The sequence below is a fragment of the Bradyrhizobium sp. 154 genome, assembly GCF_023073875.1.
GTDB lineage: Bacteria > Pseudomonadota > Alphaproteobacteria > Rhizobiales > Xanthobacteraceae > Bradyrhizobium.
Map to the genome: position 1 here is coordinate 57,672 of NZ_JADPKG010000058.1, position 57,218 is coordinate 114,889.

A 57,218-nucleotide genomic window follows, 5' to 3' on the forward strand; every position below is an offset into this window, starting at 1 on the left:
GCGCGTGCGGGCCACGCTGGAGAATCCGTCGCTGGCACGCGCGTCGGGCATTTCCACGCCGCTGATCTACGGCGCCACGTTTGCGTTCGGCGCAGCGCTTGCCGGCCTTGCCGGTGCGCTGATCGTGCCGGTGTTCAGCCTGTTTGCCGATCTCGGCCTGCGCTTTCTGATCCAGGGTTTTGTCGCGGTCATGGTCGGCGGCGTCGGCTCCTTCATCGGACCGGTCGCAGGCGCGGGCGTCATCGGCACGCTCAGCGCGGCGCTGCCGTGGGTGATGGCGCCCGTCGTCGCCGACGTGCTGGTCTTCGTGCTCGCCATTGTCTTCATCAAATTCCGTCCGCAGGGCCTCATCGCAGGAAAAGGGGTTTAGTCACATGTTCGATCGCACTCAGCTCTCACGGCGCCGCTTTCTCTCCAATTTTGCTTTTGCCTCCGGTGCGGTCGCAACCGGCGTCGGCAGCTGGGTGATTCCGGCTCCCTGGGCCAATGCGGCCGAAGCCCCGATCAAGGTCGGCATCGCCACCGACCTCACGGGCCCGATCGCCTATGCCGGCAATGCCGATGCCAATGTCGCCAAGATGGTGATCAAGGAGATCAATGCCGCCGGCGGCCTGCTCGGCCGGCCGCTCGAGCTCTATATCGAGGACACCGCTTCCAACGAATCCGTCGCCGTCGGCAACGTCCGCAAGCTGATCCAGCGCGACAAGGTCGACATGGTCTTGGGCGGCATCACCTCCTCGATGCGCAACGCGATCAAGGATCCGATCGTGGCACGCGGCAAGACGCTCTACATCTATCCGCAGCTCTATGAAGGCAAGGAATGCACGCCCTACCTGTTCTGCACCGGGCCGACGCCGGCGCAGCAATGTGACGAGTTCATCCCCTGGCTGATCAAGAACGGCGGCAAGAAGTTCGCGCTGCCGAGCGCCAATTATGTCTGGCCGCACACGCTCAACGTCTATGCACGCAAGGTGATCGAGGCGAACGGCGGCGAGGTCGTGTTCGAGGAATACTATCCGCTCGACCAGGTCGATTTCTCCGCGACCGTCAACCGCATCATCTCCAACAAGGTCGACGTCGTCTTCAACACTGTCATTCCGCCTGGCGTCGGGCCGTTCTTCAAGCAGCTCTATGAAGCCGGATTCCTCAAAAACGGCGGGCGCCTGGCCTGCGTCTACTATGATGAGAACACGCTTAACATCAATCAGGCCGCCGAGATCGAGGGGCTCGCAAGCTGCCTCGACTATTTCAAGGTGTTGACCAAGGAGAGCCCCTTCGACGCAAAGATCCAGGCGGCCTACGAGAAGGATTTCCCGGGCAACTTCCTGTTCGCCGCCGGCAGCGCCGCCACCGGCACCTATCGCGGCCTGAAGCTGTGGGAAGCAGCGGTCAAGGAGGCCGGCAAGGTCGACCGCGAGTCCGTCGCCGGCGCGCTCGACCATGCCAAGATCGCTGAAGGCCCCGGCGGACCTGCCGAGATGGTGCCGGGCAAGCGGCACTGCAAGATGAAGATGTATACCGCGGTGGCCAAGAGCGGCAATTATGAGATCGTTGCTCGTAGCGACGGGCTTGTCGATCCCAAGGAATGCTGAGGCGGAATGGGAAGCCGATGAGCGGGGTAAGAGAGGCCATCGCCGGCGACGAAGCGGACGACGCGATGGCTGAACGCGTGGCAGCGGGACGGGCCAGGAAACAAACCGGGGCAGGACGAAAAGTCCTGCCGATCGTGGAGGGCGTCGTGCTGGTCGCGGCACTGCTCGCGCCGCTGGTGCTCCAGGACTACCTCACCGTGTTCGCGACGCGCGTGATCATCCTCGCGCTGTTCGCGCTGTCGTTCGACCTCGTCTGGGGTTATGCCGGGATCATGAGCTTCGGTCAGGCCCTGTTCTTCGGATCGGCCGGCTATGGCGTCGCGCTGCTCGCGCGCGACCTCGATATCACCAACATGTTTCTGGTGCTGCCGGCGGGCACGCTGATCGGCCTGACCTTCGCGCTGCTGCTCGGCGGCTTTCTGTTGCTGGGGCGGCATCCCTCCAGCGTGATCTTCGTGTCGCTGGGCACGCTGACGGGCTCCTACGCGGCCGACCGCCTGGCGCGCGGCTGGTACTATCTCGGCGGTCAGAACGGCATCCCCTCGATCGCGCCAATGTCGCTTGGTTCATACGAACTCTCGGAAGGGCCGGCCTTCTATTATCTCGTGCTCGGCATCCTCGTCGTGGTCTACCTGCTCTGCCGCTTCCTGGTGCGCTCGCAGTTTGGCCTTGCGCTGGCAGGCCTGCGCGAGAACGAGCAACGCATCGCCTTCTTCGGCTACAAGGCGCAGCATCTCAAAGCCATCGTCTTCACCATCGGCGGCGCCATCGCCGGGCTGGCCGGCAGCCTCTATGCCTTCCATGAAGGCTTCGTCTGGCCCAACATGGTCGGTGTCGTGGTCTCGACCCAGGTGGTGCTCTACGTGCTGTTCGGCGGCTCCGGCACGCTGATCGGCGCCGTCATCGGCGCCGTCATCGTCGAAGGCGTCAGCTTCTGGCTGTCGGACAATTACCGCGACATCTGGCCAATCATTCTGGGCTTGTTGCTGCTGCTCGTGATCCTGTTCCGGCCGCTCGGCTTGATCAGCTTTGTCCTCGGCGAGCGTGAACGCGTCGGCAGCTTCGGTGCCAAACCCAAGGAGAAGCGCAATGCCGCTCCTTGAAGCCTCCGGCATCAGCAAAGTCTTTGGCAAGCTCACCGCGCTCGATGGCGCGGCGCTCAGCGTCGGCGAAAACGAGTTTCACGGGCTGATAGGACCGAACGGCTCCGGCAAGAGCACGCTGATGAAGTGCGTCGCCGGGGCCGAAGTGCCGACGCAGGGCAAGGTGAGCTTCGTCAACACTGACATCACCGCTCTCACGCCGACCGAGCGCGCCCGCGCCGGCATGAGCCTGAAATTCCAGATCACGTCCGTGCTGCCGTCGCTGACCCTGTACGACAACATCCTGCTTGCGCTGCAGGCGCAGTCTTCGTTGTTCGATCTCGTATTCTCGCGCACGCGCAGGCTGCTGCACGACCAGGTCATGACCATGCTGACGCAGTTTCGTCTGGCGAACCGCGCCTTCGATGCGGCCGCCGCGCTGTCGCATGGCCAGCAGCAATGGCTGGAGATCGCGATGGCGCTGGCGGGCAAGCCAAAACTCCTGCTGCTGGACGAGCCAACCGGCGGCATGAGCCTCGAGGAGCGCCGCGTCACCGGCGAACTGCTCGAGCCGATCAAGCAGCATTGCTCGCTCGTCATCGTCGAGCACGACCTCGATTTCATCCGCGACATCTGCGATCGCCTCACCGTGCTCGACCAGGGCAGGGTGCTGGCATCAGGCACGGTGTCCGAGATCCAGGCCAACAAAGCCGTCCAGGAGATTTATCTGCGCCGTGCCTGAATTTTTGGACATCAAGCATCTCGATGCTGGCTATGGCCGCAGCCAGGTGCTGTTCGGCGTCAGCCTCGGCATCCCCTGGCGCGGCGGCGTCGCCGTGCTCGGCCGCAACGGCGCTGGCAAGACCACGCTGATGAAGACCATCGTCGGCGAGCTGCCGGCCTGGAAGGGCGAGGTCGCCTTCGACGGCCGCGACATCAGCCGCCGCGCCACCCAGGAGCGCGTGCGCGCCGGCATCGGCTATGTCCCGCAGGAGCATTCGGTGTTCGCGCGCCTGTCGGTGCGGGACAATCTCGCCGTCGGCTCGCTCGCGAACAAGGACGCCAGTGCGGTCGACCGCGTGCTGACCATCTTCCCGAAACTTGGCCAGCGCCTCGACCAGCCCGCCGGCACGCTCTCTGGCGGTGAACGCAAGATGCTTGCGATCGGCCGTGCCATGCTGGGCGATCCCAAGCTGTTGCTGCTCGACGAGCCGACCGAGGGCGTCTGGATCGGCGTGATCGAGGAGATCACCGAGCGCCTGATCGAACTCGCGAAGACAATCGCCGTCATTATCGTCGAGCAGCACCTCGACTTGGCGCTGCGCGTCGCCGACTACGCTTACGTGCTGGATCGCGGCAGGGTCGCGCTGCAAGGCGAGGCGGCGGAGGTGAGGGGCAATCCGGAGCTGATGCGGTATCTGGCTCCGTAGGCTCTCGCCGGAGCGTGGCGCTCTCACCCTTCGCGGCGAATGACAGCATTGGTCTGGGATGGACCTTGGATTGCGCGAAGCGCCGCCCTACTTCACCGCCCCAAAGCGGCTGTCGAACGAGCTCGACTGCACCACCGGCGCGGCGCCGGCCATCTGTCCGCTGTCAGCCGCCCCATCCGACACTGACGGCTTCAACGCCGGGCGGGTTGCGGCGAGGCGGGTATCGGGCTGCTTGGCCGGCTTGGCGGCTACGATTGCCTTCGGCGCTTCCTTCGCCGCATCCTTGGACTTGTCATGCCCCGGCACGAAGCGGGTCACTGCGGCCTTCAGCCTCGACGCGGCCGTGGGCGGGGTCGTCGTGGTCGGCGCCACGGACGCCGTGGCTTGCGGCGCAGGCGTGGTCGCCGTGGTGTCGGCGGTACCCAGGCCCATCTTGCGGCCGAGGTTGGAGAAGAAGCCGCCTTGTGACTTTTCTTGTGATTTCTCGCTCGGAGCGGCCGAGGCGACGCGGGTGCTGGTCGCGGGCGCGCTGCTAGCTGTGAGCGGCTCGTCCTGCGGCGCAGGCGCGGACGCGGCCGCATCGAGGTTCGGCTTGGGCGGGTTGACGTGGCCCGGAATCGTGCCGGGCGCCTTGGCCATGGCCAGCATCTGGAGCGTGGTGCCTTCGGCGCCCTCCGACAGGCCGGTCGAGCCTTCCGGAATCTTCGCCGCGAAAATCTTGTTCATGCCGCCGTCAATGCCGGTGTTCATCCGTGCCACCGGCGTACCCTTGGCGACGAGCTTTGCGTATTCGGCCTCGTCCTTCGCCTGCTTCTCACGCACGGCGCGAGCGATGTCTTCGGGGATCACATAGGCCGGGCATTTTGCCGAGGCGTCGAACACCGGGTCGCGCTTGGCGTCCGCCGGCTTGGCTGCATCGAATACGTACTTCTTCTCGCAGAAATCGACCTTCGGCTCCTGCCGCGTCACCTCGAAATGATCATAGCCCTCCTTGATCATCTTCCAGAACGGCATGTTCGGATTGTTCCGGTGCTTGGCCATGTTCACCGGCGTCATCTTGAAGGGATAGGCCTGGAGCTGGAACGCCTTCTGGCCGCCGAAAAAGGATTCGCGCCCTAGCGAATAGATCTCGGCGATCTGCTCGTCGGTCATGGCGTAACAGCCGCGCGAAGAACAATCGCCATGCACCATCAGCTGCGAGCCGGTGCGCCCGAGCGCCTTGTCGAACGCGTTCGGGTAACCGGTATTGAAGGACAGGTAATAGGCCGATTGCGGATTCATCTGGCTCGGATTGATCGAGTAGAATCCTTCCGGCGCCTGGCGGTCGCCTTCGCGCACCTTGGGGCCGAGATCGCCCGACCAGCGGCAGATCGGATAGGTCTTGAGCAGCGCGAACTGGCCGCTTCGGGTCTGCTTCCAGACTTCGAGCTCGGCCTCCTGCTTGAACAGGCGGACCAGGATCGGCGATTGCAGATCCATGTCCTTCTCGGTCATCGCGGCGAGCAGCTTTGGCGGCACCGGCTGGTTGGCCTTGGCGTTGGTCGCGAGCGAGACCTGGTCGGTGTCGCAGCCGGTCAGCAGAACGCCGGCCGTCATCAGCGCAACCGAAGCCAAGAGCGCCCGAGCAAGCGAACGAGAAATCAAGATGGACCCCACACCGTGCCGGGCAGAAAGCGCGACCCCAATCGTTTGGAGCATGATCTGACCGGCGAACCAGACCCGTCGTGACGGGCTTTTCAGACCACGCCCCAGCGCTTATGCCCTGAAGCCATTGATTAAAATTCTAACCTCTGGGTCATGTGGTCGCAACCCGAGCGGGGATCACGAGCCCGTTGGCCCAGTGGCATGGTCAACGAAGACTAAATGGACGCGACTTTGGGCCTTACTTGGGCCTTTCGGCCGGATTGGAACAGAGATCGCCGATTTGGGCAAAAAAAGGGTTAACGCGGGGTTACCAGCGGGCCACCAAGGGGTCTCGCGCCCCGATGCAGCGCAGCGCTCCTTCAGCGGTGCGCTTGTTCGGGCCGAATCAGCCCAGTTTCCGGCCGATATCGAGGAATTTCTGCCGCCGCTGCTTGCGGATGGCGTCGCCGTCGAGGCCCCGGAGCTCGTCGAAAGCCTTGGCGATGGCATCGCCGGTGGTGGCGATCATGGCGGCGGGATCGCGGTGGGCGCCGCCGACCGGCTCCTTCAAAATGCTGTCGATCACGCCGAAGCGGAGCATGTCCTGGGCGGTGATCTTCATGTTGTTGGCGGCTTCCTGCGCCTTGGTGCCGTCGCGCCACAGGATCGAGGAGGCGGCTTCCGGCGAGATCACACTGTAGATCGCGTGCTCCAGCATCAACACCTTGTTGGCGGTGGTGATGGCGATGGCGCCGCCCGACATGCCCTCGCCGGTGATGATGGCGACGTTCGGCACGGTCAGCGCCAGGCAGGCATCCGTCGAGCGCGCGATCGCCTCGGCTTGTCCCCGCTCTTCGGCGCCGATGCCGGGATAGGCGCCGGCGGAATCGGCGAGCGACAGCACCGGCAGACCGAACCGCTCGGCCATCTCCATCAGCCGCACGCATTTGCGATAGCCTTCGGGCCGCGCCATGCCGAAATTGTGCCGGATGCGGCTCTCGGTGGAATCGCCTTTTTCCTGGCCCATCACGCAGATCGGCTCGCCGCGGAAGCGGCCGAAGCCGGCGACCAGCGCCTCGTCCTCGCCGAATTTGCGGTCGCCGGCCAGCGGCGTGAACTCGGTGATCAGGCCCTTGATGAAGTCGTTGAAATGCGGCCGCTGCGGGTGCCGCGCCACCAGCGTCTTCTGCCACGGCGTCAGGTTCGCATAGAGGTCGGCCAGCGCTTGCGAAGCCTTGTCCTCGATCCGCCCGATCTCCTCGGCGATGTCGGTGCCGGAAGCTGCGAGCGTGCGCAACTCGTCGACCTTGGAGTCGAGCTCGGCGACGGGCTTTTCGAAGTCGAGATAGCTGCGCATCTGGTCTGGCATCAACTCAATATAGGCGGACGGGGCTGGAGAAGCGAAGCGAGGTTGCGGTCGCGAAAAGAACTGCAGCTTCTTCAATGGCTTGGCTTGTGTGCTCGTGAGCCGCAAGCCAAATCAATCGTGAAGCCCCGGCTCTTTCTGCGGAGATGTGGCCGAAGTCAAGGCGGTTTCGCCATCGCCGGGGTTGGACTCTCGTGTCCGGGACGCGCTGCAGCGCGCCGTAGCGCCGCTGCGCTGAGCCGGGACCCGGCAAGAGGCGTGGGCCCGGCTCAGCGGCGCACCGTTTCACGCTGCGCCGCGCCCCGGGGCACGCGAGATTACTTCTCCGCCAGCGGATGCAGGTCGCGCACCAGGCTCTTCAGCCGCTCCTCGACCACATGGGTGTAGATCTGGGTCGTCGAGATGTCGGTGTGGCCGAGCAGGGTCTGCACGATGCGCAAATCGGCCCCGTTGTGGAGGAGGTGACTGGCGAAGGCGTGGCGTAGCACGTGCGGGGAGACCAGACGGGCCTGAAGCCCGGAGGCGACCGCGAGTTCCTTCAAGTCGCGCGCGAAATGCTGGCGGGTCAGATGTCCGCTCTCGCCGAATGAGGGAAACAGCCATTTCGAAGCAGCCACGCTGTTCTTCTTGTCGCCCTTTGCAGCTTCCGTCGCCGCGAGATAATCTGCCATCGCCTGCCGCGAGGCCTCGTTGAGGGGCACCAGGCGCTCCTTGTTACCCTTGCCGCGCACCACGATCATGCGCGCATCGCGCTTGGCCGCCGAGCGCGGCAGTGCCACCAGCTCGGAGACGCGCAGGCCCGTGGCGTAGAGCACCTCGAGCAGGCAATAGAGCCGCAAGCTGCGCAGCCGTTTCGAGGGCGAGGCATCCGCCGCCTCGCTCAATTCCTTGGCGCGGCGGAGCATGCGGTCGACATCCGCAATCGACAGCACTTTCGGCAGGCCGCGGCCGCGCTTCGGCCCCGACAGGATCGCTGCGGGATCCTCGGTACGGATGCGCTCGTTGAGGAGAAAGCGGAACAGATGCCGCATCGCCGACAGCCGCCGCGCGACGCTGGTGGATTTGAAGCCGCGGGCATCAAGATCGGCGAGATAGTCGCGCAGCGTTTGCGTCTCCGCATCTACAAAAGTGTGGCCGACGCGGTCCAGAAATTCCGAGAGATCGGTGAGGTCGCGGCGGTAGGCGTCGAGCGTGTTGGGCCCGGCGCCCTGTTCCGCCGCGAGCATGTCGAGGAACAGGCCGGTGAGCTGGGTGTCGGAGGGCTTGGTGCGCATGCCCAAAGCCTAGCTGCTATTTCTTGAGAAACTTGTCAGGCGGGATCGTCACCGTCATTTCCCGCGGCTTCGGACTGACGAAGTTTGCCAGCGCGAAGACCGCGCCATAGACGATGCCGGCGATCACGGCGAGGACCGTCAGGAAGCGGAACAGGCTGGGCATCGGCAAAGGGTCTCGATAGCGGTCTTGGCGGGCAAATTAACCAATGAAATCATCCAACATGTTCGCCGTTTCGTGGCAAGAGTCCTCTGGCGAGGCCCCCTGCGGGGTCGTATAGGTGGCGAAAGCATGCCGCCTTTGGCGGCAGATCGAGCGAGATCCATGTCCGACGCCGCGCTGCCGATACCCGGTTCGCCTGAGGCCGACATCCTGTCGGCGCTCGGGGCGCGCTCGATCGTGCTCGTCGGCATGATGGGGGTGGGCAAATCCACCATCGGCCGCCGCATGGCGGCCCGGCTCAAGTTGCCCTTCGTCGATGCCGACACCGAGATCGAGGCGGCGGCCGGCATGACCATACCGGAAATCTTCGAGCGCCACGGCGAGCCGCATTTCCGCGACGGCGAGGCCCGCGTGATCGCGCGGCTGCTGGACGGCGGACCGATCGTGCTCGCGACCGGCGGCGGCGCGTTCATGCGCGAAGAGACGCGCGCGCGCATCGCCGCGAAAGCGGTCTCGATCTGGCTCAAGGCCGACCACGACGTCATCATGCGCCGCGTGCGGCGCCGTGCCGATCGCCCGCTGCTCCAGACCGCCGATCCCGAAGGAACCGTGACGCGCCTGCTCACCGAACGCGAACCGGTCTATCGCCATGCCGACCTCACCATCGCCTCGCGCGATGTGCCGCACGATAAGATCGTCGAGGAATGCATCGAGACCCTGCACGCCCATCTCTGCGGCGTGCCACCTGCCGACCTTGCGAGTGCCGTACGATGACTGCGCCTTTGAAGCATTCCGATCCTGTCAATGTCGATGTCGCGCTCGGCGACCGCGCCTACGACATCGTCATCGGCCGCGGCGTGCTGGCCTCGCTCGGCGAGCGCGTCGCGCGCTTGCGCCCCGGCGTGCGTACCGCCGTTGTGACCGACCGCACCGTCGCAAAGCACTGGCTCGAGCCCGCCGAGGCGTCGCTTGCCGCAGCCGGCATTCCGACCTCGCGCATCGTGGTCGAGGAAGGCGAGATCTCCAAAACCTATGCGGGCCTGCAAAAGGTCAGCGAGGCCCTGATCGCCGCAAAAATCGAGCGCAACGATCTCGTCATCGCGCTCGGCGGCGGCGTGGTGGGCGATCTCGCCGGCTTTGCCGCGGCGATCCTGCGCCGCGGCGTCGATTTCGTGCAGGTGCCGACCTCGCTCTTGGCGCAGGTCGATTCCAGCGTCGGCGGCAAGACCGGCATCAACTCGCCGCAGGGCAAGAATCTGCTCGGCGCCTTCCACCAGCCGATCCTTGTCATCGCCGACACCGCCGTGCTCGACACGCTGTCGCCGCGGCAATTCCGCGCCGGCTATGCCGAGGTCGCCAAATATGGCGTGCTCGGCGACGAGGCCTTCTTTACCTGGCTGGAGAAGAACCATGCCGATATCTTCAGGGGCGGCTCGGCGCGCGAGCATGCGATCGCGACGTCGTGCCGCGCCAAGGCCGCAATCGTCGCGCGCGACGAGCGCGAGACCGGCGAACGCGCGCTGCTCAATCTCGGCCATACCTTCGGGCATGCGCTGGAAGCGGCGACCGGCTTCTCGGACCGCCTGTTCCACGGCGAGGGCGTCGCGATCGGCATGACGCTGGCGGCGCAGTTCTCGGTCCGGCTCGGCATGATCGGCGAGCTGGACGCGGCGCGCGTCGAGCGGCATCTGGCCGAAGCCGGCCTGCCAACGCGCTTGCAGGACATCGCGGGTTTTGCGCAGGAGGGCCTTGCCGATGCCGACGCGCTGATGGCGCTGATGGCGCAGGACAAGAAAGTCAAGCGCGGCAAGCTCACCTTCATTCTGCTGGAGGCGGTCGGCCGCGCCGTGATTGCGAAGGACGTCGAGCCGACGCTGGTGCGCGATTTCCTGCAGTCGAAATTAGCGCAGTGATGGCGGGATCGATTGGATCTGCCGCCCGCGAAACGGCGCGGAACGCCGAGGCGATCGCGAGGCAAACATGAGTTCGATTTCCATCAATCTGCTGCTTGCTGTCCTCCTGCTCGCTGCCAACGCATTTTACGTGGCGGCCGAATTTGCCCTCGTGAAGAGCCGTGGGTTTCGCGTCAAGGCAATGGTCGAGCAGAACCGCTTCGGCGCACGCCTGTTGCAGACGATGATGGGGAATATCGAATCCTATCTCGCCTGCTGCCAGCTCGGCATTACCATGGCCTCCCTTGGTCTTGGCTGGATTGGTGAGCCGACCGTTTCTGCGCTGCTGAGCCCGATCCTCCATCCGCTCGGCTTGTCGGAGGCGACGCTGCACTTCACCTCGTTCGTGGCGGGTTTTCTGGTTTTCTCCTCGCTGCACATCATCATCGGCGAACAGGTGCCGAAGACGCTTGCGATCAGGGAGCCGGTGCCGGTGTCGCAGTGGATTGCGTATCCGCTTCATGTCTCCTACCTGGTGTTCTACCCGCTGAGCTGGTGTCTCAACACGGCTTCGGGTGCGATCTTGCGTCTGATCGGCGTTCAGGAGTTTTCGCAGCACGAGATCCTGACGGATTCCGAGATCGAGGGCCTGGTTGAGGAATCGGCCGTACACGGCAAGATCGAGAGCGGCGAGGCCGAGTACATTCATAATGTCTTCCGCCTCGGCGAGCTGACCGTGTCCGACGTGATGGTTCACCGCACCGCGATGGTGATGATCAATGCCGATCTCCCGCCGGAGGAGCTGGTGCGGGAGGTGCTGGCCACCGAATACACCCGCATTCCGCTGTGGCGCGACAAGTCGGAGAACATCATCGGCATTCTGCACGCCAAGGATCTGTTGCGCGCAATCCGCGCGTCGGAGGGCGATACCTCGCGCATCGATGTCACCACCATCATGCTGCCGCCCTGGTTCGTGCCGGAAATGCGGCCGATATCCCAGCAGCTCAAGGCGTTCCGCCGCCGCAAGACCCATTTCGCGCTGGTCGTCGACGAATACGGCGAAGTCGAAGGGCTCGTGACGCTGGAAGACATTCTGGAGGAGATCGTCGGCGACATCGCCGACGAGCATGACGTCGTGGTCGCCGGCGTGCGCCGCCAGCCCGACGGCTCTGTCGTGGTCGACGGCTCGGTGCCGATCCGCGATCTCAACCGCGCCCTTGACTGGCACCTCCCCGACGAAGAGGCAACCACGGTCGCGGGCCTCGTCATCCACGAGGCGCGTTCGATCCCCGACCGCGGCCAGAGCTTCACCTTCCACGGCTTCCGCTTCCGCGTCCTCCGCCGCGAACGCAACCGCATCACCGCGCTCCGTCTTTCACCGGTGCCGCGGGAGGCCGAGCTGGAGGAAGCCAAGCCGCGAAGGGCCGGGACGTCGTTTTGATCTCGCTTACCCTCCCCTCCCGGGGAGGGTAAGCAAATCACCCTTCCCCCGGCGCCTGCGCGTGGATCGCGAGCGCGTGCACGCCGCCGGCGAGTTCCGCGGCCAACGCCGAATTTATCATGCGGTGGCGATCGACCCGGCTCTTCCCTTTGAAGGCGGCAGATACGATATACACACGGAAGTGCGACTCGCCGCTCGGTCGATGGCCGGCGTGGCCCTCATGCAAATGTGACTCGTCGACGACTTGCAGGCTTTCCGGCGTGAAAGCTTCCTGCAACTTGTTGCTGATAACGTCTCTGATAGCCATGTGAGCCATTAAGGGACGCGATCGCGCTCCGTCAACACCATAGGCCGCCTCTGGCGGCCGTTCTGAAAAACGCCGAAGTGAAACTTCGGCTACGGGTTTCAAGCTAATTGCAATGTCAAGACTTGAAGGTTTTTGCATTGCGTAGTCAAAGTCAGCCATGCCGATCGATTCATCAAAGTTCTTCGACTCCATCCGGGTCAAGCCGCGGGGCAAGCAGCCGGAAGTGAAGCCGCGCGACACCGTGGTCAATTGCGAATGGACCGGGTGTCAGAACAAGGGCGCGCATCGTGCGCCCAAGGGTCGCGACAATCAGCGTGAGTACTGGCACTTCTGCCTGAACCACGTGCGCGAGTACAACCAGAATTACAATTTCTTCTCCGGCATGAATGCCGACGCGGTCGCGCGCTACCAGAAGGATGCGCTGACCGGTCACCGCCCGACCTGGAAGATGGGCGCCAATGGCGGCGTCAAGAAAGGCGCGGAGGCGGAGATCGACAGCGCCTTCGATCCGTTCAGTATGTTCCAGGAGCTCAACGGCCGCGCCAACTGGCGCGGCGGCCCGCAAGCCCCGCCCAAGGCCGAGACGCGCAAGATCATGAACGCCGAGCGCAAGGCGCTCCAGGTCATGGGCCTCGGACCCGAGTCCACCCTCGCCGACGTCAAGAGCAAGTACAAGGCGCTGGTGAAGCAGCATCATCCCGACGCCAACGGCGGCGACCGCTCCACGGAAGACCGTTTGATCGAGATCATCAAGGCGTATAATTACCTGAAGACGGTGGTCCGCGAGGCCTAGCGCATTCGGGAAGCGTGCATCGGCCTTCAGAGGATTTGCTTTGGCGACAGTCCAAAGCGCGATGACAAAGCGCGATGACGATGCATCCGGATCTGGTCGCGCTTACTTAGTGACGTCCGGGAACGCCATCTGGCACACCAGCCCTTCCGGCTTCCACTGCCGGGTGATCCTTCCGCGCAAGGTCCGGATGATGCCATCGACCGCGCCGATGCCAAAGCCCTTGCGCGTCGGCGGTTCGTTGACCGGGGGACCGTCGCGCTCTGACCAGTGCAGCACGAGAGGGTCTGCACCATTGGTCTCCCAGCGGATCTCCAGCCTGCCTGAAGGCGTCGACAGCGCCCCGTATTTAGCGGCGTTGGTCGCAAGCTCGTGCACGGCGACCGCGATCGATTGGGCGAGCGTCGCCGGCAGCCGGAGGTCGTCTCCAGCGATGCTGATACGTTCGCCGTCTGCGCCTGCGTACGGCCGGAGTTCCTCTTCGACGATGGTCTTCAGACTCGCACCGGTCCAGCGCGATTCCGAGAACAGCCTCTGCACATTGGCAAGCGCGCTGAGACGGCCTTGAAACGCGGCCTGGAATTCTGCAGCGGTCTCGGCCTTGGTCAGCCGCAGCATCGCCTGGGTCACCGCGAGCAGATTGTTCGAACGATGATCGACCTCGTAAGCCAGGAGCATCATCCGCTGCTCGGCCTGCTTGCGAGCCGTGATGTCGACCAGCATGTTCACCGCGCCGACCAGTCGGCCGCCTTCGTCGCGCAGCGGCGTCGGATACGGCATGAAGCAAATCCTTGAGCCGTCCGGCCGTTCGGCCACAGCCTCGACGTCGCGCACCGGCCGGTTCTGCTTGAGCGCGACGGCCATTGGGCACTCATCGTGGGGGAGCGGCGTGCCGTCGGGCAGATAGAGCTTCCATGTCACGCACCACATCTCGCCGATGTTTGGCGTGCGTCCGGCGAACTCGATGCAGGCTTGATTGAAGAAGGTGATGCGGCCCTCTGCGTCGGTGGTGTAGATCGCGGCGGGCAGCGCCTGGAGCAAGTCCCGGAAGCGCCTCTCGGAATCCCCACCGGCAGCGCTCCTGTTCGCTGCTTGCCTCGCGATCTCGCCGATCCTGGCCTCGTCCGAATGTCCAAGCAAGTCCAGCATCGCGTTCCTCTACGGGCCAGATCAGCTAATTCGCCGGCCGCGTATACGTTCCACGGTGCTCGCCCGGGACGTGCAGATCTCCTCAACCTGCACAGATCAGGACTTCGCCCGCACGACAGCGGAGTGGGAGCTCCGCTGTCGCCTTTCCCTTAGTCTTTAGTCGCCTGAAGCCTTCGGCATGGCCCCCACATAGGACGAGCTCGGCCGGATCAGCCGTCCCGTGCGCTGCTGCTCGCGCGCATGCGCGGTCCATCCTGCCGCGCGCGCCAGTGCGAAGATCGGCGTGAAGGCCTGCCTCGGAATTGCGAGTGCATCGAGCAGGATGGCGGTGAAGAACTCGACATTGGTCTCCAGCGGCCGGTCCGGATTCTTCTTGCGCAGCGCGCTGCGGATATAGGCCTCGACCTCGCCGGCAAAGGGCAGGTCGGCGCCATTGGAAGCCAGGGCCTCGATCGCGGTCTTCAGCACGTCGGCACGCGGGTCGCGGACGCGATAGACGCGGTGACCAAAGCCCATCATCCGCTCGCCGCGTGCCAGCGCCGCGTCGACCCAGCTCTGGATGCGTTCGCGCGAGCCGATCGCGTCGAGCATTTCCAGCACGGGCTCCGGCGCGCCGCCATGCAAGGGACCGGTGAGCGCGCAATAGCCCGCGGTCACGGCGGCGAACAGATCGGCTTGCGTCGAGGCCACCACGCGGGTCGTGAAGGTCGAGGCATTCATGCCGTGGTCGCAGACGGTGACGAGATACGCATCGAGCGCGGTGACCTCGCGCGTTGCAGGCGCCTGCCCGTGCAGCATGCGCAGCGTGTCGGCGGCGTGGCTCATGCTGCGATCGGGCGCGACCGGCTCGAGCCCCCCGGCACGGCGGACCAGCGCGCCCGCAATCACCGGAAACGCGCCGACGATAGTTGCTTCATGCTCCAGGCCGTATTCGGCGCGAAGGCCCGCGACGGCCGCACGAAACCCGTCGACGATGCCCATGCCGCGGGTTGCCGGCAACAGGTCCGGCAATCGAGCGAAGGCGCGCTCCCGCGCGGTGCCCAGGCTCGCCCGCACATTGGCCTCGCTTAAGCTGGTCTTGTTGGCGCCGTTCCAGAGCCGGGCGGTGACGCCCTCAAAACTCGATCTGGCGGCGAGGCTGCCGACATGCTCGCCGGCGATGATCAGCTCGCCGCGCTCGCCGTCGACATGGCTCAGCACGGTCTCAGCGGCGGGAACGCCGTCCAGTCCGATCTGGCTTTTGGTGAGGTGGATGTTCATGGCCCAATCTCCTGTTTGACGCAGGGGGAAGGGTCAGGCCTGTCGACAGATTGATCAATCTTGATTACATAAATCAATATGAAAAATTCCAACGAGCTCTACCTCTCCGCCCGGGAAGCCGCCGCCGAGCTCGCGATCTCGCCGGCCACGCTCTATGCCTATGTCAGCCGCGGTCTGATCCGCTCCGAGCCGACGCAGGATTCGCGAAAAAACCGCTACCGAGCCGAGGACGTCCGCGCGCTCAAGGAGCGCCGGGTGCCGTCGCCGGAGCCCAGGGGCCTGCGCAGCTTCGACGCCGATTTGCCGGTGATGGACACGGAGATCTCGACCATCACCGAGGAGGGCGCGATCTACCGCGGGGTGAATTGCGTCGATCTCGCCGAGAACGATGCGCTCGAGCATACGGCGACGCTGCTGTGGGACGTCTCTGGCGTCGATCCGTTCGATCAGGACAATCAGCCGCTTCTCTCCGAGGAGATGCGCATGATCGGGCAAGCCGCGCGTCGGGCCGCGCCGATCGACCGCGCCATTGCGGTGCTCGCGCTGGCTGCGAGCGCCGATCCCCGCGCTTTCACCCGCGCGCCCGATGGCCGTGCCATGGTCGGCGCGCGCATCGTCCGCCTGCTGGTCGCGACCATGCTCAATGCCGAGCCGTCGGCCGAGCCGCTGCATCAGCAGGTTGCGAAGGCATGGGCCGCGGACAACAAGCACGCGAGCGATCTGATCCGCCGCGCGCTCGTGCTGCTTGCCGACCATGAACTGAACGCCTCGACCTTCACCGCGCGCTGTGCCGCGTCGACCGGCCTCAATCTCTACGACTCGGTGATCGCCGGCCTCGCCGCGCTCAAGGGGCCCAAGCACGGCGGCGCCGGCGTGCTGGCCTCGCAGCTCGTGAAGACGCTGATCGATCGCGACGTCGAGCCGATGGTGCGCGAACGCGTCGCGCTCGGCGAGCGCTTTGCCGGCTTCGGCCATGGCGTCTACAAGCGCGGCGATCCTCGCGCGCAATCACTGCTGAATGCCTTGTCGCGCGCAGGCGCACCGCGGAAGTTCACCCGCGAGGTGCCGGAGCGGATCGCGGAAGCGACCGGCGAGTTCGTCAACATCGACTATGCACTCGCCGTGCTCGTGCACGCCCTGCGCCTGCCTGCCGGCAGCGAGCTCGCTCTGTTCGCCATGGCCCGCAGCGTCGGCTGGATCGCCCATTCCAGCGAGCAATTGCAATTCGGCAAGCTGATCAGGCCAAGGGCCAGGTATGTCGGACCGGCACCGGGACGGCGGGCGGGGGTTTTGGAGTCGAAGACCTGACCAGGAGCGCGCCTTCACCCTCCCCTGGAGGGGGAGGGTCGATCGCGCGTAGCGCGAGCGGGGTGGGGTGATCTCTCCACGCGGGCAGTGTTCGACGTAGAGAGACCTTCACCCCACCCCGTCTCACATTTCGCTGCGCTCCATGTGAGCCGACCCTCCCCCTCCAGGGGAGGGTAAGATCTACGCCCGCGGCTTGGCCGCCGCGATGCTACCGCCGTTGCGCCGGCGATGGATCAACACTCCCACGCCAAGCACGATCGCCACCCCTACCACCGTCAGCATCCAGATGTGCTTGCCGATATGGCCGTGATGATGCAGCCCGGCATATTCGTGGAGCGCTGAGACCGCCAGCACGCCGGGCAGCACATGCGCGGGCGCCCAGGCCAGGATCGCCGGGATGTTCACCGCGTAGAATTTCGCCGGCGCCATGCCGAGCGCACCCGCGGTAACAGGCACGAAGGCGCGGATCGGGGGCACGAAACGGGCGAAGAACACCGCCCAGGTGCCGAAGCGATGGAAGAAATTCTCGCTCTGCTCGACCACGCGCGGGTAGCTGGTCAGCGGCCAGGTGTTGAGGATCTCGCGCTGTCGCCGGTGCCCGATCCAATAGGCCGATCCGTCGCCGAGCACTGCCCCGAGTGCGGCCGCCAGCAACACCCATGGCAGCTTCAGTTCGCCGCCCGGAACCAGCGCGCTCAGTGCCAGGATGATGGTCGAGCCGGGGATTACCGACCCCACCACCGGCACCGCTTCGAGCAGCGCCGCGAGAAACAGGGTCAGATAAGCCAGCCACGCATGGGCCGAGACGAAGGCGATGAGGGGATCGAGGAAGGATGTCACGTCGTCTCTATGGTGGGCTGGAGCACTGGAAGTCAGACCCTACATGGGTAAGTGCATGCGGCAACAGGGCCATCCGCGCAGGCAGAGGGGTCAACCGCCCGAAATTCGAGCGTGATTCGCAAGGCAGCCCTCCAAAAACTGCGTTCCTTGCCTATCTAAATGAAAAGACACTGGAACTTTGATTAGGGGGCGGGCTTCTGCCCGCTCGTTGTCTCTGATAGGTTGATTTTCAGCACCCAGCCGCAGCCAACGTGCAAATAACCGGTTTCGGGACCGCCCGGGACCTCGGAGGATTGATGACGACCGCCGCTCTGTCCAAAGTTGAGGAAGTTTCCGGTCTGCCCGACATGAAGGTGTCGGTGCGCCAGGTGTTCGGAATCGACAGCGATCTCGAAGTCCCGGCCTATTCCGAAGTCGATCCTCACGTGCCCGAAGTCGATTCCGACTACCGCTTCGACCGCGCCACCACGCTTGCCATTCTCGCGGGCTTTGCCCGCAACCGCCGCGTCATGGTGACCGGCTATCACGGTACTGGCAAATCCACCCATATCGAGCAGGTCGCCGCGCGGCTGAACTGGCCCTGCGTGCGCGTCAACCTCGATAGCCACATCAGCCGTATCGACCTGGTCGGCAAGGACTCCATCGTGGTCCGCGACGGCAAGCAGGTCACCGAATTCCGCGACGGCATTTTGCCCTGGGCACTGCAGAACAACGTCGCGCTGGTGTTCGACGAATACGACGCCGGCCGCCCGGACGTGATGTTCGTGATCCAGCGCGTGCTGGAGGTCTCGGGGCGCCTGACCCTGCTCGACCAGAACAAGGTGATCAAGCCGCATCCGGCGTTCCGGCTGTTCGCCACGGCGAACACCGTCGGCCTCGGCGATACCTCCGGTCTCTATCACGGCACCCAGCAGATCAACCAGGGCCAGATGGACCGCTGGTCGATCGTCACCACGCTGAACTATCTCAGCCACGACGAGGAAGTGGAGATCGTGCTGGCCAAGGCCAAGCACTATCGCTCCCAGGAGGGCCGCGACATCGTCAACAAGATGGTGCGCCTCGCCGACCTCACCCGCAACGCCTTCGCCAACGGCGATCTGTCGACGGTGATGAGCCCGCGCACGGTGATCACCTGGGCGGAAAACTCCGACATCTTCGGCGACATCGGCTTTGCCTTCCGCGTCACCTTCCTCAACAAATGTGACGAGCTCGAGCGCCCGCTGGTCGCCGAGTTCTACCAGCGCTGCTTCAACGCGGAGCTGCCGGAATCGGCGGTGAACGTGGCGCTGAGCTAAAGGTTTGAGATGTCGTCCCGGCCTTTCGGGACGACGGATAGGGTGAGATGACCACCTCCAACTCCAAATTCCGCAGCAGCAAGGAAGCCCCGACCGAGCCGTTCAAGCGCTCGGTCGCCTCCTGTCTCAAGGCGATCGCGAAGACGCCCGAGCTCGACGTCTCCTTCGCCGCTGAGCGCCCGGGCCTTGCGCCCGGCAAGGCGCGGCTGCCCGAGCCTGCGCGCAAGATGACCAAGCGGGACGCCGCGGTCGTGCGCGGCCACGCCGATTCCATCGCGCTCAAGCTCGCCTGTCACGATCCGAAAGTGCATCGCAAGCTGATGCCCGGCAATCCGCAGGCGCGCGGCGTGTTCGAGGCGGTGGAGCAGGCGCGGGTCGAGGCGATCGGCGCGCGCCGCATGGCGGGCGTTGCGAAAAACCTCACCGCGATGCTCGACGATCACTTCCATCGCGGCAAGTTCGACGAGATCACCGACCGCGCCGATGCGCCGCTGGCCGACGCGCTGGCGATGCTGGTGCGCGAGCGCCTGACCGGCATGGCGCCGCCGGCGGCCGCCAGGAAGATGGTCGACCTCTGGCGTCCCATTCTCGAAGACAAGATCGGCAAGCGGCTCGACCGGCTCGACGGCGTGCTCGAGGACCAGACCCGGTTCGGCGATGCCGTGCACGATCTTTTGTCGGCGCTCGAGCTCGGCGACGAGCGTAACGCCGACACCGAGGACAATGACGAGAACGACGAGAACCAGGACGGCGACAACGACCAGTCCGGCGCCGAAGGCTCGCCCGATTCCGACGCCGCGCAGGAGATGAGCGCCGACCAGGCCGAGGCGACGTCGGAGGAGATGAGCGAGAGCGCGATGGAAAGCGCGCAGGCCTCGACTTCGGACACCTTCGACGACGGCGAACTCGGCGACGACGAGACGCCGGGCGAGGCGACGCGGCCGAATTCGCGCGGGGCCAACGAGCCGCGCGGGCCGGAATACCATGCGTTTGCGCCGAAATTCGACGAGGTCATCGCCGCCGAAGACCTCTGCGACCATGACGAGCTGGAGCGGCTGCGCGCCTATCTCGACAAGCAGCTCGCGCACCTGCAAGGCATCGTTGCCCGCCTCGCAAACCGCCTGCAGCGCCGCTTGATGGCGCAGCAGAACCGCGCCTGGGAGTTCGATCTCGAAGAGGGCATCCTCGATCCCGCGCGGCTGTCGCGCGTCGTGACCGATCCCTATCACCCGCTGTCCTTCATGCACGAGAAGGAGGCGACGTTCCGCGATACCGTGGTGACGCTGCTGCTGGACAATTCCGGCTCGATGCGCGGACGTCCGATCACGGTCGCCGCCACCTGCGCCGACATCCTCGCCCGCACGCTGGAGCGTTGCGGCGTCAAGGTCGAGATTTTAGGCTTCACCACGCGCGCCTGGAAGGGCGGGCAATCGCGCGAGGCCTGGCTTGCCGCTGGCAAGCCGGCCAATCCCGGCCGCCTCAACGATCTCCGCCACATCATCTACAAATCCGCCGACGCCCCCTGGCGTCGTGCGCGGAAAAATCTCGGCCTGATGATGCGCGAGGGGCTCCTCAAGGAGAACATCGACGGCGAGGCGCTGGACTGGGCGCACAAGCGCCTCTTGGCGAGGGCCGAGCAGCGCAAGATTCTGATGATGATCTCGGACGGCGCGCCGGTCGACGATTCCACGCTGTCGGTCAATCCCGGCAACTATCTCGAGCGGCACCTGCGCCACATCATCGAGGAGATCGAGACCCGCTCGCCGGTCGAGCTGATCGCGATCGGGATCGGCCATGACGTGACGCGCTATTACCGCCGCGCGGTGACGATCGTGGACGCCGAGGAGCTCGGCGGCGCCATCACCGAGAAGCTCGCCGAACTCTTCAGCGAGACCAACACCGCGCCGAGCCAGCCGGCCAGCCGGCAGCGCCGCAAACTGCATTCGTGAGCGCAGCTTCGTCCCGCCGCAGCTTTCTCGGCCACGCGGCGGCGGGATTTTCCATTCTGACGATGCCGCGATTGGCGCGAGCGCAGGCGCAATTGCACCCTGCGATCGAGCCGCCGCCGCGCGCGCTCCACCTCGAGCACGCCGTCGCCGCGCCCGTCAGCGTGGAGGTCAATGCGCGCACCATCCCCAATTTCGAGCCGCGCGACCGCGCGCGCACGCGCTTCGGCTCGCTGGATTTTCGCAGCGGCCTGGTGCTGACCTCGCCCTATCGCGGATTTGGCGGCCTGTCCGGCCTCCGCTTCCTCGACAACAAAGGTGAACGCTTCCTCGCGATCTCCGACCAGGGCGGCTGGTTCACCGGTGCCATCCGCTATTCCGGCCGCGAGATGGTTGGGCTCGCAGACGTCGAGGCCGCGCCGCTGCTCGGTGCGGACGGGCGGCCGATCACGGACAAGCGGCTCTGGTACGACACCGAGGCGCTCGCGCGCGACGGCAACCTCGTCTATGTCGGGCTCGAGCGCGTCAACCAGATTCTGCGCTACGATTTCGCCAAGGGCGGCACCCGCGCCCGCGGCGAGGTGATTGCCGTGCCGCCGGCGTTGCGCAAGCTGCCCTCCAACAAGGGGCTGGAGGCGATGGTCATCGTGCCGAAAGGGCAAGGCCAGAGCCAGCCGCTCGCCGGCACGCTGATCGCCTTCTCCGAGCGCGGGCTCGATGCCGACGGCAACCTCACAGCCTTCCTGATCGGCGGCCCGGCCCCGGGCCAGTTCAGCGTGCGGCGCTCCGAAAACTTCGACATCAGCGACGCCGTGCTGCTGCCCTCTGGCGATCTCCTCATCCTCGAGCGCAAATTCTCCTGGTTCACCGGCGTCAATATCCGCATCCGCGCGATCCCGCTCAAGGCAATCGCGCCGGGTGCGCTGGTCGACGGCCTCACGCTGTTCGCCGCCGATCTCGGCCACGAGATCGACAACATGGAAGGCATCGACGCCCACGTCACGGCCGGGGGCGAGACCGTGCTGACCCTGATCTCCGACGACAATTTCTCGATGCTCCAGCGGACCCTGCTGCTGCAGTTTACGCTTGTGGAATAGCCGGCGGTCTCTCCCCGTCATTGCCGATGCGGAGGCGGGCTCGCGCCAAGCCAACAGCGCAATGCGTGGCGCCACTATCGGCCATTCCCCCGCGCGCCTAGCAATCCGCACGTCGCTCACTACACTCCTGCCATTGCCCCTCCATCCTTCGGAACCTCCCCGCATGTCCGTTCTGTTTTCCCCGATCAAGCTGCGCGGCCTGACGTTGAAGAATCGCGTCGTGGTGTCGCCGATGTGCCAGTATTCGGCCGACGACGGCGTCGCCACCGACTGGCACTTCACCCACATCAACAATCTCAGCCTGTCGGGCGCGGCGATGTTCTGCATCGAGGCGACGCATGTCGAGGCGATCGGCCGCATCACGCCGGGCTGTCTCGGGCTCTACAGCGATGCCTGCGAAGCGGCCTTGAAGCCGATCCTCAATTCGGTGCGCAAATATTCCTCGACGGCCATCGCGATGCAGCTCGCCCATGCCGGCCGCAAAGCCTCCAGCGCGCGGCCCTGGGAGGGCGGCCAGCTGATTCCGGTTGAACACGGCGGCTGGCAGACGGTTGCGCCGTCGGCCGTGCCGCACAAGGAGGGCGAGGCCGCGCCGCTGGCGCTCGACGCCGCGGGCCTCAAACGCATCCGCAACGCCTTCGCCGACTCAGCAAAGCGCGCCGCCCGCCTCGGCATCGACGCGATCGAGGTGCACGGCGCGCACGGCTATCTCCTGCATCAGTTCCTGTCGCCGATCTCGAACCGGCGCACCGACGAATATGGCGGCAGCCTCGAAAACCGCATGCGCTTTCCGCTGGAGGTGTTCGATGCGGTGCGCGCCGCATTCCCTGCTGACAAGCCGGTCGGCATGCGGGTGTCGTCGACCGACTGGGTCGAGGGCGGCTGGGACCTGGCGCAGACCATCGCATTTGCGAAAGCGCTGAAGGCGCGCGGCGTCGACTGGATCGATGCCTCCTCCGGCGGCGTCTCGCCGCAGCAGAAGATTGCGCTCGGCCCCGGCTATCAGGTGCAGTTCGCAGAGGCGATCAAGCGCGAGACCGAATTGCCGACCATCGCCGTCGGCCTGATCAGCGAAGCCAGGCAAGCCGAGGAGATCGTTGCATCCGGCAAGGCCGACATGATCGCGCTCGCCCGCGGCATGCTTTACGACCCGCGCTGGGCCTGGCACGCGGCCGCCGAGCTCGGCGGCGAAGTCGAAGCCCCGCCGCAATATTGGCGCTCGCAGCCCTCGACGCAAAAGGCGCTGTTCGGCAGGACCACGTTCGGGGCGCGGTGATTTCTTCACCTCTCCCCGCATGCGGCGCCGCGTGCGGGGGAGTAAACTCACGCATCCGTAACCCCGCTCACCTTCCACCTCCCGCAAAACTGGCCTAACCTCCGTCCCCTCAACGGCTCACGGAGGCCGGCCATGCGTTTTGGTGTTCGCAAAACTGCCCATGTGTTCGAGCGCGTGGGTCTTGCGATGGCGGGCGCGGCGTGCGGATTGTTCGTCGGCGCCTATGTGGGATCGGCGATCCCCACGCTCACCACGCAGGGGTTCTTGCTGCTGATGATGGTGCTCGGCTTCATCGGCTTCTATATCGGGATCGACACGCCGCAAATGCCGTTCGACGAGGCGCACAGCCAGATCGACGCCGCGGAGTTTTTGAGCTCGGCCGGCACGCTCTGCGCCACGCTTACCGCGCTCGCCTCCGTCGCCGTCATCGTGCTCCGCCTCGATCCGCACATCGCCTGGACCTGGCTCGCTCTGCTCGGCTGGATCGGCGGTGTCGCCATGCAGATCGTCGCGGGGACGAAGGCGCGTATGCGGGCGTAGCGCGGCTCTTACCCTCCCCTCCAGGGGAGGGTAAGCGGGGCATCTCGGCCTTCGGCCCTAGAACACCACGCCCACCCGCGTGCCGCGCTTCCACGCGATGCGGCAGCGCTTCTTGGTGTTGACCTGCAAGAGCTCGAACCGATCGGGAATGCTCACCTGTCCGCCGAGATCGACGCAGGCCCCGCCGGGCGAATAGTCGATCAGCGTGCAGGGAATCACCGGCGCGCGCGGGTCGGTGATGATCTTGGCCTGGCGCGACACCAATCCCGAAGGTTTCACGCGGGCATATTTGCGCGGATACATTGGCACTCTCCTCCAATTCCGCAGATATCGCGGGGATCGGTTCCAATGTTGGAAGAGAGATGATGCGATCCCGCTAAAGCAGGCTTGAGAATTTTAACGAAAAGTAGCGGCGAAAGAACAAAGCGGCGGTAGCGGGCTGCCACCCTCCCCTGGAGGGGGAGGGTCGATCGCGCGCAGCGCGAGCGGGGTGGGGTGATCTCCCCACACGGACAGCGCTTGCGTGGAGAGACTGTCACCCCCCGTCTCACATTTCGCTCCGCTCCATGTGAGCCGACCCTCCCTCTCCAGGGGAGAGTGGCAGTATGCCCGCATCGTCTCCCCCATGCGGCCCCACCGGCATCGGCACGGTCACGTAACTCTTCGGCAGATTCACCGGCCGATAGTCCGGCCCCACCGCCATCCGCTTGACCACGCTCTCATGCACATGCGCGCCTTCCGGAATGACGCGCGGCTCGCTATCGGGAATGTAGAAGCCGAGCACCACCTTCCGCTCCGGCCACTCCTTGTACTTCGCGCGCTTCGGCAAATATTCCAGCAGCCGCCAAGCTGCCGTCATGGAATCGTGCAGCTCGCCCGTCTTCCCGGTAAAAGCAGGCGCGACATAGCTGAACGGCGAGTTCTTGCGCTGAATGCCGAAGGCGAGCTGGTTCACCGTGCGCGGGTTGAAGTTCAGCCCCGCCTTTGCGGCCTCCTCGATCATCCACAGCAGCGGATATTTCGACTGCCCGCTCTCGGCTTCCGGATAGCCGCCGCCGACGTCGCCATGCACGCCGGCGAACCACACCTGCAGAATGTCCTGCGGCACCTTCTTCTCGTCCGGCACATAGCGGTTGCTCCAGAACTCCTGCGGCGCGTCATACGCCTTGAGGCGGAACATGCAGCGCCGCTCGTCGATCGCGATCGCCTGCCGGAAGATTTTGACGCTGGGATTGCGCAGCGTGAAGGCGAGCTCCTCGAAGCTCGGCCAATACAGCCGGTCGGCGCGGGGCACGATCACGCTCGCCACGGTATCCCAGACGCCGATGAAGTGGATGGTCGGCCAGCGCGTCGAGGTGATGCGCGCGAACTGCGCTGCGAGGTCGAATTGGTCTTTCGGTAGCGGCCCCTGATCGTCGAAAGTGACGTCGCTGAGGTCCTCGACGTCGTTGCCGCGCCCGGTGCCGGAATATTGCTTGTAGGCGATGAGGCCGCTGCCCGCGAGGTTCACCTGCTCCGGCGAGACCAGCCCGAGCTTGTGGATCAGCCCCGCCAGCACCCGCACGGTATAGGCACCGCGCGAGAAGCCGAACAGGTAGATCTTGTCTCCGGCTGCGTAATGCTGAACCAGGAAGCAATAGGCGCTGAGCACGTTGTGATCGAGCCCATAGCCGGTGGCGAGCCCCAGCACCATATTGATATTGGCCTTCCAGCGATGCCACGTCGTCGGCTCCGTCACCGTGCCGACTCCCGGATCGTAAAACACCATCTGCCGCGGCTGCGTCTTGTCGGTCTTGCGCAGGCAGCGATAGAGCTTCAGGACGTTGGAGATGTTCTCGCTGATCTCGTTGCCGGTGCCGTCACAGCAGATGACGAGGTTTTTCGGCTCGGGTTTGCGGTCGGTGCTGGCTGCATGCTCCATGGGATGCGCCTCCGGGTGATGCGACTGCAGTATAGCGGAAATGGATGGCAGCGAGGAGACGAAGCCGGCGCCGCCGGCGTGGTGCCTCATTTATCTTCTGTTGACATTAACCACTTGTTAACCATGCCGTCGCCTAATGTGGACGAGTGGGGGATCACCATGTCGGCCCATGTGACGCGACCGAAGTTGATGCCTGTTTCGGCCCGTCCAGCCTTTGCTGAGCTTGCCAGGCTGGCGGTTCGCGCCACGGCCGTCCTACGGACCAAAACGGCTGTCGTACGGAGCAAAGCCATGTTTGGAAAGGACGACTTAGTGGACAATCTCAGCCGCGATCTCGAGCGCGCGCGCGGAAGACGCGATGCACTCGCATCCGAAGCCACGACCCTGACGGCCCAGATCGCCGAAATTGAAGCCCGCCTTTCGGAGGAGAAGAAAAGGCGGGAGCGTGAGCGCGTTTTGGTCGAGATCGAAGCGATCAAAACCCGAATCAAGCAAGCCGCCGGCGCGTTTGCGCCCGTCGTCGATGGCCTCTCCAAGGCGATCGAATCGGCTGCGGCAATCGTGCCCGAGGCGCGCGAGCTCAATAGTTTCCTGGTGTCGGTGGCGACCGAAATCGACAGTGTGCTCGATCCTCTGTTGCGCGAACTGGATCAGCGCGCGGATGCGGTGCGAACCGGCCACGTCGCGCTGGACCTCCCGAGTTCGCCCGATGAACCTGCCATCGAGCTGCCGAAAGACAGCAACGAACGCCTGCTTCGTTTTCCGGCATGGCTGTCCCGCGACAAGGAGACGGACAAGAAGGAAACACCGGAGAGCCCGCGCAGCACGGCAGCGTGAACTGGCGGCTGGCTTCCTTGCGCATCCTTCGAGACGCCCGCCTTCGGCGGGCTCCTCAGGATGAGGTCTCGTTTCGCGGCGAGCTATCAGACCCTCATGGTGAGGAGCCCGCCACTCATCCGGCAGCCTCCAACTCTCATATGCGATAGCCTTCTCTGCAAGCCGCTCCGTCATCGAGCTGACGAAAGACAGCAACGAACGCCTGCTACGTTTTCCGGCGTGGCTGTCCCGCGATAAGGAGTCGGAAGAAGGAAACACAGGAGGGCCCCCGCAGCACGGCAGCGTGAACCTGGCGGGTGGCTTCCTTGCGGCGCATCCTTCGAGACGCCCGCCGTCGGCGGGCTCCACAGGATGAGGTCTCGTTTGGCGGCGCGATATCAAACCCTCATGGTGAGGAGCCCGCCAAAGCGGGCGTCTCGAACCATGCAGGCCGAACTCATCCGGCAGCCTCCAACTGTCATATGCGATAGCCTTCTCCGCAAGCCGCTCCGTCATTCCGGGGTGCGCCTCTTGGCGCGAGCCCGAGAATCCATTGCTCAACAATCACCGCGGTTCGATGCATGCTCAGATGCGCCATGGCGCATCATAGCTCGCGATGTCGTCGCGCCCCGGTGACGACCGTAACTCCCTCCTGCCACCGTTCAGTTGGCGGCGCGGCGCAGGAAGGCCGGGACGTCGAGAACGGCCTCGTCGGGCGCATTGCGCATAGCGGTGCGGCCGTAAGGATCGAGCGGCCGGTCGGCCGGCTGGCGTGCATGTTCCAGGCTCGGCCTTGCCGGCGGCCCCACCGGGTGGTGCGGCTGCGGGCGGAGCGGCGGACTTTCCACCTGCGCAAGGGGCGCACTGCGCTCGATGCGATCGGCGATACGGCGGCCGTCGTTGCGCAGCCTGCCGGCGAGCTGCGTGAGGGCGGTCTCCACCGGCTGCGCCTGCTGCGCCGGGTCGAGATTATCGATTCCGGTCGCCACCACCGAGACGCGGACGATGCCTTCGAGGCTGTCATCAAACGACGCGCCGACGATGATGTTGGCGTCCGGGTCGGCCTCGTCGCGAATGCGGGTCGCGGCTTCGTCGACCTCGTACAGCATGAGATCCTTGCCGCCGGTGATGGAGATGATGAGGCCACTGGCGCGCTTGATCGAGGGATTCTCGATCAATGGATTGGAGATCGCGGCCACGGCGGCGGCAAGCACGCGCTTCTCGCCGGAAGCCTCGCCCCGTCCCATCATGGCCTTGCCCTTCTCCTTCATGACGGAGAGGACGTCGGCAAAATCGAGGTTGATCAGGCCTTCCTTGACGATGAGGTCGCTGATGCAGGCGACGCCCGAATAAAGCACCTGGTCGGCAAGGGCGAAGGCATCGGCGAATGTGGTCTTCTCGCTGGCCACCCGGAACAGGTTCTGGTTCGGGATGATCAGGAGCGTGTCGACCGTCTTCAGCAGCTCCTCGATGCCGGCTTCGGCAAAGCGCATGCGGCGCTGGCCCTCGAAGTAGAACGGCTTGGTGACCACGCCGATCGTGAGAATGCCAAGCTCGCGTGCGATCCTGGCGACGATGGGGGCAGCCCCGGTGCCGGTGCCGCCGCCCATGCCGGCCGTCACGAACACCATGTGCGCGCCGGTCAATTGATCGCGAATCGTATCGATCGCCTCTTCGGCTGCGGCGCGGCCCAATTCCGGCTGCGAGCCGGCGCCGAGGCCTGCGGTCACCTGTGTGCCGAGCTGGATCAGGCGCCTCGCCTTCGACATCGCAAGCGCCTGCGCGTCGGTGTTGGCGACCACGAACTCGACCCCTTGCAGCCCGGCTGTGATCATGTTGTTGACCGCATTGCCGCCGGCGCCGCCCACGCCAAACACGACAATGCGGGCCTTCATTTCGTGGATATCGGTGGTGCCAGTCATACTTCCCTCGTGATTGCTCCGGCAAGCCGGGGATGGAGATGAGTCTCGAGTGTTACCTGCGAGCCGCCCGGTCTGCCTGCACGATCGCAGCGGCCAGATGTCCCAATCGAAGCGCGGCTTGCCCCGCGATCGTGCCGCCCGCCCGGCGACCGGCCTGGAGAACCGCCACTTCGTCTTCCAGTCGTGCCGCCCACGCATTGGCGGCGGTCGTCTCGGCGGCCGCCTGCGTCAGCTCGACGGCCAGGCGATCGGCACGTTCGCGCTCGCGCTCGAATACTGCCCTGTAGGCGGTTGCGACGGCCTCGAGCCGCGCCACCTCCGCCTTGAAGGCCTGGATCTTGATGGCCTCGATCTTCGCCAGGGAGACATCGATCGGGTCTGCCCGGCGGACGCGTCGTGGGCGGGGTGTGTAGCGGAGCTCGGCGAAATCGACCCTGACCAGGGCCTTGCCGTCCTCCGACCGCGAGCGCGGCAAATGGCGGCGTCGCGCAAGCGAACGCGCGGCCTCTCGGGAGATGTCGAGGCGGGCACTGAGATCGGCATACGTCAACAATGCAACGCACATCGGCGCTTCTCCTGGAGCGAACCGGGACGGCATTTCGGGCTAATGATGGCTGGACGATTACCGCAGGCTAGGCTGCGTTGGTTAATGCACGGTTAACGCGCGAGGGGTGTTGTTTACAAGTGCCGTCACCGTGCCGACCGCGGATTTTCAGGACGTTGGAGATGTTCTCGCTGATCTCGTTGCCAGTACCGTCACAGCAGATGATGAGGTTTTCGGCTCGGGTTTGCGGTCGGTGTTGGGTGCGTGCTCCACGGAATGCGCCTCCGGGTGATGCTATCTGGGCAAGTATAGCGGAAAATGGGGAAAATTGGACAACACGCATTTGCTAGCTGGGTCGAGAACAATGAATCTACATAACGTACCGCGCAATTCCAGTTACCCCTAGAGCACCATCATAGGCAAACGTGACGCTGTGCCGGGCACGAGAAACTCCGACATACATTTTCGAGGCCGACTTTTCCACGTGTCTGATGTCGCCACTAGCCAGCCAAGATTTGGCGAGCTTGTGCGGAAATATTAGGACTCGTTCAAAGGTGAGTCCTTTCGATTCGCCAAAATTCATCGCCTCGTAGCCGTGGCAATCTGTCTTGACATCCAGGCGGAGTACTTGCGGTCGGAATCTTTCAAGGTAGGCTGCTATATCGCTGTTATTAACGGCAAAGACTCCGTCGTGGCCGATTAGCTTATCGTTGAGTGATCTCGTCTTGGGCTCCCGCGGAAAGAAACCATCGGCAATATCGGCAATGCCCTGATTGCAGCGATGGGTCTCGGCTTGGTAGGTGGTCTTGCATAGTTTGAGTTTTTCCCACTCTCGAACTTTCTTAATGACCTTGATGCCGGAATAGGCGCTGTTCCTAACGGAGTTGTTTGTGCGAAATGTTGCCTGTCGGTGGTCACCAACAAGGTTCACTTGTACGCGTGAGCGCAAAATCAACTCGATTAAATCGAGATCATAGCCGGCGAGATCCTGAAATTCGTCGATGTAGATCATATCAAAGCGCTCTTCCAGCCTGCGGATCACGGCGCCGGCGGACGCTTCGTTGCAGGCGAGTACAAACTGCGCGATCTTGTCGGAGTAGATAAGGCCCTGATTTCCGAAGTAGAAACGTTTGATCTCAGTCTGCTTGGCGTATCTGTCAGATCGCCCTTGAGTCCAATGAACTCCTCGTATCCGAGAGCCGATTAGGCTCGATTGATAGGGTCGAGCAAGTTCGCGGAGCAGAAAGGAGTACCATGACCATACTTCTACATGTGCTGGGATGCAGCGATTGATTTGATAGATCTTCCCTTTGATCTCAGCGACATTATTTTGGGTATAAGTTACTAGAGCGCAGCGCCTTGTGGTCTCTCCAAGGGCTTCGGTGACAATTCTAGTGGTTTTTCCTCCGCCGGCAGCGGATACCACCACGTTATTCATGGACAACATTTTTGATGTAGGTCGGAATCGTCCAACAATGGTCAGTCTCGAAGAATTTTAGAGCGCATTCAGTCTTGTTGTCGGCCATGTAAGAGAGCAAATCCTCCGCGGTCTGGAATGACTTTCCAATAATGGAATTGACGATGTCCAGGCCATTGCTCTTGACCAATTGCGGCTCCAGCGTCTTCGCTGTCTCATCCTTGTCATATTCGAACTCGACTGAAGGGAAATTGAAGTAGTCTTTGTACCTCTTTTCAAGTCTGCTGACGTCTCCGTCGTTATCAGTAACGACATCTACGTCGATGGAAAGAAGAGCTGCGATATCTATGAAACGCTTAAAGGCGAGGGAGCTTACCGAGATCACGTCTACTCCCATCGCGAGGGGCATCTTGCCAAAGCGCATTAGAAATGCCTTTTGAACGATGAGTTCGTCGGAGGGGCCTTCAACTAAGATCGCCCGCTTTGCCAAGATGAGCCGAAGGGTGTCGTATCCTGGCAGCTTCATGAAGTAATTGTACGTGTCTTTGGGTAGATCCTTTAGAGGTCTTGCATTGCCCGACCTGAACAGAAATACAGAATCCATTCCAAGCTTGTTCAACACAAAGCTGCTGTGAGTTGTCAGTACTAGTTGTCGACCACTTAATCTGGTCGAGATGTGGCTGATGAGAATGCTTAAGTTCGAAAACGAGAGGTGGTTTTCTGGTTCTTCAATAAGAAATACGTGTGACTGCGCTGAGGCTTCCATCGCGAGTTTGATTTTAACGCTGTTTTGCTCCCCCTTACCTACAAGCGGCATCGGAATGTCATCAAGGTGAGGAACGACGCTCAGCTCCCAGCTTGCTCGCGACGATGTATCCAAGGAAATCGACAGTGTCTTCTGAGATACGATTCCCTTCTTTTGGTCGAGCGATCCATTTATTTCACGCACCCGCTCGTCCGTGAGAAATTCGTCCTTCATCAATCGATATGAGAGAGCGAGATCGACCTGCTCCTTTTTACTCAGGCCGTCCTTAACAAGATCAAGAACGTAGCGACTTGCTGCGGAGTTGTTTCTTATCGTGCTGGCATCAATGAAGCTGGATTTGATCGGTATCGATCTCGCTGTAATGTCGTTGTCAGCAAAGTCGCGCCATCGCACGACATAGTATTCGACAGGTATCGTTCTTATAATTGTCGGGTCTGCTACGTACTCGGCATATTCTTCCTGATATTCTTCGTTGAACTCAATCAATAACTTTACGCCAGCGGCGTCCTGCCGCAGCGAATTGTTCTTTCCCCTAAATCTTGCGATCCCTGGGTCATCAAGAAAGTAGAGTTCGATTAGGATCGTTGGCGGAGCCTTGGAAAACATACTGCCAAAAGATTTGACATATTGCCTCACCGCTTCGGCGTTGAAGAGGTGTGGGTGGAGTTCGGCTTGAATGGGGCGACCGTTTAACTGTCCGGACAATGCTAGGTGAATTGCTTCTAGGAAAGTCGATTTCCCGCACTCGTTGTCGCCAACAATTATGTTCAGGTGCTCGTTCAGCGTAACTTGGCTATTAGATAAGCAGCGGTAGTTCTTGATGATGACTTTGGATATCTTCACGATGTCTGCCACTCAAAGTGGGCTTCGTCGAAACGACTATTGGCGTAAAGAATTCGTTGCTTCAACAATGCGCGTAATGCCGTCGTTCTGCCCATAATATTGAATAGTCCGAAAGATTGTTGGGATTCCCAAGGCCATCAATGTTACGAGACCTTGGCCGACCTGCAATTCATGATGACTGTGATCGGGATTCTCATAGGAGGCCGATGCCACCTTGTTGGTCCCGATATCGCGAAAGCAGAGAATAACTGGCTTTCCGTTGGATTCTGCTAACTGGAGTTCGATGCCAAGACCGGTGGATGGAAAGCTGGCTTCAGCGATGACTAGATCAGCCTCTTCCACCATTGCTCGATCCCAAAGATAGCAAAGTCGAGCTCGCTCGGTTTCCGGTTTTGTGGCGAGTTGAGGGTCACTGTTTACGAGGGCGTACTTGACTGCTGCGGTTGGATCATTCTCCCGGAGTCTTTTGGCTAACTCGTGAATAAAGGCGACATGCTCGTCAAACAGCGAGCGCGGAACGTGGGTCAGAGCGCACGCGATGTAGATATTCATCAGCTCGCTGCCCGGATGTTTGGAACTAGGAATTGAATGCCTGTTAGCTCCGATGCAATCTCGTCGATGAACTGTTCAGCAGACATCTGAATAAATTCGCTTAGTAACCAATTCTTCTGTCCAGCTAGGAGGGATGCCATCTGCGGCGGATTATAACGGCTGATCTCGCTGAGCCGGTGCATCGCGCCTAAGATGAGCGTAGGCAGTTGGCGTTCAATGCGCTTTGGGCCGCGCGTTCGAGACCTGATGTACCAAAGTGGCTCCGTGCCGTTTATAAAGAATAACTCGCTGCGCAGGCTCTGGTTTAGATCGGCAATGTTGGCTAGAGCCCTCGCGCCCAACTTACCGGGCTTTTGGCAGGCCGCGGAGGCTACAGACCGAATTGCCCGAGGGCCAAACTTCTCGTCGGCAACAAAAAGGACTGGGAGTCGCTTAACGGCCGTCGCGAAGGGAATGTTCTTCGTAATGTCTGCGCGAAAATATACTTGCTTGGATGGCCTATCTGCAACGAAACCGCAGTTAGCGATTGGAATAAACATTTCGGATTGCGATGTATAGGTTAGGCAATAGGTTCGGTGTATGAAAACCATGTTGAAGAATAGTTCTTGAAGAGTGTGAGTCTTGTTGGTTTCGGATTCTTGGTAGTAAGTCGACAGGCTTGGCAATACTCCATGTTGCTGGATTTTGATGCCAAGGTGATTGAGAGAGGAACTTCCTCGTTGCGAGGCCGGAGTGTGCTCTGAAACGCCGTGACGTTCGTTAAATACAATTCCCTTGGCTGATAGAAGCGCCTTCGTTGCATTCAAGAAAGAATAGTAAAGCAGCAGAGGTGCCGATTGAGGAGGAAGGCCGAGGGATACCTTGTGGAATTCCTGCGCTTGCTGCCAATAGAGGAGTGCCTTGTCCTTGCCTCCTCTCTTGAGCCACAAGGCAACGTATGTCCACGGGCTGTTCGTCAGAACATTTCGAGCTCCAATTACCGGAGCAATTATTGCCTTATGAGGCGGAATCGCTCGCCCTCTAAACTTTATCTGAAGTAGGTCCTTTGAGATATCGTCCATTGCTCTATCTGATTCGAGGCGCAGTTAGCTTACGCCGCGCTCTGTAGTTGCAGAAGAGCAAAGCTTCCCAAACAAAAACGGCCGGATCTTCCGATCCGGCCGCAACGCAACTCTACTGGCTAAGCCTACGCCACGCGACGCAACTTAGCCCCCGCCCAATTCTGAAATCTTAGCTCGCCTTCTTCGCCGGCGCGTCGCCGACCTTTTTCTGGATGGCGCGCTTCAGCTCGAGGGCGCGCGGCGACAGGACGTCGGCGCTGGCCTTGAGCAGGAAGGCATCTAAGCCGCCATTATGGTCGACGCTCTTGACCGCGTTGGTGGAGACGCGCAGGCGCACGTTGCGCTCCAGGGCTTCCGAGATGAACGTCACGTTGACGAGGTTCGGCAGGAAGCGACGCTTGGTCTTGATGTTGGAGTGGCTGACCTTGTGGCCGACGAGGGGGCCCTTGGCCGTCAGTTCGCAGCGGCGAGACATGGTAGAAATCCTCAGGTTCGAGCCCCCCACGATTTGCGGCCGCCATTCGGGGCGCCACGGGGGCAAATTCTTTCGTCCTTGCAGGGAGCGGGCGGACGTATAGGGGGGAAGGGGCGGGACGTCAAGGCGACGGGCCGTTTTTGGCCCGTCGTCCCGGGGCGCGGGGAGCGCGAACCCGGGATCTCGCGCGGCACCCGCGGTGCGCTCCCTCCCCCGCGCGCGGGGGAGGGTTGGGGAGAGGGCTGTCTCCGCGGAGGGGCAGTCGCGACAGTGCCCCCAAAGGAGAGAGCCCTCACCCGCGCTTCGCGCGACCTCTCCCGCAAGCGGGAGAGGTGACCGCGCCCGCGACCACACCTTCCCCGATCACCAAAAGGGCAATGATCGGAACGCCTTACCATCACATAAAGGGCGTATTCGCGGCCGAAGAGTCCTGGGGAGTTCCGCCGCTTTTGGCGCCCAGCACATTGTTTGCCGCTGTTTTTGGCTTAACTAACAAGGCCTGACGGCCCCATTGGATGGCTTCGTGAATATCCTGACCTCTCATCCGCCGCGGCGGCGCGCCGGCCAGTTGGCCCTGGCGGCGCTGTGCGGGCTCGCCTTGGCGTGGGGGGCGGCGCCGGCAGCGGCGCAAGGCAAGCTCGAGGCGCAATATGAGGCGACGTTATCAGGCATTCCCGTCGGCAAGGGCGCCTGGAACATCGACATCCAGGACGACGTGTTCGCCGCCGCGGCCTCCGGCGGCACCACGGGGCTGCTGAAATCGTTCGCGGGTGGCTCGGGCACCGGCGCCTCGCAGGGCCGCGTCGTCAACGGCGCGCTGGTTGCGACCGGCTATCAGGCCTCCACCACCACCTCGAAGAAGACCGAAGAGATCCGCATCACGCTCGACAAGGGCAATGTGAAGGATTTTGCGATCCTGCCGGAGCCGCCGGTCGACCCCGATCGCATCGTCGTCACCGAAGCGCATCGCCGCGGCGTCTGGGACCCGATGACGGCCTCGCTGCTGCGCGTGCCCGGCAATGGCGATCCGGTGTCGCCGGAAGCCTGCCATAACAGCGCGCCCGTCTTCGACGGCCGCATGCGCTACGACTTGAAACTCGATTTCAAGCGCATGGAGAGCGTGAAGGCCGAGAAGGGATACAAGGGCCCGGTCGTGGTCTGCGCGCTCTATTTCGTGCCCGTGGCCGGCTACATCCCCGACCGCCCCGTAATCAAATACCTCGCCGCCCAGCGCAACATCGAGATCGCCTTTGCGCCGGTGGCGGGAACGCGCATCCTGGTCCCGTTCTGGCTGAAAGTGCCGACGCCCTTGGGGCCTGCGATGCTGGAAGCGACGAGCTTCATCACCTCCCCCCAGCCGCCACGCGTCGCCAAGACGCAGTAGCAGTTCTTAACCCTCCCCTGGAGGGGAGGGTCGGCGCACATGAGCGCAGCGAAATGTGCGACGGGGTGGGGTGATCTCTCCCCACGGGCGCTGTGCCGGGCGGAAAGATCACCCCACCCCGCTCGCGCTGCGCGCGATCGACCACGGGCGAGCTACGCTCGTCCCGGACCCCTCCAGGGGAGGGTAAGAACGTATGAGATATCAATGACTTCCCTACTGTGCATGGGGTTGTTTTCGCATTTTTGTTTTGGCAGGTCGGGGAACCTGGAATCCATTTGACTCCCGCCCGATTCTGATTCGACTCCCCGCCGCCCCAGCTTTAAGGAATCCGTCATCAAATCGTCGCTTGTACGGCAGCCCGAGCCTTCATCTAGTGCGCACCTGTGGCGAGTCCCGCGACATGTTGCGTGAACGGAACGGGACGCAATCGGGAGTCAGCGATTCGGCCGCGATTCGTTCTAGAGTCGTTCCGAAGCTTAAGGCGAGCGGGAAAAGCGTCGCAAACTGAGACAGTTGCGCGAGGTTGGGAAGACTGCTCCGCGCTCGCTGTCATCGCCCGGCTTGACCGGGCGATCCAGTACGCCGAGGCGGTCGTGGTTGAGCCGATGAGCCACGGCGTGCCACATGCCCCGGTCAAGCCGGGGCATGACAGCGGAGCGCGTGGTGGCGTTCGGAGACATCGCTGACACCTGATCGCCTCATCGCCTCAAACAGCACTGACATTCGCCCAAATCGGCACTACCTATCTCCGGAATGGCTTTTTCTTCCTCCCCCTTCGCTTCCGAGCGTGCCCCCGGCGCCGGCGTCACTGCGGTGCTCGGGCCGACCAACACCGGCAAGACCCATCTCGCCATCGAGCGGATGCTCGCGCATCCCTCCGGCATGATCGGGCTGCCGCTGCGCCTGCTTGCGCGCGAGGTCTATAACAAGATCGCCGATCGCGCGGGGCCAGAGAGCGTCGCGCTCGTGACCGGCGAGGAGAAGATCAAGCCGAAGAAGCCGCGCTATTGGGTCTCGACCGTCGAGGCGATGCCGCGCGATCTCGACGTCTCCTTCCTCGCCATCGACGAGGTCCAGATCGCCTCCGACCTCGAACGCGGCCACGTCTTCACCGACCGCATTCTCAACCGCCGTGGCCGCGACGAGACGCTGCTCTTGGGCGCCGCCACGATGCGCCCGATCATCGAGCGCCTCTTGCCGGGCGTGTCCATGATCACGCGGCCGCGCCTGTCGCAGCTCGAATTCGCCGGCGACCGCAAGATCACGCGCCAGCCGCGCCGCACCGCCATCGTCGCCTTCTCCGCCGACGAGGTCTACGCCATTGCCGAGCTGATCCGCCGCCAGCATGGCGGCGCCGCCGTGGTGCTGGGCTCGCTCAGCCCTCGCACCCGCAACGCGCAGGTGGCAATGTTCCAGAACGGCGACGTCGACTATCTCGTCGCCACCGACGCGGTCGGCATGGGCCTCAATCTCGACGTCGACCACGTTGCCTTTGCCTCCGATCGCAAGTTCGACGGCTACCAGTTCCGCCGCCTGACGCCCTCGGAATTTGCGCAGATCGCCGGCCGCGCCGGCCGCGCCACGCGCAACGGCACCTTCGGCACCACCGGCCGCTGCGCCCCGTTCGAGCCCGAACTCGTCAACGCGCTCCAGAACCACACCTTCGACGCCGTGAAGATGCTGCAATGGCGCAACTCGAAGCTGGATTTCTCCTCGCTCGGCGCGCTCCAGGTGTCGCTGAACCTGGCCCCAGGGCACGAGGCGCTGACGCGCGCCCCGATCGCCGAGGACATGCGCGTGCTCGATCATGCTGCGCGCGACGTCGATGTGCGCGATATCGCGCATGGCAAGGTGGCCGTGGAGCGCCTCTGGGAGGCCTGCCAGGTCCCCGATTACCGAAAGCTGTCGCCGGCCGCCCATGCCGAGCTGGTGACGACGCTGTACGGCTTCCTGATGCAGAAGGGATGCATCCCCGATAGCTGGTTTGCCGCCCAGGTCGATCAGGCCGACCGCGTCGATGGCGACATCGACACGCTGTCGGCCCGGATCGCGCAGATTCGCACCTGGACCTTCGTCGCCAACCGCCCGGATTGGCTGAAAGACCCCGAACGCTGGCAGGGGATCGCGCGCGAGGTCGAAAATAAATTATCGGATGCGCTCCATGAACGCTTGACTGAGCGTTTCGTTGATCGCCGGACCAGTGTATTGATGCGCCGCCTGCGGGAGAACACGAGCTTGAATACTGAAATCGGCAAGACCGGCGAAGTCATCGTCGAAGGCCACGTCATCGGCCGCCTCGACGGCTTCACCTTTGCACCGGACGCTGCGGAAGCCGGCTCCGATGCGAAAGCCTTGCAGGCTGCAGCGCAAGCGGTGCTCGCCGGCGAGATCAACGCGCGCGCCGAAAAGCTGGGCAATGCACCGGACGAGCAGTTCGTGCTGACCTCCGAAGGCATCATCCGCTGGACCGGCGATGCCGTGGCGCGCCTGTCCGCCGCAGACGACGCGCTGCATCCGCGCATCCGCATCATCTCGGACGAGAGATTGACTGGGGCGCCCCGCGAGAAGGTGCAGGCCCGACTCGAGCTCTGGCTCAAGACGCATATCGAAAAGCTGCTCGGGCCGATGTTCGAGCTGTCAAAGGCCGAGGATGTCACCGGCATCGCCCGCGGCATCGCCTATCAGCTGGTCGAGGCGCTCGGCGTGCTGGAGCGGCCGAAGATCGCCAGCGAGCTGAAGGATCTCGACCAGTCCTCGCGCGCGGTCTTGCGCAAATACGGCGTCCGCTTCGGGGCCTATCACATCTATTTCCCCGGTCTGCTCAAGCCCGCCGCGCGCGCGCTCGCAGCGCTGCTCTGGGCGTTGAAGCAGGACAATGTCGATCTCTCCGCGCTGTCTGGCGCTCAGCATCTGGCATCTTCGGGCCGCACCTCGTTCCCGGTCGACAAGCAGCTGCCGCGCGATGCCTATCGCGTGCTCGGCTACAAGCAGGCCGGCGAGCGCGCCGTGCGCGTCGATATTTTGGAGCGGCTTGCCGATCTGATCCGCCCGGCGCTGGCCTGGCGCGAGAACTCGCCCGGCGAAAAGCCGGCCGGCGCGTTCGACGGCCGCGGTTTTGTGGTGACGCAGGCGATGACCTCGCTCACCGGGTCGGCCGGCGAGGACTTTGCGTCCGTGCTGCGCGCGCTCGGCTATCGCATGGAGAAGCGTCCGCCGTTGCCGCCAAAGCCTGTGGTGACCGAGACGGTCGCGGCAGAGACGCCGCCCGTCGAGGGCAGCGCGGAGACGTCGACCGAGACCGCAGCGGAGGCCGTAGCGGGTCTGTCGGCAGAAGCATCCGGTGAAGTCGCTCCCGAAGCCGTCACGGTCGAAGACGCCCCCGGCATGGAGCAGCACGACGGGGGCGCGCAGGACGCAGAGCCTGCGCCGGAAGCTCCGCCTGAGGCTGCCGTCACGCCCGAAGATGCGCCCGGCATCGCGCCACCGGCGGAAGAGATTGCTGCGCCGGCAGAGGCTGCCGGCCTCGAAGCCGCTGCCGCCGAGACCGCGGCAACGGAAGCTGCTGCATCGCCTGATGCTGCCGCGCCTGAAGCCGTCGCGCCTGAGGCTGCGGCGACGCCGGCCGAGCCCGAGCTCGTCGAGGTCTGGCGTCCCGGCGGCCGTCACGAGGATCGCAAGCCGCGCCACGAGCGCCATCGCCATCAGCGTCACCATCAGCCGCGTCCGCAGGCGAGTGCAGAAGGCAGCACGGCCGCGTCCGGCGAAGCAGCCGAAGGCGCGAAGCCGGGCGAGCGCCATCGTCATGGTGGTGGTCATCGCCGCGACGGGGCCAAGGATTTTCGCAAGGGCCGCGAAGGTGGTGGAGACGGTGCGCCGCGTCCCGAGGGGCGTGACGACAGGAATCGCCGTTTCGAGGGCAAGGACCGCGACAACAAGGATCGCGATCGCAACCGCGACAACAAAGGCAAGTTCGGCGGCGATCGCGACAAGGGCCGCGACAACCGTGGCCGCGACCGCGACAAGGGCCGCGACCGCCGCGACCGCGAGTCCGGTCCGTCGCTGCGTCCCTATGCCTCCAGCGCGAATCCGCGCGAACGCGATCGTCCTGTTGATCCGAACTCGCCCTTCGCAAAGCTCGCAGCGCTGAAAGAGCAACTGGCGGGGCGCAAGGAGTAATCCTACGACCGAGCGGCAGCGCATCGACAAATGGCTGTGGCACGCCCGGGTGGTGAAGGCGCGCACCTCCGCCGCTGAGCTGGTGGTCACCGGCCACGTTCGCGTCAACGGCGCACGCGAGACATCGCCGGGGCATGCGATCAAGGTCGGCGACGTGCTCACCATCGCGCTCGATCGCACCGTGCGCGTCTTGAAGGTCATCGCCTTCAACGAGCGCCGCGGCGATGCCGCCTCGGCCCGCGTGCTCTACGAAGAGCTCGGCGAGCGCAATTAATTGCGCGGTGCATTCATTTCTTGGCTGGTCAAACGCACACAAGTGTCATGATCGGCCGTTCCCGACCTTGCGGCGCCGGGCCATCCGCGCTACGCAAGCCGCGACTTTTGAAAGAGCTTTTCGGAGCGTTGGATGACTTACGTCGTCACTGAAAACTGCATCAAGTGCAAGTACACCGACTGCGTCGAGGTCTGCCCGGTCGACTGTTTCTACGAGGGCGACAACATGCTCGTCATCCATCCCGACGAGTGCATCGATTGCGGCGTGTGCGAGCCGGAATGCCCCGCCGACGCCATCAAGCCGGACACGGAACCGGGCTTGGAAAAGTGGCTCCAAGTCAACGCCGACTACGCCAAGAGCTGGCCCAACATCACCCAGAAGAAAGAATCACCCGCCGACGCCAAGGAATTCGATGGCATGGAAGGCAAGTTCGAGAAATATTTTTCTCCGAACCCGGGCTCGGGAGACTAATTAGGGCCCAAACTTAACCCTAATAGCTGCGTTACCGCCGAAAACCAGCCCTGAAGACCCCTAAATCATTGATTTTTGCGGGAAATGTGCTATATTGGGCACATTAAGCCGAACCCCGTCAGCCCCGTTGGCCCCTCTGGGTTCCCGTGAAACCAAATGTCGAACAGGGGCGTGGCAGTTTCCGCGCGCAGGCTGTGTCACAGAAAACGCGTAAAAAGAGTACTTCAGCGAGGGCTTCCCATAAGGAGGCCAAAAAAGTCGCCGCGGCCAGCCGTAGCGCATCCAAGGGTCGGACCGCGACGAAGGCGCCGGCTGCAAAGTCCTCGAAGAACAAAAGAAGCGCAATGCCTAACAAGACTGCCAAATCGGCCGCGAAAGCGACCGTTGCCAAGCCTGCTGCTGCCAAGGCTCACCCGGCGAAGGCTCACGCTGCCAAGCCCGCCGCGCCGAAGGCTCCCGTTGCTGCTGCTCATGCCAAGGCTCCTGCCGCTACCAAGCCGGCCGCCAAGCCCGCTGCTGCGCCGAAAGTCGAGGAAAAGAAGGTCGTCACCCAGCGTCAGGGCTTTAAGGCCAACGAATTCGTCGTTTATCCCGCTCACGGCGTCGGCCAGATCCTGGCCATCGAGGAGCAGGAGATCGCCGGTGCCAAGCTCGAGCTGTTCGTCATCAACTTCATCAAGGACAAGATGACGCTGCGCGTTCCGACTGCCAAGGTCGCCAATGTCGGCATGCGCAAGCTGTCCGATCCGGCGCTGGTCAAGAAGGCGCTGGAGACCCTCAAGGGCCGCGCCCGCGTCAAGCGCACCATGTGGTCGCGCCGCGCCCAGGAATATGAAGCGAAGATCAATTCGGGCGACATCGTTGCGATCGCGGAAGTCGTGCGCGACCTCTACCGCTCGGAGTCGCAGCCGGAGCAGTCCTACAGCGAACGCCAGCTCTATGAAGCGGCGCTCGACCGTCTGTCCCGCGAGATCGCGGTGGTGCAGCATTCGACCGAGACCGAGGCGGTCAAGGAGATCGAGGCCCAGCTTGCCAAGAGCCCGCGCCGCAACGCCAAGGCGGAAGCCGCCGAGGGCGAAGCAGATACGGATGCAGAGGGCGATACCGACGACACCGATGGCGACGACACCACCGTTGCCGACGAGGCTGCGTAAGCAACCCGTCGTATCGATTGCAACAGATCAAAGCCCGGCCGTTCGGCCGGGCTTTTTGTTTGGGGGACGCTGGTCCGGACGACACCTTATTTGACCGGCCGTTTCTCCAGCTTCCTTGCCAGCGTCCGCCGATGCATGCCGAGCCTTCGGGCCGCTTCCGAGATGTTGAAATCCGTCTCGATCAGGGTCTGGTGGATGCGCTCCCATTCCAGCGTCTTGATCGATGTCGGTCGTGCATCGAGCGCGACCTCGGCGTTGCCTTCGGCCTTGTTGAAGGCGGCCTCGATGTCGTCGGTGTTCGACGGTTTTGCCAGGTAGTGGCAGGCTCCCAGCTTGATGGCCTCGACGGCGGTCGAAATGCTGGCAAAGCCGGTCAGCACCACGATCAGCATGTCGGGATCATGCGTGTGCAAGAGCTCGACGCAGGCAAGCCCGGAGGCGCCGCCGAGCTTGAGGTCGACCACGGCGTGGCCGAACGAGCGCTCCTCCAGCACTTGGCGTACCTCTTCGATCGAGGCGGCGAGCACGACCTCGTAGCCACGGCGCTCGAACGAGCGTTTCAGTGTGCGGGCGAAGCCGGCATCGTCCTCGACGACGATGAGCGAGCGGTCAGGCGTCAAAATTCCCTCCGATCGCGAGCGTTGCGAGCGGCAGCGTGAGACGAACGGTGGCGCCGCGCTTCCTGTGGTTCTCGGCGGTCACGCTGCCTCCTAATTTGCGCACCACGTTCACCACCAGGAACAGGCCGAGCCCGCCGCCGGCGCGGCCCTTGCTGGACTGATAGGGCTTTCCGAGCTGCGCCAGCATCTCCGGCGCAAAGCCCGGGCCGCGGTCGCTGATCGACAGCACGAGATTGTCGCCCTCGCGCTCGGCGACGAGCTCGACCCAATCGCGCGAGACCTCATAGGCGTTGTCGAGCACGTTGAAGATCACCTGCTTCAGCGCGATGTCGGAGACGATCGCGACGTCCTCGCCGAAGGTGTTGACGAAGTAGAGCGTCCGCGCCGAGCGCGCGTCGCGCCATTCCTCCACCAGCGCGGTGACGAACGCCGTCACCGTCGTCGGCGAGGAGCCTTCGCCGCGTGCTTCGCCCGCCGACACCAGGATGCCCGTCACGATCGATTTGCAGCGTTGCAGCGAGGTCTCCATCTCCGCGAGATCCTCGGCGAGCTCCTGATCGGCGGCGAGATCTGGCATGCGGCGCCAGTCGCTGAGGATCACCGAAAGCGAGGCGAGCGGGGTGCCGAGCTCGTGGGCCGCGCCGGAGGCGAGCAGGCCCATGCGCACGATGTGATCCTGCTCGGCCGCGTGCTGGCGCAGCGCCGCCAGATGCGCGTCGCGCTCGCGCAAATTCCTGTTGATGCGGGTGACGAACACCACCAGCAGCACGGCGTTGAGGACGAAGCCCAACAGCATGCCTGCTACGGTGAGGCTGTAGGTCTCGCTGATGGGATTTGGCGGCAGGTCGAGCGGCCTGTAGGCGAGCGTCAGCCACACGAAACTCGCGCAGGTCAGCGCAACCAGCGACCAGGTCGAGCGGGCGTCGAGCAGCACCGCGCCCAGCGTGACCTGGAGCAGGAACAGCGAGGTGAAGGGATTGGTGGCGCCGCCAGAGAGGTAGAGCTGCGCGGTCAGCGCGGCGACGTCGAGCATCAGCGCGACCAAAAGCTCGTTGTTGGTGATCGCCGCGCGATGGCGCACCCAGACCAGGCTGGAGACGTTGAGCAGCACCAGCGCGCCGATCACCGCGCCCATCCGTTCCAAGGGCAGGGGGATGCCAAGCCCGAAATGCACGGCGCCGATGGTCACGATCTGGCCGACCACCGCGGTCCAGCGCAGCTGGATCAGCAGCGCCATGTTCTTGCGGTTGGTCTCGTCGTCGGTGGGAGCAGTGCCGATCAGCTCGCCGCGCGCGTCCTCCTGCGATTGCAGCGTCACGGCCAGCTCGCCGCCATGGGCCAGCGTCCGGGGGCTCGACTTTGCGTCGTCAGGTCGGCTCGACGATCGTTCCAGCATCTGATCCCGTCCTGCGGGCAGCGGCGTCGGAGCCGCCGGCCGGTTCGTGGACGAAGCGTTTGCGGCGCAATAGCCCGCCGCCGAATGTGACGAAAAGTCGACCGGCTAGCATGAAAGCCAGGGCAAACCACGTCAGTGCGTAGATCAGGTGGTTATTGGGAAAGCGGATCACGGTCAATCCGCCGATCGGACCGCCGGCAATTTGTGATCCGGCGTCGGCATCCACGAAAAAGGGCGCGACCTCGTGGAGGCCGCGTGCCGCCGCGATCGCGGCGACATCCCGCGAGTACCAGCGGTTGTGCTGCGGCACGTTGTTCCTGAGGAATCCGCCCCTGCGCTCCGTGATGCGCAACAGACCCGTGATCTCAACCTCGCCGTCGGGATTGCCGTCCCGGCGCGTCGAGGCGTCGCGCCGCTCGGAGGGCACGAAGCCGCGGTTGATCAGGACCTGCGTGCCGTCGCTGCGCAGAAGCGGCGTCAGCACCCAATAGCCGGGGCCTTCCTCGGTGACGGCCTGCACCAGCGTCTCGCGGTCATGCAGGAAACGGCCGGTGAGGGTGACGTGCCTGTACTCGTCGTTCGCGGTGGAGATCGTGGGCCACGCAGCGGGCGAGGGAACCGGCTGGGCCGGGGCATGAACGCGCTGCTCGACCCGGTCGATCAGCGCCAGCTTCCAGGCGCGGCGTTCGACCTGCCAGATGCCCAGCGCGATCAGAACGGCAATCGCCGTGAGCGAGAGGACCGTGAGCCACAGGGAGGGGGATCGCGCAGCCTTGCCGCGCGTCCCGCCTGCCTTGTTCGTCCCGGTCCAGATCTTGCTCACGTCAGAGGCTCGCTCACTTCATTCCGCTCATCTGATGAATCGGCATCATGTTGCTGTTGAGGTGGTTCATCACCCACAGCGAACCGGAAAGCGCGATCACCACCATGACGATAGTGAAGATCAGCGCCATCATGCTCCAGCCGTTCTCCGACGTCGTATTCATGTGCAGGAAGTAGATCATGTGCACGACGATCTGCACGACTGCGAAGGCCATGATGAGCAGCGCGGTGATCTGCTTGCTCGGCAGCGCGCCGCTCATCACCAGCCAGAACGGGATCGCGGTGAGCACGACCGAGAGCACGAAGCCGAGCATATAGGTCGAGAACGTGCCGTGGGCGTGGCCGTCGCCATGGTGATGATCGTCGGCGTGCGCGGCGTGAGTATCGGTGTTCATCGCAGAACTCCCAGGAGATAGACGAAGGTGAAGACGCCGATCCAGACTACGTCGAGGAAGTGCCAGAACATCGACAGGCACATCAGGCGGCGGCGGTTGGCTTCGATCAGGCCGAACTTCCAGACCTGCACCATCAGCGTCACCAGCCAGATCAGGCCGCAGGAGACGTGCAGGCCGTGGGTGCCGACCAGGGTGAAGAACGCGGACAGGAAGGCGCTGCGCTGCGGCGTGGCGCCCTCGTGGATCATGTGGGCGAACTCGGTGAGCTCGATGCCGATGAAGGCGAGGCCGAACAGGCCGGTGATCGCCAGCCAGATCTGCGTCTGGCCGACCTTGTTCTGCTGCATCGTCAGCATGGCGAAGCCGTAGGTGATCGACGACAGCAGCAGCATCGAGGTGTTCACCGCGACCAGATTCAGGTCGAACAGGTCCTTCGGCGCCGGACCGGCGGCATAGTTGCCGCCGAGCACGCCGAAGGTGGCGAACAGGATCGCGAAGATGAGGCAGTCGCTCATCAGATAGATCCAGAAGCCGAGCGCGGTGCTCCAGCCTTCCGGATGCGGGTGCTCGTCGGCGAGGTAGAAGATCGGCTCGCCAGATTGGGTGGGATTGATCGCGACAGTCATTTTACTTGGCTCCGGCGAGCAGTTTGGTGCGCGCGTCCTCGGTCCGGATGACGTCTTCAGCCGGAATGTCGAAGTCGCGGTGATAGTTGAAGGTGTGACCGATACCGACGGCGAACATCGCGATGAAGCTCGCGGCGGCCAGCCACCAGATGTACCAGATCAGGCCGAACCCCATCGCGGTGGCAAGACCGGCGAGGATGATGCCGGTGCCGGTGCTGCTGGGCATGTGGATCGGCTTGAACCCGTTGAGCGGACGCTGGTAGCCGCGCTTTTTCATGTCCCACCACGCGTCGTTGTCGTGCACGACGGGCGTGAAGGCGAAGTTATAGTCCGGCGGGGGTGAAGAGGTCGCCCATTCCAGCGTGCGTGCATCCCAGGGATCGCCGGTGACGTCCTTGAGCTGCTCGCGCTTGAGGAAGCTCACCGCGAACTGCACCAGCATGCAGATGATACCGAGCAAGACGAGCCCGGCGCCGATCGCGGCGATGACGAACCAGATCTGGAGCGAGGGATCGTCGAACACGCGCAGGCGGCGGGTCACGCCCATTAGGCCGAGCACATAGAGCGGCATGAAGGCAAGATAGAAGCCGGTGACCCAGAACCAGAACGACAGCTTGCCCCAGAACGGATCGAGCTTGAAGCCGAACGCCTTCGGGAACCAGTAGCTGATGCCTGCGAACGCGCCGAACACCACGCCGCCGATGATCACATTATGGAAGTGCGCGATCAGGAACAGGCTGTTGTGCAGGACGAAGTCGGCCGGCGGTACCGCGAGCAGAACGCCGGTCATGCCGCCGATCACGAAGGTCAGCATGAAGGCAATGGTCCACATCATCGGTAGCTCGTAGCGGATGCGGCCGCGATACATCGTGAACAGCCAGTTGAACATCTTCGCCCCCGTCGGGATCGAGATGATCATCGTGGTGATGCCGAAGAACGAGTTGACGCTGGCGCCCGAGCCCATCGTGAAGAAGTGATGCAGCCAGACCAGGTACGACAGGATGGTGATGACGACCGTGGCGTAGACCATCGAGGTGTAGCCGAACAGCCGCTTGCCGGAGAAGGTCGAGGTGACTTCCGAGAAGATGCCGAAGGCGGGGAGAACTAGGATGTAGACCTCGGGGTGGCCCCAGATCCAGATCAGGTTCACGTACATCATCGGGCTGCCGCCGAAATCGTTCGTGAAGAAGTTGGTGCCGACGTAGCGGTCGAGCGAGAGCAGCGCGAGCACGACCGTGAGGACGGGGAAAGAGGCGACGATCAGGACGTTGGTGCAGAGCGAGGTCCAGGTGAACACCGGCATCCGCATCATGGTCATGCCCGGAGCTCGCAGCTTGACGATAGTACAGACCAGGTTGATGCCGGATAGCGTCGTGCCGACGCCGGCGACCTGAAGCGCCCAGATGTAATAGTCGACGCCGACGTCGGGACTGTAGCCGATGTTCGACAGCGGCGGGTAAGCCAGCCAGCCGGTGCGGGCGAATTCGCCGATGAACAGCGAGGCCATCACCAGCACTGCGCCGCCGACCGTCATCCAGAAGCTGAAATTGTTCAGGAACGGGAACGACACGTCGCGCGCGCCGATCTGGAGCGGCACGACGTAGTTCATCAGGCCGGTGACCAGCGGCATCGCCACGAAGAAGATCATGATCACGCCGTGGGCGGTGAAGACCTGATCGTAGTGATGGGCGTTGAGATAGCCTTCGGAACCGCCAAAGGCGAGCATCTGCTGGCCGCGCATCATCAGCGCGTCGGCGAAGCCGCGCAGCAGCATCACGATGCCGAGGATCATGTACATGATGCCGATGCGCTTGTGGTCGACGGTGGTGAACCACTCGCGCCACAGATAGCCCCAGAGACGGAAATAGGTGAGGGCGCCGAGCAACGCGGCGCCGCCGAGCGCGACCACCGCGAAGGTGCCGACGACGATCGGCTCGTGCAGCGGCAGCGATTCGAAGCCGAGCCGGCCGAAGATGAGCTTGAGAAGATCAGGAGACATGCGGGATCTCTTTAAGAATCTGACTTCGGACGCTGTCCGAGGAAGAAGGACGAGGACTTCAGCGGCGTGAACGACGGCCGCTTCAGGCCGGCGCCGAGCAGCGGCGCGGTGTCGGTCGGCGCCTTGATTGACGCGGTGGTCGCGGCGCCTTGCGGCGCATCCGGGGTGCAGGTGCCGGCAACGAAGCTCGGCTCCAGCCCAAGCGCCGTGCCGCGGCGGGCGTATTTGTCGTAGGCGAGCGGCAGCGTATTGTTCACGCCCTGATGGCCGGCTCCGCCCTTGGCGTCAATCGCCATCATCTCGCTCTGGCACATCTTGCCGGTCTCGACGCACATATTAAGGATCAGGCGGTAGAGATCGGAATCGATCGTGCCGTAGCGCCGGACCGGTTCGTTCTGACTGGGTTTTTCGAGCTGGAGATATTCGGCGCGGCCGAGCGAGCCGCCGGCCGACTTGGCGCTGGCGATCCAGGCATCAAAGCCCTTGTCGTCGAGGCCCTGGAAGTTGAAGTGCATGCCGGAGAAGCCGGCGCCGCTGTAATTCGCCGAAAAACCCTTGTAGGTGCCGGCGTGGTTGACGACGGCGTGGAGCTTGGTCTCCATGCCCGGCATCGCGTAGATCTGGCCGGCGAGCGCGGGGATGTAGAACGAGTTCATCACCGAGGACGCCGTGATGCGGAAGGTGATCGGACGGTCGACCGGAGCTGCGAGCTCGTTGACGGTGGCAATGCCGTAGTCCGGGTAGATGAAGAGCCATTTCCAGTCGAGCGCGACGACGTCGACCTCGAGCGGGGCGTTGGATTGATCGACGGCGCGCTCGGCATGGATGCGGCCGAGCGTGCGATAAGGGTCGAGCAGATGCGTTCCCATCCAGGTCAGCGCGCCCAGGCAGACGATGATCAAGAGCGGCGCCGACCAGATCACCAGCTCGAGCTTGGTCGAGTGGTCCCAATCCGGCTCGTAGCGAGCCTCAGTGTTGGACTGGCGGTAGCGCCAGGCGAACAGCACCGTCAGCGCCATCACGGGGACGACAATCAGGAGCATCAGGACGGTGGAGATGATGACGAGGTCGCGCTGCTGGGCAGCGATATCGCCGGCGGGCGCCAGCACGACGTAGTTGCAGCCACTAAGCGCAGCCGCCAGGGGTAGCAGCGCCAGAATCTTGAGACGGGACACGAGCCGAGCCTTTGAGAATGAGTTTCCTTTGCCGGCCCAACGGGTAGCTGCGGCGCAGCAATCCGGACATTGGACAATTTGTCCAATGTTGCAGTGCGGAATGTTGAGTCAGAGAGGTCCAGATTGCCTGGCGTCCCGCCGGGCGGTTGGCTTTGGTTTTCAGGACGTTAAGGGCGCACGCATGGCGACGGCACAGACCCCCGCAATGGCAGACCTCCACTCGGGCGAGCACGGCCACGACCAGGCGAGCCCCGGCGAGATCGCCATCGGCGTCATCATTGGCCGTACCTCGGAATTCTTCGACTTCTTCGTCTTCGCGATCGCCTCCGTGATCGTGTTCCCCCGCCTGGTGTTCCCGTTCGCGAGCGAACTGACGGGCACGCTCTATTCCTTCATGATCTTCGCGCTGGCCTTCATGGCCCGCCCCATCGGCACCGTCATTTTCATGACGATCGACCGCGCCTACGGCAAGACGGCCAAGCTGATCTCGGCGCTTTTCCTGCTCGGCACTGCCACCGTCGCGATCGCGTTCCTGCCGGGCTATCACGAGATCGGCGTTGCCGCGATCTGGCTGCTGGCGCTGGCGCGTATCGCGCAGGGTTTGGCCTGGGGCGGCGCCTGGGACGGTCTCGCCTCGCTGCTGGCGCTGAATGCGCCGCCCTCCAAGCGTGGCTGGTACGCAATGGTGCCGCAGCTAGGGGCCCCGCTCGGGCTGATCGTGGCGAGCGCGCTGTTCGCCTATTTCGCCGGCAACCTCTCGGCCGACGATTTCTTCGACTGGGGCTGGCGCTATCCGTTCTTCGTCGCCTTCGCCATCAACGTCGTGGCGCTGTTCGCCCGCCTGCGCATGGTGACGACCGAGGAATATGCTTCGCTGTTCGAGACTCGCGAATTGCAGCCGGCGCGCATCTCAGACACCGTCGCGCGCGAAGGTCAGAACATCATGCTCGGTGCGTTCGCGCCGCTGGCGAGCTTCGCGCTGTTCCACATGGTGACGGTGTTTCCGCTGTCCTGGGTGTTCCTGTTCACCCGCGAAAGCCCGGTGCGCTTCCTGATCATCGAAATCGTTGCTGCCGTGTTCGGCGTCGCCGCGATCGTGATCTCCGGCATCATCGCCGACCGTGTCGGCCGCAAGTCGCTGCTGATGGGATCGGCGATCGCGATCGCGATCTATAGCGGCTTCGCCCCGCAGCTGCTCGACGCTGGTGCGTTCGGCGAGACCATCTACATGGTGATCGGCTTCATCCTGCTCGGCCTGTCCTTCGGCCAGTCCTCGGGCGCGATCGCCTCGAATTTCAAGCAGACGTACCGTTACACGGCGTCCGCACTGACGTCGGATATGGCCTGGCTGTTCGGCGCCGGCTTCGCGCCGCTGGTGGCGCTTTTGCTCGCCACCAATCTCGGCGTCATCGCCTCGGGTGCGTACCTGTTGTCGGGCGCGTTCTGGACCCTGCTCGCGCTCTGGCTCAGCGGCCAGCGCGAGGCCGGCGACATGGACGCGGGGCGGTAGCCATCCGGGCTACGCGTCGATGTCAATCCGCGACGATCTTCACCCGATCACGCACCTTCACCTGCGCGTTGCGGTCGAGGCCGTTGAGCACGCGGAAACGCTCGGCGGGATGGTCGACGCCGGCCATGCGATGGGAGAGCGATTCCACGGTGTCGCCGGGCTGCACCGTGATGACCTTGATCCGTAGCGGGCGCGCGGCCTGGATCTCCTCGAGCGTCAGGCGGCGGAATGAATTGACGGTCTCGCGCGCGTTGCGGTCGCTCTCGGTCGACTTCTGCCTGGCCGCGAAGATGAAGCGGTAGACGTCGCTGCCGAAGCGCAAAGCATAGACCTTGAACTGCCACTGATCGCCCTTGGCGGTGGCGGATGCCGCCGGAAAGCCGTTGATGGTGAGATCCTCGGTGGAAGCCTTCTCGACACCTTCCATCCAGCCGGAGTTCAGGTAATCGCCGAGCGACTGCTCGGCGGGCACGCGCACCACGTCGAAGCGCATCGCCTGCGAGCCACCCTCGCGCACGCCGATCACCGCCTGCGCGGTGTTGTCGAGCGTGAAATTGTCCGGCGCCTGGAAGGTAAAGCCGAGCTTGGGATGCAGGAACCTGCGGCCGCGGACAAAGCCTTCGCTGGGGTCTTCGCCATAGACGAGATTGTCGATCGCGGCGAGATAGGTCTCGCGGTCGCGCTCGGCGCCTTCGGGCGCTGCATATTGTCGCGCGATGGTCTGCGCATTCTGCACGCGCTCCGGGGTGGCCGGATGCGACGAGGTGAAATCCTGCGCGCGCGGATCGAGCGAGCTTTTCCCGGCCTTCAGCTCGGCATTACGCTCCATCGCCGAGAGGAAGCGCGCCGCACCGTAAGGGTCAAAATGCGCGCGGGCGGAAATGCCGACGCCGATGCCGTCGGCCTCGATCTCCTGCTTGCGCGAGAAGCTCGCCATGGTGAGCTTGGTCTTGGCGAGCGCGAGCGCGGTCAGATCTGGATCGTTGCTCATGTCGGTGACGACACGGGTGACGATCGCGGCTTGGCGCGCCTGGTCCTCGCGCATCGCGGCGTGCTTGGACAGGACATGCGCCATCTCGTGACTGAGCACGGAGGACAATTCCGAGGTGTCGCTGGCGAGCGCGAGCAGGCCGCGCGTGACGTAGAGCTGGCCGTTCGGCAGTGCGAACGCATTCACCGCGCCGGAATTGAGGATGGTGACCTTATAGCCCTGATCGGGGCGGTCGGAGACGGCGACCAGCCGGTCGACGGTCTTGCTGACGAGCGATTCCAGCCGCGGATCGTCATAGGTGCCGCCATAGCTCGCCAGGATGCGCTCGTGCTCCTTCTCGGTGGCCGGGGTCTGCGCGACGGCGGGTTTCGGCTTGGGCATCGCGACAGCCGGTGGGGTCGCGGCGGCCTGGAACCTGCCCATGTCGCCGCAGCCGGCGAGAAGCCCGCCCAGAACAAGGCACAGCGCGGCCGGCGCAGCCCGCAGGCGGCGGCCATCACCTCGTTCGTGCCGTTCTAGCACCCCATTCACGTCGCTTAACCCGTGCCCGGCCCTTTTAGGGCCTTACCCCTGTCGGCTCGTTTGCGCCCAGCAACTCGACCTGTCCCACGAGGCGTATATCGATACGCGGCCCCGTATTCCCTTCAACCCAGCCCCGAACGCGAATACGTCGATTCTCCAAGGACTTGAGGGTAATTCCGGCGTTTTCGAATGCCGGCAGCGTGCGCCTTGAAATAGTCGCCGCAAAGCCCCGTGTCCAGTTTCGTCCGAAGTTGAGGTAGGTCATTGCCCCAGCTTGCCGGACCGACAGGACTTTGCCCTCGACCACCATAAAACGCCCAATCCCTGCCAAAATATCGTCCGGACTTTCCGCGTTTTTTATGGCCGACGGATCAGCCCAGCTGCCCATTTTTTGGCGCCGCGCCTCGGCTTCCGACGCCATCAGGGCGGCCGCGCAGTCCTTGTCCGTGATCTCGGCGGAGACGATGGCATCGCCTTGGGCGAGCAGCGTGGCCTGTACCGAGATATCGCTCTCGCCGACGAACACAAAAGCGCCTTGCCGGCCGTAGCGGTCAGGTGTGTCGTCTGTGCCGCGCAGGGCCACGTCGCGGCCGGCGAGCAGCGACGTCAGGGCCTGCTTTGTCGTCGCCGTCGTCTCGATGCCGATCAGGCGGATTTCGCGGCCATCGTCGAGACGCACGCTGCGCGCATCGACGATGGCCGCGACGCGGCCTTCGCCCTGAGACTCGAACTGGCATGGGCTCGCGGATGCGCTGTGACCCGCGACGAGAAGAAGTGCGACGATGAGGTGAAGGCGTGGCGTCACGTGACCCGGAGAGGTTGTATTGCGTGCCAAGCTTAGCTCATGCGTAGTGGCTCGCGAAGAGGCTTCCTCATACTCCGTCATTGCGAGCGCAGCGAAGCAATCCAGAGCCCCTCCGCGGAAAGATTCTGGATTGCTTCGCTACGCTCGCAATGACGTGGAGACATTTGTCCGCGCCTCACCATTCCGCTTTGCGGAAAACACACGCGGCAATCGTGCGCACGCAACGTACCTTCGCTTGCTGCGCTCTCGCGCATACGGCATGATTGCAGCAACACCAATAGCCAAGCCGCCATCAGAGCACGGCGCGATAAGGGAGACCTTTTTCATGAAGCGTATTTTGTCGGTCATTTTTGCCGCAGCGTTTGCCCTGAGCGCGAGCGCCGTGCAGGCGGAGGACAAGCCGCCGCTCAAGATCGGCGGCATCCTCGACATGTCGAGCCTCTATGCGGACATCACCGGCCCCGGCAGCGAGACCGCGGCCAAGATGGCTGTCGAAGACTTTGGCGGCGAGGTGCTGGGACGCAAGATCCAGGTGCTGGCGGCCGACCATCTCAACAAGGCCGATCTGTCCGCCAACATCGCCCGCGACATGCTCGACAATCAGGGCGTCGAGATGATCTACGACGTCGCGGCCTCGGCGACCGCGCTCGCCGCCGGAGAGATCGCGAAAGCGCGTAACAAGATCATCATCTTCAACGGCCCGGGCTCGATCCGCCTCAGCAACGAAGCCTGCGGTCCCTATACCGTGCACTACGTGTTCGACACGTTCGCCCAGGCCAACGTGACCGGCCTTGCCGCGGTCAAATCGGGCCTCGACACCTGGTTCTTTCTCACCGCCGATTATGCCTTCGGCCAGGATCTGGAGAAGGATACCAGCAACGTCGTCACCAAGACCGGTGGCAAGGTGCTCGGCAGCGTGCGTCATCCGCTCAACACCTCGGATTTCTCGTCGTTCCTGCTGCAGGCGCAGGCCTCGAAGGCCAAGGTGATTGGGCTCGCCAATGCCGGCGGCGACACCGTCAACGCCATCAAGCAGTCGGCGGAGTTCGGCATCATGAAGGGCGGCCAGAAGCTGTCGCCGCTGCTCGCCTTCGTCACCGACATCGACTCGATCGGGCTTGAGACCGCGCAGGGCCTGCTGCTGGCCGAAGCGTTCTACTGGGACATGAACGAGGAGACGCGCGCCTTCTCGAAGCGCTTCCAGGAACGCGTGAAGCGGCCGCCGACCTCGGCGCAGGCCGGCGTCTATTCCTCCGTCACGCATTATCTGAAAGCGGTGAAGGCAGCCGGCACGACCGACGCTGCGGCGGTCATGAAGGTGATGAAGGAGACGCCGATCAACGACTTCTTCGCCAAGGGTGGCAAGATCCGCGAGGACGGCCGCATGATCCACGACATGTACCTGTTCGAGGTGAAGAAGCCGTCGGAATCCAAGGGCCGCTGGGACGATTACAAGCTGCTCGCCACCGTCCCCGGCAATGAGGCGTTCCAGTCGCTGGAGCAGTCGCGCTGCCCGCTGGTGAAGAAATGACAGCGTGACGAACTCGCAACGTCATTGCGAGGAGCGAAGCGACGAAGCAATCCAGACGGCATCTGCGGAAACACTTCTGGATTGCTTCGCTTTGCTCGCAATGACGGTGTGGTGATAGCTAAAACAACAAGGGAGACGTCCCATGAACGACATGGTCCTGCAAAAGCTCGAAGGCGGGCTGCTCACCATCACGATGAATCGCCCGGAGCGGAAGAACGCGCTCAACCCCGACATGGTCGCCGGACTGGTCGAGGCGGCGCGGCGCGCGGCCGATGATCCGGAGGTGCGGGCGGTGCTGTTCAAGGGCGCGGGCGGCAGTTTCTGCGTCGGCGGCGACGTCAAGTCGATGGCGGAGGGCCGCGCGCCGCTGCCGTTCGAGCAGAAGCTCGCAAACCTGCGCCGCGGCATGGAGGTCTCGCGCATCCTGCATCAGATGCCAAAGCCCATCGTGGCGCAGCTCGACGGCGCGGCGGCCGGCGCCGGCCTGTCGATGGCGCTGTCCTGCGACCTGCGCATCGCCAGCGAATCCTGCAAGATCACCACGGCCTTCGCCAAGGTCGGCTTCTCCGGCGATTACGGCGGGACCTATTTTCTGACGCAACTGCTCGGCAGCGCGCGGGCGCGCGAGCTCTATCTGATGTCGCCGGTGCTGACTGCAAAAGAGGCGCATGCGATCGGCATGGTGACGAAGGTGGTTCCCGACACCGAGATCGACGCTGCCGCGCACGAGCTCGCGCTGTCGCTGGCGCAGGGCCCATCGATTGCGCTTGGCTTCATCAAGCGCAACATCAACAATGCCGAGCATCTGGCGCTGGAGGATTGCTTCGATGGCGAGGCGATCCATCACACCCGATGCGGCGACACCGAGGACCACAAGGAGGCCGCCAAAGCCTTCGTCGAGAAGCGCAAGCCGACCTTCAAGGGCGCATGACGATGGCGCCCTATATCCGGCTGCGTCAGATCTGCCTGGTGGCGCCGCAGCTTGAGCCTGTCATCACGGACATCGCCAGGATCATGGGCCTCACTGTGTGCTATCGCGACGGCAATGTCGCGAAATACGGTCTGGAGAACGCGCTGCTCCCGGTCGACACAATCCTGCTGGAAGTCGTGGCGCCCTTCAAGGACGGCACCACGGCCGGCCGCTTCATTGAGAAGACCGGCGGCCGCGGCGGCTACATGGCGATCTTCTGCTGCAACGATCCGGACGAGCGCGGCCGCAACGCCAACGCGCTGGGCGTGCGCACCGCCAACGTCATCGACCATGCGCCCTATCACGGCGTGCAGCTCCACCCCCGCGACTGCCGCGCCGCCTTCATCGAGTTCAATCACACCGAAGGCAGCGACGACATTCTCGGCGTCTATCCGCCGGCGGGACCCGACTGGCAAAAATTCATCCGCAAGGATGTGACGCAGGCGCTGACGACCGTGGAGATGCAAAGCCCAGACCCGCAGGGGCTGGCGGAGCACTGGGGTAAGATCATTGGTATTGCGCCGCGCGACGCCGAACTGAAGCTGCCCAATGCAAGCTTCCGATTCGTGAAGGGGGCCAGCGAGATCATGAGCGCGCTGGAGTTTCGGGTGGCTGACGTGGCGGGCGTGCTGCATGCGGCCAAGGCGAAGGGGCTGGCCGTTGCCGGCAACGAGTTCTTGTTAGGTGGTGTAACGTTCCGCGTCGCTTGATTTGTCGGCTCATCTCTCACCGTGTCGTCGTGCCCGGGCTTGTCCCGGGCATCCGCGTTCTTGAGCTGGAATGACGGCGTTGGATGGTCGGGACAAGCCCGGCCATCACGGATAGACTAATCGAAAAACAACAGGGACACGCCATGCCGCATCCGCTCGACAGCTTCTTTGCGCCCGCGAGCATCGCGCTGATCGGGGCCTCGCGCGATCACGAGAAGATTCCGGGGCGGCTTTTGTCGATGCTGCGCAAGAACGATTATCCCGGCAAGATCTATCCGGTGAACCCGAACTATGCCGACATCGACGGGCTCGCCTGCTGTAAATCGATCGCCGAGATCGGCGCTCCGGTCGATCTCGCCGTCATCGTCATTCCGGCCCGCGCAGTGCTGCCAGCGCTCGAGCAATGCGCCGCCGCCGGGGTCAAGAACGCCGTCATCATCTCCTCTGGCTTCGCGGAGGAGGGCGGCGACAGCGCAGCAATGCAGGACGCGATCGCGGCGCTGGCGAGACGCACCGGCATGCGGATTTCCGGCCCCAATGCCGAGGGCTTCTTCAGCCAAATGCAGCGCGTGGCGGCCACCTTCAGTCCCGCAGCGGACGTCAAGCCGGGTGTGGTACCGCTGGTCGCTACGCAAAAGCGGATCGGCATCGTCGCGCAGAGCGGCGGCATCGGCTTTGCCTATTATCATCGTGCGAAGGCGATCGGTATCGCCGTGAGCTACGTTGTCAGCGCCGGCAACGAATCCGATCTCGGCGCCGGCGAGTTCCTGGACTATTTGGTGCAGGACGCCTCGACCGACGTGATCCTGCTGTTCATCGAAGGCATCCGTGACGTCGACAAGTTTCTGGCCGCGGCGCGGCGCGCTGCCGAGACGAGAAAGCCCGTCATCGTGACAAAAGTCGGCCGTTCCGGCGCAGGCCAGCGGGCGGCAGCCTCGCACACGGCGAGCATGGCCGGCTGGTCGACGGCCTATGACGCGGTGTTCGCGAAATACGGATTCATCGTCTCCAACGATCTCGACGAGGCGCTGACGATCGCGGCGCTGCTCGCCAGCAATCCGCTGCCAAAGGGCGATCGCGTCGCCGTTGTCACCGTCTCCGGCGGCGCCGGCATCTGGGCCGCGGATGCTGTGGCACTGCAAGGCTTGCAGGTGCCGGAGCTCTCCGAAATGATCCAGGCCGGGATCCGAACGCTGATGCCATCCTACGGCACCGCACGCAACCCGATCGACGTTACGGCGCAAGGCGTGACCTCCGGCGGATTGCAGAAGAGCGTCGACCTGCTCACCGCCTCCGACGAGGTCGACGCGGTGCTGGTCGTGCTCTCACTGTCGAGCGAGGTGCGCAAACCGTTCGACGAGGCCGAGCTGACGCCGGCGCTGGCGGCGCAGAAGAAGCCGGTCGCGTTCTATTCCTACACGGTGCCCTCCGACTTCGCGCGGCGGGAGCTCGCGAAGTCCGGTGTCGTGGTCCTCTCCGGTTTGACTCATGTCGGCGTCGCGATGCGGCGGCTCGTCGACTACGCAATGTTCAATCTGCCGAAGCCCGCGGACGAGACGCGGTTGCCGGTGCGCGATCTCTCTGCGCATTTGAAGCAGCAGGCATTGTCCGAGGCCGACAGCAAGGCATTGCTCCGCGGCGCCGGCATCGGGCTGCCGGACGAAGTGTTGGTGACGGAAAAGGCCGGGCTGGATGAAGCCGT

General features: G+C 63.7%; 52 protein-coding genes (2 of these 52 cut by a window edge). 26 read left to right on the plus strand and 26 right to left on the minus strand.

Annotation, left to right across the window (positions count from 1 at the left end; translation table 11 throughout):
• The 5 genes in view from IVA92_RS15740 to IVA92_RS15760 are tightly spaced (at most 17 nt apart) and all read left to right on the plus strand, a layout consistent with a single transcriptional unit that may run on beyond the window.
• Window positions 1-370, plus strand: the 3' portion of a protein-coding gene (locus IVA92_RS15740; protein WP_247276283.1) for a branched-chain amino acid ABC transporter permease. Its footprint begins 488 nt before the window's first position; the window shows 370 of its 858 coding nt (coding positions 489-858); its start codon lies off the left edge, out of view; its stop codon occupies window positions 368-370.
• Window positions 371-374: 4 nt separating this feature from the next.
• Window positions 375-1,592, plus strand: coding sequence for a substrate-binding protein (locus IVA92_RS15745; RefSeq protein ID WP_247276284.1), 1,218 nt, complete (start codon window positions 375-377; stop codon window positions 1,590-1,592).
• A gap of 17 nt (window positions 1,593-1,609) precedes the next feature.
• Window positions 1,610-2,695, plus strand: coding sequence for a branched-chain amino acid ABC transporter permease (locus IVA92_RS15750; protein ID WP_247276285.1), 1,086 nt, complete (start codon window positions 1,610-1,612; stop codon window positions 2,693-2,695).
• A complete protein-coding gene (locus IVA92_RS15755) occupies window positions 2,682-3,416 on the plus strand; it encodes an ABC transporter ATP-binding protein (protein ID WP_247276286.1) in 735 nt (244 codons plus the stop codon). Before IVA92_RS15750 ends, IVA92_RS15755 begins: the two co-directional genes overlap by 14 nt.
• Window positions 3,409-4,104, plus strand: coding sequence for an ABC transporter ATP-binding protein (locus IVA92_RS15760; RefSeq protein WP_247276287.1), 696 nt, complete (start codon window positions 3,409-3,411; stop codon window positions 4,102-4,104). The genes IVA92_RS15755 and IVA92_RS15760 overlap by 8 nt, the downstream gene beginning before the upstream one ends.
• An 87-nt stretch (window positions 4,105-4,191) precedes the next feature.
• On the opposite strand, the gene IVA92_RS15765 is transcribed toward IVA92_RS15760, so the two are convergent.
• The 4 genes from IVA92_RS15765 to IVA92_RS15780 all read right to left on the minus strand — a co-directional run bounded on the left by IVA92_RS15765 (window position 4,192) and on the right by IVA92_RS15780 (window position 8,530).
• Window positions 4,192-5,700, minus strand: a complete 1,509-nt coding sequence (locus IVA92_RS15765; RefSeq protein ID WP_247276288.1) for a murein L,D-transpeptidase family protein — start codon at window positions 5,698-5,700, stop codon at window positions 4,192-4,194.
• 433 nt (window positions 5,701-6,133) lie between these two features.
• On the minus strand, window positions 6,134-7,096 hold the full coding sequence (locus tag IVA92_RS15770; RefSeq protein ID WP_247276289.1) for an acetyl-CoA carboxylase carboxyltransferase subunit alpha: 963 nt from the start codon (window positions 7,094-7,096) through the stop codon (window positions 6,134-6,136).
• 314 nt (window positions 7,097-7,410) lie between these two features.
• On the minus strand, window positions 7,411-8,367 hold the full coding sequence (gene xerD, locus IVA92_RS15775) for a site-specific tyrosine recombinase XerD (protein WP_247276290.1): 957 nt from the start codon (window positions 8,365-8,367) through the stop codon (window positions 7,411-7,413).
• Between the two features lie 16 nt (window positions 8,368-8,383).
• Window positions 8,384-8,530 (minus strand): histidine kinase, encoded by a 147-nt coding sequence (locus tag IVA92_RS15780; protein WP_247276291.1) that lies wholly within the window; start codon window positions 8,528-8,530, stop codon window positions 8,384-8,386.
• A gap of 159 nt (window positions 8,531-8,689) precedes the next feature.
• Between IVA92_RS15780 and IVA92_RS15785 the strand changes: the two genes are divergently transcribed.
• From IVA92_RS15785 to IVA92_RS15795, 3 genes are all read left to right on the plus strand, one after another.
• Window positions 8,690-9,301: a shikimate kinase gene (locus tag IVA92_RS15785; RefSeq protein WP_247276292.1), complete on the plus strand. Its 612-nt coding sequence runs from the start codon at window positions 8,690-8,692 to the stop codon at window positions 9,299-9,301.
• Window positions 9,298-10,440: a 3-dehydroquinate synthase gene (gene aroB / locus IVA92_RS15790; RefSeq protein WP_247276293.1), complete on the plus strand. Its 1,143-nt coding sequence runs from the start codon at window positions 9,298-9,300 to the stop codon at window positions 10,438-10,440. The genes IVA92_RS15785 and aroB overlap by 4 nt, the downstream gene beginning before the upstream one ends.
• A 67-nt stretch (window positions 10,441-10,507) precedes the next feature.
• A complete protein-coding gene (locus IVA92_RS15795; protein ID WP_247276294.1) occupies window positions 10,508-11,860 on the plus strand; it encodes a hemolysin family protein in 1,353 nt (450 codons plus the stop codon).
• Between the two features lie 37 nt (window positions 11,861-11,897).
• Here the strand turns inward: IVA92_RS15795 and IVA92_RS15800 are convergent, their stop codons facing one another.
• On the minus strand, window positions 11,898-12,167 hold the full coding sequence (locus tag IVA92_RS15800) for a BolA family protein (protein ID WP_247276440.1): 270 nt from the start codon (window positions 12,165-12,167) through the stop codon (window positions 11,898-11,900).
• 157 nt (window positions 12,168-12,324) lie between these two features.
• Between IVA92_RS15800 and IVA92_RS15805 the strand changes: the two genes are divergently transcribed.
• Entirely contained in the window at window positions 12,325-12,960 is a 636-nt protein-coding gene (locus IVA92_RS15805; protein WP_247276295.1) for a DnaJ domain-containing protein, read from the plus strand.
• Window positions 12,961-13,062: 102 nt separating this feature from the next.
• Here the strand turns inward: IVA92_RS15805 and IVA92_RS15810 are convergent, their stop codons facing one another.
• Both IVA92_RS15810 and IVA92_RS15815 read right to left on the minus strand, forming a co-directional pair.
• Window positions 13,063-14,106 carry a sensor histidine kinase gene (locus IVA92_RS15810; RefSeq protein ID WP_247276296.1) on the minus strand — a complete coding sequence of 348 codons (1,044 nt, stop codon included), beginning with the start codon at window positions 14,104-14,106 and terminating at the stop codon, window positions 13,063-13,065.
• A 156-nt stretch (window positions 14,107-14,262) separates the two neighbouring features.
• Entirely contained in the window at window positions 14,263-15,366 is a 1,104-nt protein-coding gene (locus IVA92_RS15815; RefSeq protein WP_247276297.1) for a citrate synthase/methylcitrate synthase, read from the minus strand.
• Window positions 15,367-15,444: 78 nt separating this feature from the next.
• Here IVA92_RS15815 and IVA92_RS15820 point away from each other — a divergent pair, with 78 nt between their 5' ends.
• A complete protein-coding gene (locus IVA92_RS15820; protein ID WP_247276298.1) occupies window positions 15,445-16,674 on the plus strand; it encodes a citrate synthase family protein in 1,230 nt (409 codons plus the stop codon).
• A 180-nt stretch (window positions 16,675-16,854) separates the two neighbouring features.
• Here the strand turns inward: IVA92_RS15820 and IVA92_RS15825 are convergent, their stop codons facing one another.
• Window positions 16,855-17,514: a DedA family protein gene (locus IVA92_RS15825; protein ID WP_247276299.1), complete on the minus strand. Its 660-nt coding sequence runs from the start codon at window positions 17,512-17,514 to the stop codon at window positions 16,855-16,857.
• Window positions 17,515-17,810: 296 nt separating this feature from the next.
• On the opposite strand from IVA92_RS15825, the gene cobS reads away from it, so the two are divergent.
• The 5 genes from cobS (at window position 17,811) to IVA92_RS15850 (ending at window position 23,668) form a co-directional block, all read left to right on the plus strand.
• Window positions 17,811-18,809 carry a cobaltochelatase subunit CobS gene (cobS, locus tag IVA92_RS15830; RefSeq protein WP_247276300.1) on the plus strand — a complete coding sequence of 333 codons (999 nt, stop codon included), beginning with the start codon at window positions 17,811-17,813 and terminating at the stop codon, window positions 18,807-18,809.
• A gap of 47 nt (window positions 18,810-18,856) precedes the next feature.
• Entirely contained in the window at window positions 18,857-20,758 is a 1,902-nt protein-coding gene (gene cobT, locus IVA92_RS15835; RefSeq protein WP_247276301.1) for a cobaltochelatase subunit CobT, read from the plus strand.
• Window positions 20,755-21,852, plus strand: coding sequence for an esterase-like activity of phytase family protein (locus tag IVA92_RS15840; RefSeq protein WP_247276302.1), 1,098 nt, complete (start codon window positions 20,755-20,757; stop codon window positions 21,850-21,852). Before cobT ends, IVA92_RS15840 begins: the two co-directional genes overlap by 4 nt.
• Before the next feature lie 163 nt (window positions 21,853-22,015).
• Window positions 22,016-23,128 carry an NADH:flavin oxidoreductase/NADH oxidase gene (locus IVA92_RS15845; RefSeq protein WP_247450037.1) on the plus strand — a complete coding sequence of 371 codons (1,113 nt, stop codon included), beginning with the start codon at window positions 22,016-22,018 and terminating at the stop codon, window positions 23,126-23,128.
• Between the two features lie 132 nt (window positions 23,129-23,260).
• The gene (locus IVA92_RS15850; protein WP_247276304.1) at window positions 23,261-23,668 is read left to right on the plus strand and encodes a hypothetical protein; all 408 of its coding nucleotides are present in this window, start codon (window positions 23,261-23,263) and stop codon (window positions 23,666-23,668) included.
• 57 nt (window positions 23,669-23,725) lie between these two features.
• Here the strand turns inward: IVA92_RS15850 and IVA92_RS15855 are convergent, their stop codons facing one another.
• Both IVA92_RS15855 and IVA92_RS15860 read right to left on the minus strand, forming a co-directional pair.
• Window positions 23,726-23,971 (minus strand): PilZ domain-containing protein, encoded by a 246-nt coding sequence (locus IVA92_RS15855; protein WP_247276305.1) that lies wholly within the window; start codon window positions 23,969-23,971, stop codon window positions 23,726-23,728.
• A gap of 244 nt (window positions 23,972-24,215) precedes the next feature.
• Window positions 24,216-25,589 carry a DUF2235 domain-containing protein gene (locus IVA92_RS15860; RefSeq protein ID WP_247276441.1) on the minus strand — a complete coding sequence of 458 codons (1,374 nt, stop codon included), beginning with the start codon at window positions 25,587-25,589 and terminating at the stop codon, window positions 24,216-24,218.
• Window positions 25,590-25,880: 291 nt separating this feature from the next.
• Between IVA92_RS15860 and IVA92_RS15865 the strand changes: the two genes are divergently transcribed.
• Window positions 25,881-26,426, plus strand: coding sequence for a hypothetical protein (locus IVA92_RS15865; protein ID WP_247473480.1), 546 nt, complete (start codon window positions 25,881-25,883; stop codon window positions 26,424-26,426).
• Window positions 26,427-27,067: 641 nt separating this feature from the next.
• Here IVA92_RS15865 and ftsZ read toward each other — a convergent pair.
• The 7 genes from ftsZ to rpmB form a co-directional block, all read right to left on the minus strand.
• The gene (gene ftsZ / locus IVA92_RS15870; RefSeq protein WP_247276307.1) at window positions 27,068-28,327 is read right to left on the minus strand and encodes a cell division protein FtsZ; all 1,260 of its coding nucleotides are present in this window, start codon (window positions 28,325-28,327) and stop codon (window positions 27,068-27,070) included.
• Window positions 28,328-28,379: 52 nt separating this feature from the next.
• Entirely contained in the window at window positions 28,380-28,892 is a 513-nt protein-coding gene (locus tag IVA92_RS15875; RefSeq protein ID WP_247276308.1) for a hypothetical protein, read from the minus strand.
• A 349-nt stretch (window positions 28,893-29,241) separates the two neighbouring features.
• Complete coding sequence (locus IVA92_RS15885; protein ID WP_247276309.1) at window positions 29,242-30,309, minus strand: UvrD-helicase domain-containing protein; 1,068 nt, start codon at window positions 30,307-30,309, stop codon at window positions 29,242-29,244.
• The gene (locus IVA92_RS36035; RefSeq protein WP_247276310.1) at window positions 30,302-31,909 is read right to left on the minus strand and encodes an AAA family ATPase; all 1,608 of its coding nucleotides are present in this window, start codon (window positions 31,907-31,909) and stop codon (window positions 30,302-30,304) included. The genes IVA92_RS15885 and IVA92_RS36035 overlap by 8 nt, the downstream gene beginning before the upstream one ends.
• 24 nt (window positions 31,910-31,933) lie before the next feature.
• On the minus strand, window positions 31,934-32,449 hold the full coding sequence (locus tag IVA92_RS15895) for a nucleoside 2-deoxyribosyltransferase (RefSeq protein WP_247276311.1): 516 nt from the start codon (window positions 32,447-32,449) through the stop codon (window positions 31,934-31,936).
• Window positions 32,449-33,510 carry a YaaC family protein gene (locus IVA92_RS15900; RefSeq protein ID WP_247276312.1) on the minus strand — a complete coding sequence of 354 codons (1,062 nt, stop codon included), beginning with the start codon at window positions 33,508-33,510 and terminating at the stop codon, window positions 32,449-32,451. Before IVA92_RS15900 ends, IVA92_RS15895 begins: the two co-directional genes overlap by 1 nt.
• Window positions 33,511-33,679: 169 nt before the next feature.
• On the minus strand, window positions 33,680-33,985 hold the full coding sequence (gene rpmB / locus IVA92_RS15905; RefSeq protein WP_247276313.1) for a 50S ribosomal protein L28: 306 nt from the start codon (window positions 33,983-33,985) through the stop codon (window positions 33,680-33,682).
• Window positions 33,986-34,559: 574 nt separating this feature from the next.
• Here rpmB and IVA92_RS15910 point away from each other — a divergent pair.
• From IVA92_RS15910 to IVA92_RS15930, 5 genes are all read left to right on the plus strand, one after another.
• Complete coding sequence (locus IVA92_RS15910; RefSeq protein ID WP_247276442.1) at window positions 34,560-35,369, plus strand: DUF3108 domain-containing protein; 810 nt, start codon at window positions 34,560-34,562, stop codon at window positions 35,367-35,369.
• Window positions 35,370-36,122: 753 nt separating this feature from the next.
• The gene (locus tag IVA92_RS15915; RefSeq protein ID WP_247276314.1) at window positions 36,123-39,545 is read left to right on the plus strand and encodes a helicase-related protein; all 3,423 of its coding nucleotides are present in this window, start codon (window positions 36,123-36,125) and stop codon (window positions 39,543-39,545) included.
• A gap of 22 nt (window positions 39,546-39,567) precedes the next feature.
• Window positions 39,568-39,819, plus strand: a complete 252-nt coding sequence (locus tag IVA92_RS15920) for a S4 domain-containing protein (RefSeq protein WP_346015473.1) — start codon at window positions 39,568-39,570, stop codon at window positions 39,817-39,819.
• Window positions 39,820-39,951: 132 nt separating this feature from the next.
• Window positions 39,952-40,290: a ferredoxin FdxA gene (fdxA, locus tag IVA92_RS15925; protein ID WP_018643465.1), complete on the plus strand. Its 339-nt coding sequence runs from the start codon at window positions 39,952-39,954 to the stop codon at window positions 40,288-40,290.
• A 344-nt stretch (window positions 40,291-40,634) separates the two neighbouring features.
• Window positions 40,635-41,444, plus strand: coding sequence for a CarD family transcriptional regulator (locus IVA92_RS15930; protein WP_247276316.1), 810 nt, complete (start codon window positions 40,635-40,637; stop codon window positions 41,442-41,444).
• Window positions 41,445-41,530: 86 nt separating this feature from the next.
• Here IVA92_RS15930 and IVA92_RS15935 read toward each other — a convergent pair whose 3' ends face one another.
• Genes IVA92_RS15935 through cyoA form a run of 7 tightly spaced genes read right to left on the minus strand, consistent with a single transcriptional unit; the run spans window position 41,531 to window position 48,477 of the window.
• On the minus strand, window positions 41,531-42,064 hold the full coding sequence (locus IVA92_RS15935) for a response regulator transcription factor (protein WP_247276317.1): 534 nt from the start codon (window positions 42,062-42,064) through the stop codon (window positions 41,531-41,533).
• Window positions 42,054-43,460, minus strand: coding sequence for an ATP-binding protein (locus IVA92_RS15940; RefSeq protein ID WP_247276318.1), 1,407 nt, complete (start codon window positions 43,458-43,460; stop codon window positions 42,054-42,056). The genes IVA92_RS15935 and IVA92_RS15940 overlap by 11 nt, the downstream gene beginning before the upstream one ends.
• The gene (locus tag IVA92_RS15945) at window positions 43,432-44,283 is read right to left on the minus strand and encodes an SURF1 family protein (protein WP_247276319.1); all 852 of its coding nucleotides are present in this window, start codon (window positions 44,281-44,283) and stop codon (window positions 43,432-43,434) included. Before IVA92_RS15945 ends, IVA92_RS15940 begins: the two co-directional genes overlap by 29 nt.
• A gap of 13 nt (window positions 44,284-44,296) precedes the next feature.
• On the minus strand, window positions 44,297-44,677 hold the full coding sequence (cyoD, locus tag IVA92_RS15950) for a cytochrome o ubiquinol oxidase subunit IV (protein WP_247276320.1): 381 nt from the start codon (window positions 44,675-44,677) through the stop codon (window positions 44,297-44,299).
• Window positions 44,674-45,303, minus strand: coding sequence for a cytochrome o ubiquinol oxidase subunit III (gene cyoC / locus IVA92_RS15955; RefSeq protein ID WP_247276321.1), 630 nt, complete (start codon window positions 45,301-45,303; stop codon window positions 44,674-44,676). The genes cyoD and cyoC overlap by 4 nt, the downstream gene beginning before the upstream one ends.
• Window position 45,304: 1 nt before the next feature.
• Window positions 45,305-47,302, minus strand: coding sequence for a cytochrome o ubiquinol oxidase subunit I (cyoB, locus tag IVA92_RS15960; RefSeq protein WP_247276322.1), 1,998 nt, complete (start codon window positions 47,300-47,302; stop codon window positions 45,305-45,307).
• A gap of 11 nt (window positions 47,303-47,313) precedes the next feature.
• Complete coding sequence (gene cyoA / locus IVA92_RS15965) at window positions 47,314-48,477, minus strand: ubiquinol oxidase subunit II (protein WP_247276323.1); 1,164 nt, start codon at window positions 48,475-48,477, stop codon at window positions 47,314-47,316.
• 181 nt (window positions 48,478-48,658) lie between these two features.
• Here cyoA and IVA92_RS15970 point away from each other — a divergent pair, with 181 nt between their 5' ends.
• Window positions 48,659-49,987 carry an MFS transporter gene (locus IVA92_RS15970; protein ID WP_247276324.1) on the plus strand — a complete coding sequence of 443 codons (1,329 nt, stop codon included), beginning with the start codon at window positions 48,659-48,661 and terminating at the stop codon, window positions 49,985-49,987.
• A 22-nt stretch (window positions 49,988-50,009) separates the two neighbouring features.
• Here the strand turns inward: IVA92_RS15970 and IVA92_RS15975 are convergent, their stop codons facing one another.
• Window positions 50,010-51,401: a M48 family metalloprotease gene (locus IVA92_RS15975; protein ID WP_247276443.1), complete on the minus strand. Its 1,392-nt coding sequence runs from the start codon at window positions 51,399-51,401 to the stop codon at window positions 50,010-50,012.
• Window positions 51,402-51,534: 133 nt separating this feature from the next.
• Window positions 51,535-52,386, minus strand: coding sequence for a thermonuclease family protein (locus IVA92_RS15980; RefSeq protein ID WP_247276325.1), 852 nt, complete (start codon window positions 52,384-52,386; stop codon window positions 51,535-51,537).
• Between the two features lie 244 nt (window positions 52,387-52,630).
• Between IVA92_RS15980 and IVA92_RS15985 the strand changes: the two genes are divergently transcribed.
• From IVA92_RS15985 to IVA92_RS16000, 4 genes are all read left to right on the plus strand, one after another.
• The gene (locus IVA92_RS15985) at window positions 52,631-53,836 is read left to right on the plus strand and encodes an ABC transporter substrate-binding protein (protein ID WP_247276326.1); all 1,206 of its coding nucleotides are present in this window, start codon (window positions 52,631-52,633) and stop codon (window positions 53,834-53,836) included.
• 142 nt (window positions 53,837-53,978) lie between these two features.
• Window positions 53,979-54,767, plus strand: coding sequence for an enoyl-CoA hydratase (locus IVA92_RS15990; RefSeq protein ID WP_247276327.1), 789 nt, complete (start codon window positions 53,979-53,981; stop codon window positions 54,765-54,767).
• A 2-nt stretch (window positions 54,768-54,769) separates the two neighbouring features.
• Window positions 54,770-55,516, plus strand: coding sequence for a hypothetical protein (locus IVA92_RS15995; RefSeq protein WP_247276328.1), 747 nt, complete (start codon window positions 54,770-54,772; stop codon window positions 55,514-55,516).
• A 143-nt stretch (window positions 55,517-55,659) separates the two neighbouring features.
• Window positions 55,660-57,218, plus strand: the 5' portion of a protein-coding gene (locus IVA92_RS16000) for an acetate--CoA ligase family protein (RefSeq protein ID WP_247276329.1). 556 nt of this gene lie beyond the right edge of the window; 1,559 of the gene's 2,115 nt are visible here — the first part of the coding sequence; it begins with the start codon at window positions 55,660-55,662; its stop codon lies beyond the right edge, outside the window.

Coding starts and splice junctions, on each gene's coding strand:
- IVA92_RS15885 (WP_247276309.1), bottom strand. CDS start 30,309: ATGAATAACGTGGTGGTATCCGCTGCCGGCGGAGGAAAAACCACTAGA.
- IVA92_RS15765 (WP_247276288.1), bottom strand. CDS start 5,700: ATGACGGCCGGCGTTCTGCTGACCGGCTGCGACACCGACCAGGTCTCG.
- IVA92_RS15980 (WP_247276325.1), bottom strand. CDS start 52,386: ATGACGGAGTATGAGGAAGCCTCTTCGCGAGCCACTACGCATGAGCTA.
- aroB (WP_247276293.1), top strand. CDS start 9,298: ATGACTGCGCCTTTGAAGCATTCCGATCCTGTCAATGTCGATGTCGCG.
- IVA92_RS15970 (WP_247276324.1), top strand. CDS start 48,659: ATGGCGACGGCACAGACCCCCGCAATGGCAGACCTCCACTCGGGCGAG.
- IVA92_RS15750 (WP_247276285.1), top strand. CDS start 1,610: ATGAGCGGGGTAAGAGAGGCCATCGCCGGCGACGAAGCGGACGACGCG.
- IVA92_RS15745 (WP_247276284.1), top strand. CDS start 375: ATGTTCGATCGCACTCAGCTCTCACGGCGCCGCTTTCTCTCCAATTTT.
- IVA92_RS15995 (WP_247276328.1), top strand. CDS start 54,770: ATGGCGCCCTATATCCGGCTGCGTCAGATCTGCCTGGTGGCGCCGCAG.
- cyoB (WP_247276322.1), bottom strand. CDS start 47,302: ATGTCTCCTGATCTTCTCAAGCTCATCTTCGGCCGGCTCGGCTTCGAA.
- cyoD (WP_247276320.1), bottom strand. CDS start 44,677: ATGAACACCGATACTCACGCCGCGCACGCCGACGATCATCACCATGGC.
- IVA92_RS15785 (WP_247276292.1), top strand. CDS start 8,690: ATGTCCGACGCCGCGCTGCCGATACCCGGTTCGCCTGAGGCCGACATC.
- rpmB (WP_247276313.1), bottom strand. CDS start 33,985: ATGTCTCGCCGCTGCGAACTGACGGCCAAGGGCCCCCTCGTCGGCCAC.
- IVA92_RS15990 (WP_247276327.1), top strand. CDS start 53,979: ATGAACGACATGGTCCTGCAAAAGCTCGAAGGCGGGCTGCTCACCATC.
- cobS (WP_247276300.1), top strand. CDS start 17,811: ATGACGACCGCCGCTCTGTCCAAAGTTGAGGAAGTTTCCGGTCTGCCC.
- IVA92_RS15805 (WP_247276295.1), top strand. CDS start 12,325: ATGCCGATCGATTCATCAAAGTTCTTCGACTCCATCCGGGTCAAGCCG.
- IVA92_RS15865 (WP_247473480.1), top strand. CDS start 25,881: ATGTTTGGAAAGGACGACTTAGTGGACAATCTCAGCCGCGATCTCGAG.
- IVA92_RS15930 (WP_247276316.1), top strand. CDS start 40,635: ATGCCTAACAAGACTGCCAAATCGGCCGCGAAAGCGACCGTTGCCAAG.
- IVA92_RS15810 (WP_247276296.1), bottom strand. CDS start 14,106: ATGCTGGACTTGCTTGGACATTCGGACGAGGCCAGGATCGGCGAGATC.
- fdxA (WP_018643465.1), top strand. CDS start 39,952: ATGACTTACGTCGTCACTGAAAACTGCATCAAGTGCAAGTACACCGAC.
- xerD (WP_247276290.1), bottom strand. CDS start 8,367: ATGCGCACCAAGCCCTCCGACACCCAGCTCACCGGCCTGTTCCTCGAC.
- IVA92_RS15975 (WP_247276443.1), bottom strand. CDS start 51,401: ATGGGCAGGTTCCAGGCCGCCGCGACCCCACCGGCTGTCGCGATGCCC.
- IVA92_RS15800 (WP_247276440.1), bottom strand. CDS start 12,167: ATGGCTATCAGAGACGTTATCAGCAACAAGTTGCAGGAAGCTTTCACG.
- cyoC (WP_247276321.1), bottom strand. CDS start 45,303: ATGACTGTCGCGATCAATCCCACCCAATCTGGCGAGCCGATCTTCTAC.
- IVA92_RS15895 (WP_247276311.1), bottom strand. CDS start 32,449: ATGAATATCTACATCGCGTGCGCTCTGACCCACGTTCCGCGCTCGCTG.
- IVA92_RS15850 (WP_247276304.1), top strand. CDS start 23,261: ATGCGTTTTGGTGTTCGCAAAACTGCCCATGTGTTCGAGCGCGTGGGT.
- IVA92_RS15815 (WP_247276297.1), bottom strand. CDS start 15,366: ATGAACATCCACCTCACCAAAAGCCAGATCGGACTGGACGGCGTTCCC.
- IVA92_RS15845 (WP_247450037.1), top strand. CDS start 22,016: ATGTCCGTTCTGTTTTCCCCGATCAAGCTGCGCGGCCTGACGTTGAAG.
- ftsZ (WP_247276307.1), bottom strand. CDS start 28,327: ATGACTGGCACCACCGATATCCACGAAATGAAGGCCCGCATTGTCGTG.
- IVA92_RS15795 (WP_247276294.1), top strand. CDS start 10,508: ATGAGTTCGATTTCCATCAATCTGCTGCTTGCTGTCCTCCTGCTCGCT.
- IVA92_RS15900 (WP_247276312.1), bottom strand. CDS start 33,510: ATGGACGATATCTCAAAGGACCTACTTCAGATAAAGTTTAGAGGGCGA.
- IVA92_RS15820 (WP_247276298.1), top strand. CDS start 15,445: ATGAAAAATTCCAACGAGCTCTACCTCTCCGCCCGGGAAGCCGCCGCC.
- IVA92_RS15860 (WP_247276441.1), bottom strand. CDS start 25,589: ATGGAGCATGCAGCCAGCACCGACCGCAAACCCGAGCCGAAAAACCTC.
- IVA92_RS15780 (WP_247276291.1), bottom strand. CDS start 8,530: ATGCCCAGCCTGTTCCGCTTCCTGACGGTCCTCGCCGTGATCGCCGGC.
- cobT (WP_247276301.1), top strand. CDS start 18,857: ATGACCACCTCCAACTCCAAATTCCGCAGCAGCAAGGAAGCCCCGACC.
- IVA92_RS15940 (WP_247276318.1), bottom strand. CDS start 43,460: ATGCTGGAACGATCGTCGAGCCGACCTGACGACGCAAAGTCGAGCCCC.
- IVA92_RS15985 (WP_247276326.1), top strand. CDS start 52,631: ATGAAGCGTATTTTGTCGGTCATTTTTGCCGCAGCGTTTGCCCTGAGC.
- IVA92_RS15755 (WP_247276286.1), top strand. CDS start 2,682: ATGCCGCTCCTTGAAGCCTCCGGCATCAGCAAAGTCTTTGGCAAGCTC.
- IVA92_RS15875 (WP_247276308.1), bottom strand. CDS start 28,892: ATGTGCGTTGCATTGTTGACGTATGCCGATCTCAGTGCCCGCCTCGAC.
- IVA92_RS15915 (WP_247276314.1), top strand. CDS start 36,123: ATGGCTTTTTCTTCCTCCCCCTTCGCTTCCGAGCGTGCCCCCGGCGCC.
- IVA92_RS15770 (WP_247276289.1), bottom strand. CDS start 7,096: ATGCCAGACCAGATGCGCAGCTATCTCGACTTCGAAAAGCCCGTCGCC.
- IVA92_RS15855 (WP_247276305.1), bottom strand. CDS start 23,971: ATGTATCCGCGCAAATATGCCCGCGTGAAACCTTCGGGATTGGTGTCG.